The 44,213-nt window shown below is 44.5% G+C and carries 43 protein-coding genes and 1 tRNA gene (1 of these 44 only partly in view); 33 read left to right on the top strand and 11 right to left on the bottom strand.

The annotated features are described in order from the left end of the window. The first annotated feature begins 55 nt into the window (after positions 1 to 55). The 3 genes from HW45_RS15665 to HW45_RS15655 all read left to right on the top strand — a co-directional run bounded on the left by HW45_RS15665 (position 56) and on the right by HW45_RS15655 (position 1,071). Positions 56 to 132 (top strand) — tRNA-Trp (locus HW45_RS15665). Between the two features lie 114 nt (positions 133 to 246). Then, entirely contained in the window at positions 247 to 582 is a 336-nt protein-coding gene (locus tag HW45_RS15660) for a DUF1904 domain-containing protein (RefSeq protein WP_038227992.1), read from the top strand. A 180-nt stretch (positions 583 to 762) separates the two neighbouring features. Then, entirely contained in the window at positions 763 to 1,071 is a 309-nt protein-coding gene (locus HW45_RS15655) for a hypothetical protein (RefSeq protein WP_038223073.1), read from the top strand. A 33-nt stretch (positions 1,072 to 1,104) separates the two neighbouring features. On the opposite strand, the gene HW45_RS15650 is transcribed toward HW45_RS15655, so the two are convergent. The 3 genes from HW45_RS15650 to rdgC form a co-directional block, all read right to left on the bottom strand. Continuing rightward, positions 1,105 to 1,359 (bottom strand): YfhL family 4Fe-4S dicluster ferredoxin, encoded by a 255-nt coding sequence (locus HW45_RS15650; RefSeq protein WP_038227989.1) that lies wholly within the window; start codon positions 1,357 to 1,359, stop codon positions 1,105 to 1,107. 2 nt (positions 1,360 to 1,361) lie between these two features. Next, on the bottom strand, positions 1,362 to 2,744 hold the full coding sequence (trhP, locus tag HW45_RS15645) for a prephenate-dependent tRNA uridine(34) hydroxylase TrhP (RefSeq protein WP_006074777.1): 1,383 nt from the start codon (positions 2,742 to 2,744) through the stop codon (positions 1,362 to 1,364). Positions 2,745 to 2,882: 138 nt separating this feature from the next. After that, positions 2,883 to 3,791, bottom strand: a complete 909-nt coding sequence (rdgC, locus tag HW45_RS15640) for a recombination-associated protein RdgC (RefSeq protein WP_038227988.1) — start codon at positions 3,789 to 3,791, stop codon at positions 2,883 to 2,885. Positions 3,792 to 3,985: 194 nt separating this feature from the next. Here rdgC and phoB point away from each other — a divergent pair, with 194 nt between their 5' ends. The 3 genes from phoB to HW45_RS15625 are packed head-to-tail and all read left to right on the top strand — an operon-like array spanning position 3,986 to position 6,961. Next, positions 3,986 to 4,675, top strand: a complete 690-nt coding sequence (gene phoB, locus HW45_RS15635) for a phosphate regulon transcriptional regulator PhoB (protein ID WP_038227986.1) — start codon at positions 3,986 to 3,988, stop codon at positions 4,673 to 4,675. A 19-nt stretch (positions 4,676 to 4,694) separates the two neighbouring features. Beyond that, positions 4,695 to 5,993, top strand: coding sequence for a phosphate regulon sensor histidine kinase PhoR (gene phoR, locus HW45_RS15630; protein WP_038227984.1), 1,299 nt, complete (start codon positions 4,695 to 4,697; stop codon positions 5,991 to 5,993). 5 nt (positions 5,994 to 5,998) lie between these two features. Further along, the gene (locus HW45_RS15625; protein WP_038228013.1) at positions 5,999 to 6,961 is read left to right on the top strand and encodes a PstS family phosphate ABC transporter substrate-binding protein; all 963 of its coding nucleotides are present in this window, start codon (positions 5,999 to 6,001) and stop codon (positions 6,959 to 6,961) included. A 35-nt stretch (positions 6,962 to 6,996) separates the two neighbouring features. Here the strand turns inward: HW45_RS15625 and ppx are convergent, their stop codons facing one another. Then, complete coding sequence (ppx, locus tag HW45_RS15620) at positions 6,997 to 8,502, bottom strand: exopolyphosphatase (protein ID WP_038227983.1); 1,506 nt, start codon at positions 8,500 to 8,502, stop codon at positions 6,997 to 6,999. Then, positions 8,480 to 10,588, bottom strand: coding sequence for a polyphosphate kinase 1 (ppk1, locus tag HW45_RS15615; RefSeq protein WP_038227982.1), 2,109 nt, complete (start codon positions 10,586 to 10,588; stop codon positions 8,480 to 8,482). The genes ppx and ppk1 overlap by 23 nt, the downstream gene beginning before the upstream one ends. Positions 10,589 to 10,871: 283 nt before the next feature. On the opposite strand from ppk1, the gene HW45_RS15610 reads away from it, so the two are divergent. The 4 genes from HW45_RS15610 to phoU are packed head-to-tail and all read left to right on the top strand — an operon-like array spanning position 10,872 to position 16,269. After that, complete coding sequence (locus tag HW45_RS15610) at positions 10,872 to 13,067, top strand: ABC transporter permease subunit (protein WP_038227981.1); 2,196 nt, start codon at positions 10,872 to 10,874, stop codon at positions 13,065 to 13,067. 20 nt (positions 13,068 to 13,087) lie between these two features. After that, positions 13,088 to 14,734, top strand: coding sequence for a phosphate ABC transporter permease PstA (gene pstA / locus HW45_RS15605; RefSeq protein ID WP_038227980.1), 1,647 nt, complete (start codon positions 13,088 to 13,090; stop codon positions 14,732 to 14,734). A gap of 2 nt (positions 14,735 to 14,736) precedes the next feature. Beyond that, the gene (pstB, locus tag HW45_RS15600) at positions 14,737 to 15,555 is read left to right on the top strand and encodes a phosphate ABC transporter ATP-binding protein PstB (protein WP_038227979.1); all 819 of its coding nucleotides are present in this window, start codon (positions 14,737 to 14,739) and stop codon (positions 15,553 to 15,555) included. Between the two features lie 18 nt (positions 15,556 to 15,573). Then, positions 15,574 to 16,269 carry a phosphate signaling complex protein PhoU gene (gene phoU / locus HW45_RS15595; protein ID WP_006074790.1) on the top strand — a complete coding sequence of 232 codons (696 nt, stop codon included), beginning with the start codon at positions 15,574 to 15,576 and terminating at the stop codon, positions 16,267 to 16,269. Positions 16,270 to 16,278: 9 nt separating this feature from the next. Here phoU and HW45_RS15590 read toward each other — a convergent pair whose 3' ends face one another. The 4 genes from HW45_RS15590 to HW45_RS15575 form a co-directional block, all read right to left on the bottom strand. Then, entirely contained in the window at positions 16,279 to 16,767 is a 489-nt protein-coding gene (locus HW45_RS15590; RefSeq protein ID WP_038227977.1) for a DUF481 domain-containing protein, read from the bottom strand. 85 nt (positions 16,768 to 16,852) lie between these two features. Then, entirely contained in the window at positions 16,853 to 17,794 is a 942-nt protein-coding gene (locus HW45_RS15585; RefSeq protein ID WP_038227976.1) for a LysR family transcriptional regulator, read from the bottom strand. An 87-nt stretch (positions 17,795 to 17,881) separates the two neighbouring features. Then, positions 17,882 to 18,631, bottom strand: coding sequence for a copper homeostasis protein CutC (locus HW45_RS15580; RefSeq protein ID WP_038227974.1), 750 nt, complete (start codon positions 18,629 to 18,631; stop codon positions 17,882 to 17,884). A gap of 192 nt (positions 18,632 to 18,823) precedes the next feature. Further along, entirely contained in the window at positions 18,824 to 19,432 is a 609-nt protein-coding gene (locus HW45_RS15575; protein WP_006074794.1) for a peroxiredoxin, read from the bottom strand. Between the two features lie 187 nt (positions 19,433 to 19,619). Here HW45_RS15575 and HW45_RS15570 point away from each other — a divergent pair, with 187 nt between their 5' ends. Then, complete coding sequence (locus tag HW45_RS15570; RefSeq protein WP_006074795.1) at positions 19,620 to 20,525, top strand: hydrogen peroxide-inducible genes activator; 906 nt, start codon at positions 19,620 to 19,622, stop codon at positions 20,523 to 20,525. Between the two features lie 762 nt (positions 20,526 to 21,287). On the opposite strand, the gene HW45_RS15565 is transcribed toward HW45_RS15570, so the two are convergent. After that, positions 21,288 to 21,758: a CBS domain-containing protein gene (locus HW45_RS15565; RefSeq protein WP_038227972.1), complete on the bottom strand. Its 471-nt coding sequence runs from the start codon at positions 21,756 to 21,758 to the stop codon at positions 21,288 to 21,290. A gap of 255 nt (positions 21,759 to 22,013) precedes the next feature. On the opposite strand from HW45_RS15565, the gene queA reads away from it, so the two are divergent. From queA to secF, 5 genes are all read left to right on the top strand, one after another. Then, a complete protein-coding gene (queA, locus tag HW45_RS15560; RefSeq protein ID WP_006074797.1) occupies positions 22,014 to 23,066 on the top strand; it encodes a tRNA preQ1(34) S-adenosylmethionine ribosyltransferase-isomerase QueA in 1,053 nt (350 codons plus the stop codon). Positions 23,067 to 23,217: 151 nt separating this feature from the next. Further along, complete coding sequence (gene tgt, locus HW45_RS15555; protein WP_006074798.1) at positions 23,218 to 24,351, top strand: tRNA guanosine(34) transglycosylase Tgt; 1,134 nt, start codon at positions 23,218 to 23,220, stop codon at positions 24,349 to 24,351. Between the two features lie 169 nt (positions 24,352 to 24,520). Continuing rightward, positions 24,521 to 24,850 carry a preprotein translocase subunit YajC gene (gene yajC / locus HW45_RS15550; RefSeq protein ID WP_006074799.1) on the top strand — a complete coding sequence of 110 codons (330 nt, stop codon included), beginning with the start codon at positions 24,521 to 24,523 and terminating at the stop codon, positions 24,848 to 24,850. 22 nt (positions 24,851 to 24,872) lie between these two features. Next, positions 24,873 to 26,729, top strand: a complete 1,857-nt coding sequence (secD, locus tag HW45_RS15545) for a protein translocase subunit SecD (RefSeq protein ID WP_006074800.1) — start codon at positions 24,873 to 24,875, stop codon at positions 26,727 to 26,729. Between the two features lie 9 nt (positions 26,730 to 26,738). After that, positions 26,739 to 27,686, top strand: coding sequence for a protein translocase subunit SecF (secF, locus tag HW45_RS15540; protein WP_038227970.1), 948 nt, complete (start codon positions 26,739 to 26,741; stop codon positions 27,684 to 27,686). Positions 27,687 to 27,912: 226 nt separating this feature from the next. Here the strand turns inward: secF and suhB are convergent, their stop codons facing one another. Further along, complete coding sequence (suhB, locus tag HW45_RS15535) at positions 27,913 to 28,716, bottom strand: inositol-1-monophosphatase (RefSeq protein ID WP_038227968.1); 804 nt, start codon at positions 28,714 to 28,716, stop codon at positions 27,913 to 27,915. 177 nt (positions 28,717 to 28,893) lie between these two features. Between suhB and trmJ the strand changes: the two genes are divergently transcribed. From trmJ to bamB, 17 genes are all read left to right on the top strand, one after another. After that, positions 28,894 to 29,625, top strand: coding sequence for a tRNA (cytosine(32)/uridine(32)-2'-O)-methyltransferase TrmJ (trmJ, locus tag HW45_RS15530; RefSeq protein WP_038227966.1), 732 nt, complete (start codon positions 28,894 to 28,896; stop codon positions 29,623 to 29,625). Between the two features lie 112 nt (positions 29,626 to 29,737). After that, complete coding sequence (iscR, locus tag HW45_RS15525) at positions 29,738 to 30,244, top strand: Fe-S cluster assembly transcriptional regulator IscR (protein WP_006072585.1); 507 nt, start codon at positions 29,738 to 29,740, stop codon at positions 30,242 to 30,244. A gap of 29 nt (positions 30,245 to 30,273) precedes the next feature. Further along, positions 30,274 to 31,488, top strand: a complete 1,215-nt coding sequence (locus tag HW45_RS15520; RefSeq protein ID WP_006072583.1) for an IscS subfamily cysteine desulfurase — start codon at positions 30,274 to 30,276, stop codon at positions 31,486 to 31,488. Between the two features lie 33 nt (positions 31,489 to 31,521). Then, complete coding sequence (gene iscU / locus HW45_RS15515) at positions 31,522 to 31,902, top strand: Fe-S cluster assembly scaffold IscU (protein WP_006072582.1); 381 nt, start codon at positions 31,522 to 31,524, stop codon at positions 31,900 to 31,902. Positions 31,903 to 31,960: 58 nt separating this feature from the next. Beyond that, positions 31,961 to 32,284 (top strand): iron-sulfur cluster assembly protein IscA, encoded by a 324-nt coding sequence (iscA, locus tag HW45_RS15510; protein WP_006072581.1) that lies wholly within the window; start codon positions 31,961 to 31,963, stop codon positions 32,282 to 32,284. A gap of 67 nt (positions 32,285 to 32,351) precedes the next feature. After that, complete coding sequence (hscB, locus tag HW45_RS15505) at positions 32,352 to 32,867, top strand: co-chaperone HscB (protein ID WP_006072580.1); 516 nt, start codon at positions 32,352 to 32,354, stop codon at positions 32,865 to 32,867. A 23-nt stretch (positions 32,868 to 32,890) separates the two neighbouring features. Further along, on the top strand, positions 32,891 to 34,741 hold the full coding sequence (gene hscA / locus HW45_RS15500; protein ID WP_006072578.1) for a Fe-S protein assembly chaperone HscA: 1,851 nt from the start codon (positions 32,891 to 32,893) through the stop codon (positions 34,739 to 34,741). Between the two features lie 19 nt (positions 34,742 to 34,760). Beyond that, positions 34,761 to 35,099: an ISC system 2Fe-2S type ferredoxin gene (gene fdx / locus HW45_RS15495; RefSeq protein ID WP_006072576.1), complete on the top strand. Its 339-nt coding sequence runs from the start codon at positions 34,761 to 34,763 to the stop codon at positions 35,097 to 35,099. Positions 35,100 to 35,113: 14 nt separating this feature from the next. Continuing rightward, positions 35,114 to 35,314 (top strand): Fe-S cluster assembly protein IscX, encoded by a 201-nt coding sequence (gene iscX, locus HW45_RS15490; protein WP_006072574.1) that lies wholly within the window; start codon positions 35,114 to 35,116, stop codon positions 35,312 to 35,314. Positions 35,315 to 35,490: 176 nt separating this feature from the next. Further along, positions 35,491 to 36,789, top strand: coding sequence for an aminopeptidase PepB (gene pepB / locus HW45_RS15485; protein WP_038227964.1), 1,299 nt, complete (start codon positions 35,491 to 35,493; stop codon positions 36,787 to 36,789). Positions 36,790 to 36,821: 32 nt separating this feature from the next. After that, positions 36,822 to 37,247 carry a nucleoside-diphosphate kinase gene (ndk, locus tag HW45_RS15480; RefSeq protein ID WP_038227962.1) on the top strand — a complete coding sequence of 142 codons (426 nt, stop codon included), beginning with the start codon at positions 36,822 to 36,824 and terminating at the stop codon, positions 37,245 to 37,247. Positions 37,248 to 37,436: 189 nt separating this feature from the next. Next, complete coding sequence (locus HW45_RS15475) at positions 37,437 to 38,561, top strand: bifunctional tRNA (adenosine(37)-C2)-methyltransferase TrmG/ribosomal RNA large subunit methyltransferase RlmN (protein WP_038227960.1); 1,125 nt, start codon at positions 37,437 to 37,439, stop codon at positions 38,559 to 38,561. A 486-nt stretch (positions 38,562 to 39,047) separates the two neighbouring features. Continuing rightward, entirely contained in the window at positions 39,048 to 39,998 is a 951-nt protein-coding gene (rodZ, locus tag HW45_RS15470) for a cytoskeleton protein RodZ (protein ID WP_038227958.1), read from the top strand. Between the two features lie 9 nt (positions 39,999 to 40,007). Further along, on the top strand, positions 40,008 to 41,132 hold the full coding sequence (ispG, locus tag HW45_RS15465; protein WP_038227956.1) for a flavodoxin-dependent (E)-4-hydroxy-3-methylbut-2-enyl-diphosphate synthase: 1,125 nt from the start codon (positions 40,008 to 40,010) through the stop codon (positions 41,130 to 41,132). Positions 41,133 to 41,158: 26 nt separating this feature from the next. Further along, positions 41,159 to 42,427, top strand: a complete 1,269-nt coding sequence (hisS, locus tag HW45_RS15460; RefSeq protein WP_006072564.1) for a histidine--tRNA ligase — start codon at positions 41,159 to 41,161, stop codon at positions 42,425 to 42,427. Between the two features lie 81 nt (positions 42,428 to 42,508). After that, positions 42,509 to 43,123 (top strand): YfgM family protein, encoded by a 615-nt coding sequence (locus HW45_RS15455; RefSeq protein WP_006072562.1) that lies wholly within the window; start codon positions 42,509 to 42,511, stop codon positions 43,121 to 43,123. A gap of 12 nt (positions 43,124 to 43,135) precedes the next feature. Beyond that, positions 43,136 to 44,213: the 5' portion of an outer membrane protein assembly factor BamB gene (gene bamB / locus HW45_RS15450; protein ID WP_006072561.1), read on the top strand. The gene runs 80 nt beyond the window's last position; only the first 1,078 of its 1,158 coding nucleotides appear in the window; the start codon lies at positions 43,136 to 43,138; its stop codon lies beyond the right edge, outside the window.

Genomic DNA, 44,213 nt, shown 5'->3' with positions numbered 1-44,213 from the left:
CGAGTCCCGTCCACTCCGCCACTTATTTGAGAGTCGTCTCAATAAACACGAAGATAGGGGTGTAGCTCCAATTGGCAGAGCAGCGGATTCCAAATCCGCGTGTTGGGAGTTCGAATCTCTCCACCCCTGCCATATTCAAAGGCTCTGACTTAGGTCGGAGCCTTTTTCGTTTTTCCTTTCCTAAGTTCTCTAATCTCATTGTTCACTGATATACTCGTAATCGTTATCAAATACATGGATATGATTATGCCTCATTTACGATTTAGAGCGATTGAACCTGAGCTTGTTAAAACTCTTTCTGGTCCACTAGTTGATGAACTGCAACCGTTAATGGACTGTCCCAAAGAGGACTTTACGGTTGAACATATTGCCTCCACTTTTTACTTTGATAATAAGGTCAGTCATGCTTATCCATTTATTGAAGTGCTATGGTTTGATCGGGGGCAGGAGGTCAAAAATTCAGTGGCTACAGTTATCACGACTCAGGTACGCTCAGCCCTAGGGAAAGAGCTTGATGTGGCGGTAATCTTTAGTACGCTTGAGCCCTCGAATTACTACGATAATGGACAACACTACGGTTAGTATTTGAATAAGGTGACTCTCACAATTGGGACTGGAGAAGTCGAAGTATGTTGACTATGGTTATCAATACTTCGGTAGATTAGTCTTTTTTGTTTCTTGGTGTTATTGTTATTGAGTTAAGGCTTATCTACTGTATTTTTGGGGGATTTCCCCATTAAGTTTTGGGTAAGGAAGACTGTTATGACTATGATCTCATCAAGGCAGTTTGCCCGATGGCTTAGGGAGAGATTCGCTTCAGAAAAAGATGGAGTGATTCTAACTAGAGAGGACATTAATCAACTATCCGGTAGGCAAAGTTTCACACTCGGTTTCATCAATGATATTCACTATGAGTTGATGCAGCACGGTATTGCCTTTGTGACCGACACCAGCAGAGAGAAGTTCTATTTAATTCCTATTAACTCTGCAGAAAACTGGCGCAAAAAACTGGAGATGCAGTATGAGAAAGAGCTTTACTGCAATGTTTTTCCGATCGAAAAGTCTGGGTAATAAAAAAGCCTCCACTTGGAGGCTTTTTGCTGACTAGGCCATACCTTGAATAATCACAAACTTCTCAAGTAGCTCATCATCGGTTTCCACATGGTTTGGATCGGCGATGATACATTTTGTGATTGGGCAGACGGACTGACAAGTTGGTTTGTCGTAGTGCCCTTTGCACTCTGTGCATAAATGGGGGTCGATCTCAAAGATCTCGCTGCCCATACTAATTGCCCCATTAGGACATTCAGGGTCACACATATCACAGTTGATGCACTTGTCAGTGATTAATAGTGCCATGGTTACTTACCAGTTGGGTTACGTGTATCTTGTCCTGAATTTAGGTTACGCATAAGTAGTGCGTAGTCCAGATCCAACTCCTCTGGTACTGGAATGAAGACGAAGTGACCGTTACCTTTAGCGTCGTCGATGCTTTCTGACTTACGGTTTTCCATCACTTCTAGGCTGAATACCACATTGCCTTTTGGTGTCATTAACTCAAGGCTATCGCCAACCACAAATTTGTTTTTCACTTCAACTTCAGCCAAGTGACCGCGACGTTTACCGGTAAACTCACCTACAAATTGCTGAGAATCGGAAACGGAATAACCGTAGTCATAGTTTTGATAGCTGTCATGAGTATGACGACGCAGGAAGCCTTCTGTATAACCACGGTGAGCTAGGCTCTCTAGCGTGCCTAATAGTGATTCATCAAACGGTTTGCCAGCAACAGCGTCATCAATAGCTTTACGGTAAACTTGAGCAGTACGAGCACAGTAGTAGAAAGATTTAGTACGACCTTCAATCTTAAGTGAGTGGACACCCATCTTAGTCAAACGCTCAACATGCTGCACCGCACGAAGATCTTTGGAGTTCATGATGTACGTACCATGCTCATCTTCAAATGCCGCCATTTTATCTTCTGGACGATGGCTTTCAGAAAGCAGTACGACTTCATCCGTTGGTTTACCACGACCAATAGTGGTCTCTGGACGCTCATCAACGACTTCAACTGCTTGTGCTTCAGGAACAAATTCTTCGACAATTTGACCTGCGTCGTTTTCAGTCGCTTTTTCAACTTTGTATTCCCAGCGGCATGCATTGGTGCATGTACCCTGGTTTGGATCGCGTTTGTTGATGTAGCCGGATAGTAGGCAGCGACCTGAATAAGCCATGCAAAGTGCGCCGTGTACGAATACTTCTAGCTCAGTTTCAGGGCAATGTTCACGGATTTCCTCAATCTCTTCTAACGATAACTCACGAGACACGATAACGCGCTCAACACCATTAGCTGCCCAGAACTTAACAGTCGCCCAGTTTACGGCGTTTGCCTGTACTGATAGGTGAATCGGCATTTCAGGGAATGCTTCACGAACCATCATAATAAGACCTGGATCAGACATGATCAGTGCGTCTGGACCCATTTCAACAACAGGTTTTAGATCACGGATGAAGGTTTTTAGCTTCGAGTTATGTGGTTGAATGTTACAAACCACATAAAGCTTTTTACCTAGGGCGTGCGCTTCATTGATACCTATCTGAAGGTTTTCGTGGTTGAATTCGTTGTTACGAACACGAAGGCTGTAACGAGGTTGACCTGCGTAAACCGCGTCCGCACCGTAGGCGAATGCATAACGCATGTTCTTAAGGCTGCCAGCAGGTGACAGAAGTTCTGGAGTAAACATTGCTTTATATCTCTAATCTGATTTCAAGTCAGTGTTGTGCCACCTAATGGCACTAAGGGGCGCAAATTTTACGCTAATATGGAGAGGTTTCCAAGTTTTGTATTGAGCTCGCAGAACGCGAGCTCAGATAAGTAATGGCTATTGCTTTGGTAAGCCGCCTAAGGCGTCATAAAGATTTGGTAGGAATGCGCCAAACTCACCGCAAAGCAATGAGAAGTCGGCATCCATTCGAGCCGCAGCATCTTCTCTTGGAATGTCGTCATTCTCATCTTTTAGTTCATCGCTGAATTTAAGGCGTTTAATACTGCCATCATCAGCCAGAATAAATTCAATACGCTCTTGCCAGTTCAGCGCGAGTTTCGTTACAAACTTGTTTGCCTCAATATGACCAAGAATCTCATCGCTTGACAGTTCTTGTTTCTTACAACGGATAACACCACCGTCTTCTAGCACTGACTTAAGCTCAGCCTCATCTAGAAGATTGAAGCCTGTAGGTACTTCACCGCCTTTCACCCATTCGGTTAATGTATTTTCAATAGGCTGCTCTGGGAAGGCAGGAACAACAGGCAGGCTTCCCATTGTTTTTCTCAAGAGGGCGATGACATCTTCTGATTTCTTAAAGCTACTTGCATCTACAATGATGAAGCCTTCTTTTGGAAGGATAAGCAGATGAGTGAGGTTGCTACGGCTGAAAGCTCGTGGAAGCAAATCAATGATGATTTCATCTTTAAGGTCATCTTTTTCTTTTTTCTTAAGTGGTCGACCTTCTTGCGTTTCCAACGCTTCTACTTTGCTGTTTAGTGACTCTTTGATCACAGACGCTGGCAGCATTTTTTCTTCTTTCTTTGCACAAAGCAAAATGCGGTTTTCAGAAACGTGGGTCATCATGTCGCCATGTTTACCAAGCGCTGTCACCCAACCAAATTTTTGCTTATCTTGACTACCACAAGGTGTAAAACGAAACTCTTCAAGCTGCTGCTCGAGTTTATCGGCGTTAAATTCAAGATCCTTGTTGAATCGATAGACCAAACAGTTTTTAAACCACATATTACTCTCACCTTTAGAATAGATAGCTGCACATGATAGGCAATTTTCAAACAATTGTCCTAGCTTAAATCTTCAATATGACAACCCAGATTGTGCGAAAGTTATATTAAAAATTGTTTTCAATGGTCACAAAAGTGTCATAATAATTCTTGATAATGCATGCAGTTGATTAGATTCCATAAGGTTATTCAGATATGTCTAGAAGAATCCTGGTTGTTGAGGATGAAGCACCAATTCGTGAAATGCTGTGTTTCGTGTTAGAGCAGAAAGGCTACCAAGCTGTTGAAGCAGAAGATTACGATACCGCAGTAAACAAACTGGCTGAACCTTACCCAGACCTTGTTCTGCTAGATTGGATGTTGCCTGGTGGTTCAGGTATCAATTTCATAAAGCACATGAAGCGTGAAGAGCTTACTCGAAACATTCCAGTAGTGATGTTGACGGCTCGTGGTGAAGAAGAAGATAAAGTGCGCGGCTTAGAAGTCGGGGCTGATGACTATATCACTAAACCTTTCTCTCCAAAGGAATTGGTTGCTCGACTAAAAGCAGTTATTCGCCGTGTCACACCAACTGCGTTGGAAGATGTTATCGATGTTCAAGGGCTGAAGCTGGACCCAGTATCGCATCGTGTTACTGCGAATGATGCACCGCTAGATATGGGACCAACGGAATTTAAAATGCTGCATTTCTTTATGACGCATCAAGAGCGCGTATACAGCCGCGAACAACTGCTTAATAACGTTTGGGGTACTAACGTTTATGTTGAAGACCGCACGGTGGATGTGCACATTCGTCGTTTGCGTAAGGCATTAGAGTCCGCAGGACATGATAAGTTGATTCAGACCGTTCGAGGCGCTGGCTACCGTTTCTCTACCAAAGGCTAGCATCGAACTGGAGAGATAGATGGTTGAAAGGTTAACCTGGAAAAAGCTGGCCTGGGAGCTGGCTTTTTTTTACACCCCTTGGATTGTTGTTGGGTGGATATTTGGATACATGCCGTGGTTACTGCTCGTTGCCACGGTTTTGCAGTTGATATGGCACCTACATAATCAGCTGCGTTTGTCTGCATGGTTGTGGGATGAAAAGCGTCTGACGCCGCCATCAGGCACAGGCAACTGGGAGTCGTTATTTAATGGCATCTATCGACTTCAACAGCGCCAAAGACGTAAACGAAAAGAGTTGACCAACCTAATTCGCCGTTTTAAAAACGGTGCGGAATCGCTTCCCGATGCGGTTGTGGTGTTTCGTAGTGAAGGTAATATCGTGTGGTGTAACAAACTCGCACAACACCTTCTTGGCTTTCGCTGGCCTGATGATTCAGGACAGCCGATTTCTAATCTTATTCGCACCCCAGATTTCATTAAGTATCTAAATAAGCAGGATTTCTCTGAACCTTTAGAAATGCGTTCGCCTTTGAATGTGGAAAGAATGCTGGAGCTTCGAATTGTACCGTATACCGAAGGTGAGCATTTGATGGTCGTGCGTGACGTCAGCCAACTTAAGCAATTAGAAGGTATGCGTCGCAATTTCTTTGCTAACGTTTCTCATGAACTACGTACACCAATGACTGTTCTTCAGGGTTACCTTGAGATGACAGAAGATCCAGACATGGTTGTAGGTCCTATGTGGACTAAAGCTCATGGTGTAATGACCGAGCAGCTCAATCGAATGAACAGCCTTGTGAATCAGTTACTCACGCTCTCCAAAATTGAAGCTGCACCAATGCACGAGTTAGACGAAGTCGTCAATGTGCCTGCTATGCTCGAAGTTCTCGAAAAAGAGGCTGTTAGCCTAAGTGGTGAGGATGGGCACAAGGTTGAGTTTGATGTCGATAATAGCCTGAGAGTATTTGGCGATGATGATCAGTTAAGAAGTGCTATTTCTAATCTGGTTTACAACGCGATTAAATATACGCCACCGGGTGCAAACGTAAAAGTACGCTGGTATCAATCTGCTCAAGGTGCATGTTTAGATGTGGAAGATACTGGGGATGGTATTGAGCCCCAGCATTTGCACCGACTAACTGAGCGTTTTTATCGTGTCGATAAGGCTCGCTCTCGTGATACCGGCGGAAGTGGTTTAGGGTTAGCTATCGTAAAACATGCGCTATCTCACCATGATTCTCATCTGGAAATTCACTCGGAAGTGGGCGTTGGTAGTAAATTCTCATTCATTCTTCCAGAACGTTTGGTAGTGAACTAATGGCGATGAGCGGAAGGTTAAGTTGGTCAGTATTGCTTTTTGGCGTGATATCCTTCTCTACGCTGGCTTCAGAGTTGCCAAAATATACGAAGCAACCTGGGGTTGCAGGCAACTTATCCTCAGTAGGTTCAGATACTTTATCAGGGATGACCACCTTATGGCTTGAAGAGTTTAAGAACATTTATCCTAATGTTAATGCCCAAATTCAAGCTTCAGGCTCGTCGACGGCGCCTCCTGCTTTGGCCGAAGGTACGGCACAATTCGGCCCTATGAGCAGGAAGATGCGTTTAAAAGAGGTGGAATCTTTTGAGCGGCATTATGGTTACAAACCGACCGAGCTTCGAGTTGCAATCGATGCGATCGGGATATTTGTTCATACCGACAACCCCATCAAAGGGTTGAATTTCCAGCAAATAGACAGCATTTTTTCCTCAACCTTACGCTGTGGAAGCAACCGCTACATTAGTAAGTGGGAGCAGCTTGGCGTTAAAGCACCTTGGAGTCAACGTGCTATTCAGATGTTCGGCCGTAACTCAGTGTCGGGGACCTATGGTTATTTCAAGAACAATGCATTGTGTGGAGGCGATTTCAAACGCAATGTGAATGAACAACCTGGCTCGGCATCTGTGGTGCAGTCAGTAGCGTCATCCGTGAATACTATTGGTTACTCCGGCATTGGTTATCAAGTGTCGGGGGCGAAATTGGTGCCTATCGCTAAACAAGGCGAGGATTACATTTTACCAACTCAAGATAATGTACAGTCGGGTCACTACCCACTGTCTCGGTTCTTGTATGTCTACGTCAATAAAGACCCACAACGAAAACTTGATCCTATAGAGGAAGCCTACATTCGCTATATCTATTCTCGAGAAGGTCAGCGAATCGTGGTGAAAGATGGCTATGTACCGTTAAGTCGAGAATTTGCAGAACAAGAGCTCGCTAAGGTTGGACTGAGTTTTATCGATTAACCTTAACTGGTGAACCGAACATGCGGCTGCGACAACTAATCGAATTCAAGTTGCCACCCTACCGCTTGCCAGTAGCTTTGCTCCGTTTGTAAATCAGCGGAGAGAAGTCGGTTTTGTTCTAACCAATCTATTTGCTCACAACTCACAGTCCAAGTATCGTCGACAATAGTCAGCTTGAGAGGCAATAACTCATCATTACGTTGCCCATTAACGATAATGGCGAGTCGTAGGATTCGTATTAAACCGAGAATATGTTTTTTCTTAAACAGGCTAAACTCTGGGAGCTCTTGTAACTTGAGCGATTTTCTTTGAAAGCGAGCCAGTGTGGCTAAGATGCGCTGCTGCTCACTGTTAAAACCCGGCATATTGGTGTGCGTGAGTATGTAGCTTGAATGTTTATGGAAGGCCTGATAACTAATACTGAGCCCAACCTCGTGAAGTAGAGCACTCCACTCAAGCAAACTAAACAAATCACTTTTCTTTTTTAGGTTGAGCTGCTCATGAGTTTGATTTAAAAACTCGACTGCCTGGCCGCGAACTTTGGCGGCATGTTCAAGATCGACAAAATGTTTGGCGGCCAAATTTTCAGTAGTTCGCATTCGGATATCAGAGCGTTGGAAGCGTTCCTCCATTTCATAGAGCAAACCTTCACGAAGAGCCCCTGCTGAAAAGTGCATTTCACGAATTTTCAAACTTTCAAAGAGCGCAGTTAATATCGCCACGCCTGCAGCAAACACTGGCTTCCTTTCGTCTGTTAGTCCAGCTAAGTTGATGTCATCAATAGTGTTAAATTCACACAAGGTATCGATAAGTTTATACAAACGTTTATGGGTGACTAAACCATCTTCATGTCCTAAACCGATTAAGACTTCCCTTATTGCCTTAATCGTTCCAGAGGAGCCTAATGCAACTTCCCAACCTTTCTTTTTATATCGAACCGACAATGCTTCAAGTCTTTGCTGAGCAGATAAAATAGCTTTGGAGAAATTTTTAGTGGAGAGTTTTCCGTTGGCAAAAAATTTAGTGGTATAACTCACGCAGCCCATCTGAGTGCTATTTAGTAGTACAGGTTCGAAAGCCTTACCTATGATGAGCTCGGTACTACCACCACCAATATCAATCACCAGTTTTGAATTTGACTCGGTTTGAGTATGCGCAACGCCGGTATAGATTAGGCGTGCTTCTTCTTCACCAGGGATGACTTCAATAGGAAAGGGAAGAACGTCGCGAGCGCGTTGCAAAAAGATATGGGTATTATTGGCGATACGCAGCGTGTGGGTTGCGGCAATACGAACGTTTTCTGGCTCAAAGCCTTGTAGGCGTTCTGCAAACATGGCAAGGCATTCTAATCCTCGTTCAATCGCAGCGTTGTCGAGATTCTGTTGAGCGTCCAACCCGGAGGCTAATCTCACTCGCTGTTTGTGGCGACTTACTAACTGTAGATCTTGATCCACTACCTTAGCGACAACCATATGAAAGCTGTTCGAACCTAAATCGATAGCGGCGACATTTTTTATACTACTGTCTTTGGTCTGGCTCATTATTGATCAGTTGCTCTTTGGTTTTTCTTGTTTGTTTCTCTACCTTTTTAAGATAGTCGTAAATAGCCATTTGTGAGCGTACTTTCTTACGGTTACCGCGCGGTACGTAGCTGTTGCTCATTTCTTTGTCTATCCAACGTGCCTTCATGGTATCAGTAAAGTGAAGGTTAATAATGTCGATAATTCGCTGTTTTAAACGAGTGTCACGCACTGGAGCGGCGACTTCAATACGATGGTCTATGTTGCGAGTCATCCAGTCGGCAGATGAGATATAGACTTGAGGGTCGCCATTGTTATGCGCAATGATGACGCGAGGGTGCTCTAAGAAGCGATCAACAATGCTGATAATTTTTATGTTATCGCTCACTCCTTCAACACCAGGAACTAGAGAGCACATGCCGCGGATAATCATTTGGATTTTAACCCCTGCATTGCTCGCGCCGTAGAGCTTGTTGATCAGCCCCTTATCGACTAAGTTGTTAATTTTTAAAGTGAGTTTACCTTTCTTGCCCGCCTTAGTATTGGCGATTTCAGTATCAATGAGTCGGTAGAGTTGCTTACGCGAGTTACGTGGGGAGACGATGAGATAGTTAAACTTCACTGGGCGATAAGGGTTTTCGATATAGCCGAAAACGTTACGAACTTCATTCGCGATCTCTTGATCGGCAGTTAGCAAAGAAAAGTCGGTATAGATACGAGCATTCTTCTCATGAAAGTTCCCAGTGCCAATGTGAGCATAGCGGGTAATCTCGCCCTCTTCTCGGCGACTTATCAGCAGTAATTTAGCGTGTATTTTTAACCCCGGAGCACCAAAGATCACTTGTACCCCGTTTTCGGTGAGCACTCTAGACCATTCAATGTTGGCTTCTTCGTCAAACCGAGCTTGTAGCTCAACCACTACCGTGACATTTTTACCGTTGTGTACGGCGTCAATCAATGAGTTCATCAAACGGGAGTCTTTCGCCACTCTATATACATTGATTTTGATACCAATGACCTTAGGGTCAAACGAGGCTTGACGCACTAACTCAGTAATATGATCGAAGGTGTGATAGGGGAAATGGAGCAAAATATCTTGAGCGCGTATGGCCTCAAACTGGTTGTCGTAGCCATCGAAATCGGCACAACGCATTGGAGGTAGTGGTTTGTTTTCTAGGTATTCACGTCCAACATTTGGAAAGCCGATAAAGTCTTTAAAGTTATGGTAGCGACCACCGGGAATGAGGCTATCGTAGTTAGAAATGCCTAGTTTGCTGCACAAGGTATTTAGCATTTCTTCGGGCATATCACGCTCGTAAACAAAGCGTACGGGCATGGCGGTCAGTCGTTGATTGACACTTTCCGACATTTGCTCGAGCAGGCTGTGTTCTACTTCGAGACTCAAGTCGTACTCCGCATCCCTCGTCATTTTCATCGCATAGCCATTAAGCTCGTCGTAATCAAAGAACCCGCGGAATATATCATCAAGACAATAACGAATGATGTTGTCGAGCAGAATGATGGTTTTACGGCGTTTACCTTTCTGTTCCGGAACCATGACAAAACGGGGTAAATGATCAGTCGGGATCTCTAAGATCGCATACTGAGAACTCTGCTCTTTTTGCATATCTACAACGATATAAGCGTACTCATCTTTAAGAAATTGCAGTACGTTGATGTCTTCACCAAGCATAAAAGGCGTTAAGTGAGGCAGTACTTCATTTCTAAAGTATTTCTTTACCCACTTTTGTTGTGTGTCACTTAACTGAGTTTCATTAACTAGGAAGATTCGACGACGAGCCATCTCTAAAATCAGCTCGTTGTAGAGTTCATCAAATCGTAAATTAAGCTTGAGTGCCTTACTTTGCATCTTACCCAGTAGATGCTTGGAGTTGTCGTTAATACCACTTTCTTGGTTAATGAGGATGCGGCGTTTTACGTCAGAGAAGCGAACTTTGTAAAACTCATCGAGGTTGTTGGAGAAAATCCCTAAAAAGCGGATGCGTTCAATCAATGGGACGGTCTTGTCTGCGGCTTCTTGCAGCACTCGCTCGTTAAAAGAGAGCCAACTAAGTTCTTTTTCGATATAGAGTTTTTCCGCGCTCATTTACCTAACCACCAACATTTTGGACTCATTGTTGTCAATGAGTGACATATAAGACTAACCTGATCGTGAACCTTATTGATTTTATATGACATTTTTATTTCAAATAGCGTGCGTCTTGACACATTTCATTATTTTCAGCACGTTAGATGGCATGTAATATAACTGTCATCTAAACGACATAAAATGTTGGGGCACGTCATGCATTCTAGTAACTCGTCCCAGAACCCTTAATGGGCAATATCTCGTAAGATTCTAACCGCCACCAAAGAGACAAATGTAGATTATGGCAACAGCCAATTTTTCGTTACAAACCAAAGATCGTAAAAGACTGATAAAGGACCGTTTGGTTCGCTGGATCGTGTCTTTTGGCGGTTTGAGTGTATTGGCGAGTTTGATCTTTATCTTTGTCTATTTGGCTTATGTGACGTTCCCACTGTTCTCTGATGCCAAGGTATCATGGTCACAAGGGATTGAGTTAAGTATAGATAAACCTATCGTCTATAGCGTGGTAGACGACCACGGTACTCGAGCTGCTTTTGTGACATCGGACGGAGAGGTGGTTGAGCAATCTCTAGTCTCGGGTCAACAAACCATACGTCAACTTCCTATTAGTATTTCAATGCTTAAGACGGTCAATAATGACCAGTTACTCATTGTTGATTCGGATCAGAGACTCGCTTTAGTCCAGCCTAAATTCAAATGGCAATCAGAAAAAGGACAAAGTGATCTAGAACTTGAGTTGCCAGGTCGTGCTGATTGGATGCCCACTCATGGCAGCGTCATATCATTGGTAACAGCAACCAGCAATGCTTATGGAACAGCCTTTGCTATGGTAGATAGTAGTGGCTTAGTCCATTTGATTTGGCAGCCAACGAGTTCAGATACCTTGGATTCTTCCGATTCGAAAACAGTGCAGACTATCTCTACTCTTGCTCCTTTAGACTCTGCCGATGAAATATTGCTAACTCCAGATGCGCAAACGGTTTACGTGCGAAGTGGTAATGAACTTGCTGTGATCAACAGAGGGGCCGAGCATCTCGTGGTTCGTGAGCTGGTGGACTTAACAGTAGTGGATAACGCCAAAGTCACTGGACTCAAATTGTTGTCTGGCGCTCACTCCTTACTGGTGGAGTATGATAATCAGCAAGTTTGGCAGTGGTTTGATGTGGTGAAACAAGACGCTAGGCACTTAACTGCTATTCGTTCCTTTAATTTTGACGCACCTTTAACAGCTTTACTTCCAGAGAATTTAACGAAAGGGTTCATAACCGTCCTAGCAGACGGAAGTCTGCAAAGTAATTACACCACTAGTGAACGTGTTGTATTCACCAGTAGCCTGCCAAGTAAGAATCCGGTAAGCGTCTCCGCGCTTTCTTATAACAATCAGTATGCATTGGTATTGTCCGGCGGTATGACTTATTTAGGGCATATTGATAATCCGCATCCAGAAATTTCGTTGTCGGCACTGTTTGGCAAAGTGTGGTATGAGAGTTACCCAGAGCCTGAATTCGTTTGGCAAACTACTGCTGCTTCTGATGAGTTTGAAGGTAAGTACAGTCTTGTGCCTATTGCCTTTGGTACTATTAAAGCTGCGATGTTCGCTATGTTATTTGCGGTACCGATTGCGGTGCTGGGTGCGATCTATACGGCGTATTTTATGTCATCTAGTATGCGTAAAGTCGTTAAGCCAACTATTGAACTGATGGAGGCGTTGCCTACCGTTATCATTGGTTTTCTTGCGGGTCTTTGGTTTGCGCCGATAGTAGAAACACATTTACCAGCGGTACTTCTGCTGCTGCTAACTCTACCAACAATTTGTCTATTGGCTGGCGTTGTTTGGTACATCTTGCCGCGTCAATACACCAGCAAACTACCCAGTGGATTACATCCGTTTACGCTAATTCCTGTCATTATTGTTGCGATGTACCTTGCCATGACGTATTCCACTGACATGGAGGTATTGTTTTTTAATGGTGATGCTCGAGTTTTTCTTGCTCAACATGGCATTGATTTTGACCAAAGAAATGCTCTAGTTGTGGGCTTTGCAATGGGATTTGCTGTGATTCCTACCATCTTTACGATTGCTGAAGATGCGATCTTTTCTGTGCCGAAGCACCTTTCCGATGGTTCATTGGCACTAGGTGCAACTCAGTGGCAAACCTTAGTGTACGTTGTGCTACTAACCGCAAGTCCAGGGATTTTCTCGGCAGTAATGATGGGATTGGGTCGAGCAGTAGGCGAGACAATGATCGTTTTGATGGCGACGGGCAACACACCAATATTGGATTGGAATATTTTTGAGGGCATGAGAACACTCTCTGCCACCATGGCTGTGGAGCTCCCTGAATCTGAGGTTGGAAGCAGCCACTATCGTTTGTTGTTTTTAATCGCGTTGATTTTGTTTAGTTTTACTTTTGTTGTGAATTCACTGGCTGAGTGGGTTAGACAAAGACTGCGGGAGAAATACAGTGCGCTGTAGAATCTGGAAGGAGCCTTACCATGTTTAAGTGGCTCAAATCTGGCGCACCTTGGGTTTGGCTAACAGGTGGTGCCGTTAGCATCAGCTTAATATCCGTCCTCGGTCTTTTGTTATTGATTGGTTGGAAAGGGCTCACTTATTTTTGGCCCGCGCCGCTTTACCAATGGCAAGATGACAACGGCAAAGCTTTAATTGGGCAGATTTACTCGAAGAGTTGGGTTCCTACCCATAACATTCCTGATGCCGATAAGTTGTTACCGACTGAGGTGCTGGCTGCGGGGAAAGTAGAGCGTCTGAGTATTAAAGTCGCGAATCGAGACTTATATGGTGTCGATTTTGTTTCTTTGCTCGCACCACAACTTAAGTTGCAAACGACACCAGCCGATCTTGTCGTTTTAGAGAGAACACGTGGTGGTGATTTCTTTGGGAGAATTATCGCTCTAAAGACGCCCGATGGCGCAATTACGACGGATCTTAACACTCTGCTGAAGCTCGAAATTCAGCAGGTGAAACTGACTCGAGAGCAAATAGATGACACGATTCAGCGTAAAATACGTGGCTTGAATCATCAATTGGAAGCATTACGGCTAAAGCAGCGCCGAGACTCACTTAATGGAGAGCTGTCAGAGGAGCTTACTCACCGTTATGAGCAGCAAGTCAGTATTATTCACCAGCAGCTAAACCAAAGTGAAGGGGAGCTGGATGCACTGCGTAACGAGTTGAGCAGCAAAACGCTCATTGTTGAAGATATGCGTGGTGAGAAAGTTGAGATTGGGCTAAATCGGATCCTTGATTTCTGGTATCCGAACAACATGTCTTTTGCCGATAAGTTAGTACATTGGAGTGGACAAGTCTGGAAGTTCCTCTCTGATGATCCACGAGAGTCAAATTCTGAAGGCGGGGTGTTCCCAGCCATTTTCGGCACTGTTCTGTTGGTTATCATTATGTCGATAATGGTGATGCCGTTAGGGGTGCTAGTTGCGGTTTATCTACATGAATATGCTGAAAATAATGCTCTCACACGAATGATACGGGTAGGAGTGATTAACCTAGCGGGGGTACCTTCCATTGTATACGGTGTGTTTGGTTTAGGCTTTTTCGTTTATACCATTGGTGGCTCAATTGATTCGCTGTTTTATGCTGAGCGATTACCTGCACCAACGTTTGGTACTCCGGGGCTATTGTGGTCGGCATTAACTCTTGCGATTCTTACATTGCCAGTAGTGATCGTCGCAACGGAGGAAGGGCTGAATAGAATTCCAGTATCCGCCAGACATGGGTCACTAGCTTTAGGAGCAACGCAATCCGAAACGCTTTGGCGTATTGTGTTGCCTATGGCGAGCCCTGCAATTATCACTGGGCTGATCCTTGCAGTCGCGAGAGCCGCGGGAGAGGTTGCGCCTCTAATGTTGGTTGGGGTGGTAAAACTAGCATCAAGCTTGCCTATCGATTCGCAGTTTCCGTTTTTGCATCTAGAGCGTAAATTTATGCACCTTGGTTTTCATATCTATGACGTGGGCTTTCAAACCTCGAATATTGAAGCCGCACGACCGTTAGTCTATGCCACTTCTTTCTTGTTGGTAACGGTGGTCGTTGGGCTAAACTTAACAGCAATCGCCATACGAAATAACCTGCGCGAAAAATATCGAACATTAGGACAAGATTAATCATGTTTTCTATTAATCAAACGTTAGGCTATCCCACGCCTTTAGATGTTAACAATCTAAGTGATGAGCAAACTGCCATTGCGATAGAAAACTTGAATCTGTTTTATCGCGATAAACAAGCTCTAGACGACGTATCTATGCGGATTCCAAAAGGGCAAGTGACCGCATTTATCGGACCGTCTGGCTGTGGTAAATCGACTCTGCTTCGCTGTATCAACCGAATGAATGATCTAATTGAAGGTTGTACGGTGTCAGGCAAAGTGAAATTACATGGAGGTAATGTTTATCATCCGGATGTTGACGTCGCGACTTTGCGAAGACGAGTTGGGATGGTGTTTCAGCGTCCGAATCCATTTCCAAAGTCTATATATGAGAATGTGGTGTATGGATTGCGACTTCAAGGAATTAAGAACAGCCGTAATCTGGATGATGCGGTAGAGCGAGCATTGCGCTCAGCGGCGCTTTGGGATGAAGTGAAAGACAGGTTACACGAGAATGCATTTGGGCTTTCTGGTGGACAACAACAGCGACTGGTGATTGCTCGAGCCATCGCCATCGAGCCTGAAGTATTGCTGCTGGATGAGCCAACGTCGGCGCTTGATCCTATTTCAACATTAACCATCGAAGAACTTATTAATGATCTTAAAACCAAGTACACGGTTGTGATCGTAACGCATAACATGCAGCAGGCAGCGCGAGTTAGTGATCACACTGCCTTTATTCACCTCGGAAAATTGGTAGAGTATGCGGATACTGATACTATATTTACCTCACCGATTGAAAAACAAACCGAAGACTATATTACCGGTCGCTATGGTTAATTAAGGAAGTTGTTGGACATGCATTTTGGTCGTCATATATCTGGTCAATTTAATGCCGAATTAGAATCGATACGTACTCACGTGTTAACAATGGGAGGACTGGTCGAGCAGCAGTTATCCTTTGCGATGCAGGCGTTGCACAAAGACGATCTAGAGTTAGCCAAAAAAGTGGTAAGGGACGATCACAAAGTGAATGCGATGGAAGTATCCATCGACGAGGCATGTACGCGAATTATTGCTAAACGCCAGCCTACGGCTAAAGATCTCCGCTTAGTGATGGCAATCATCAAAACGATAACGGATCTTGAACGTATCGGCGATGTAGCGACTCGAATTGCTCGCGTGGCTATAGAGCAACCATCAACGAAACAACAGAAATTTCATGTCTCTTTAGAGCCGCTATGCCGACAAGCCATCACTATGTTGCATCAAGTGCTTGATGCATTTGCTCGTATGGATGTCGATGCTGCTGCCGAAGTCTATAAATTAGATGACAAACTGGATGCAGAGTATGAAGCCGTGGTTCGTCAGTTGATGACATATATGATGGAAGACCCGAAGAACATTCCTAACATTCTTCAGGTCATGTGGTCAGCTCGAGCCATTGAGCGAGTAGGTGATCGTTGCCAGAATATTTGTGAATACATCATTTACTTCGTGAAGGGTAAAGATGTTCGTCATCTGGACGAGAAAGCCATTAACGACATTCTTTAGTTGGCCAGTTTAGAAACGCCCAATGACACCGAAGTTCAAAGTCATATTCGAGCCTACAGGGATATAGGTGTCTTGTGAGTTAAATACGTCATAATCGAAGCCTGTCTTTAAACCAAAGCTTGAATTGAGCATGTAAACGTAACTTGCTCCAATGCTTAATCCTAGAGAGCTGCGACTGCTCGATTCACTATCACGACTATCACGACCGTAATAGTCTGCAAGACCAAATTCAGCTTGTAGGCCATGGTCCTGCTGGTGTCCAAACATGTGTTGTAAACCTAGGCGATATGAGTCAATACGTTCGTCGTAACGGTTAGTGTTATAGGTCTTGCGTCCATAGCTAAAAAATACAGCATCCATACCTAGTGTGTCTGCTACACCTAACTGAATACCAGCACCATTGTATATACCGATTTTGACGTCAGGTGATACGTGGAACGTTTGAGCTGATGTTGTAAAGGAAAGAGTAGCGATTAGAGGTAACAATAGCTTTTTCATCAAGCACCTTTATAGAACAGTAAAAGTGCGCTGATGTTAGCTGTCGTCATACCGTAAGGCTAAGAAGTGACGCTTATAGCTATCATTAGTCCTGATTATTAATATGTTGCTGTATTTTCTCGCGTAGGATCCCTTCTATCCACTGAGCTTTTGGTGAGTGGCGATTTTTATTATGAACGTAGGCATATAAACCTTTGGTATAAGGCTGATCGTTAAGTTCTACTTTTAAGGCTCTAAGCTGCTTACTGTGTTTACTTGGTAACAAGTTTGAATGAGGCAAAAGCATATCTGTTGACGATACCACATCAATAATTGCTAATACGACCTCAGAACGAAAGCCGACGTTTGCCTCATATCCGTGTTGTTCCAGTATTTGAGCGGCAAAACTAAAGTTGTCATTCCATCCTGGAGAAATGAGAGATGCAATCTCGTAATTGGCAGCCTCATGAGGAGTTATGATATTGCTCTTGAGGGGATGGTCTTGGCGTACATAAACTCGAGCTTCCATGTCGGCTAACTTGTCTCTAGCGATCTCTTTCGAGATACTTTCTAAGTCATAGTGCATCCCGAGGAACACATCACCATTACGAAGTTGCTCTGGGGTTTGCTGGGTCCAACTGGTGAGTTCTAAGTTTAGGTTTGGTGCTTGCTTTCTAAGTTCTATAAACAGAGAGCCCGCCAAACAAGATAATACTATCGGCGCCAAAGCAATTTTTATTGTTCCTTCAAGCTCACTTGGCGAAAAGTCGGAAAGCTGTTCTAAAGAGGCTTCGAGTCCATCTAAATAAGGGGCAATCTTTTCCTCTACTTGAAGAGCAAATGGTGTTGGCTCTAGCCCGCCCTGTACTTTGACGAAGAGTTCATCATCTAAGTGAAATCGCAGCTTTTGCAGAGCTTGACTGATTGCAGGCTGAGTCACAAATAAGCGCTCGGCGGTTTTTCGGGTATTGCGCTCCTGCAACAGAACTCGAAACGTTCTGAGTAGGTTCAAATCGAGCTTTTGGAATAAATTCGCTGACGTTTTCATAAATCCCTAAGAGAAAGTAGTGCGAGATTGAAAGAAGCCTACAAACAGTCGGCTTCTTCTTTGGAACTTTGGTTAAAAGCACAAGCTTTATAAGGAGTTTAGCACTTTCGCTACTGCTCGAATTTTATCACTGCTTGTCACAGGAATGGCAAAGTCATCCACATCATCACTGCCCATTCTTGCATCGTCAGCAATGAAATGCATCTTGCTTTTTCTAGTTGATTTGCCTGAAAGGTGGACTTCCGTAACGTGACTGGTGGCGATGATCTTAGCGATATTATCAGCATTGACTCCAGCTCCGGCCATCAATTCTATGCGTCCATTTGCCAAAGCAGACAGCTTGGCGAGCATATCGCTACCGTCTAGTGCATTTGAGGCCAGTCCGGATGTGAGTATTCGCTCACACCCTAATGCGATTACATCCTCCAAAGCCTGTTCGGGATGCTTGCATTGGTCGAACGCTCGATGGAAAGTTACGCCCAGCTGTAACTCATGAGCCAGTTTTACTAAGCGGATAGAACGAGGCATATCGATGTTGCCATCTTTATCAAGTAGACCTAAAACGATGCCTTGAGCACCATATTTAGCGGCGGTGCGCACGTCTTCTGCCATGATTTCAACATCGTCACAATCATAGAGGAAATCACCTTGTCTAGGACGTATCATGACATAGATAGGAATAGAAGAAGATTGGACAGCTTGTTTAATGAGGCCTGCGTTCGGGGTTAGTCCCCCTAACGCCAAAGATGAGCATAGCTCAATCCGCGTAGCACCACCTGCAATAGCCAGTGGCAGGGACTCGATATTGTCGATACAGACTTCAAGTTGGTAGTTCATAAGGTCTCTCAGTAACTATACTGGGTATCAATATATCTCTGCTTTTGAATTCTGAAAATAGAAAAAGCCCGAGTCGTGACTCGGGCTTTAATTTTTTGGCTAACTCGTTTCTTCTTCAATGATTGGCTGCGTTTTTCGCTTTATATTTATCCAACCATCAACCCTGATTGAGCGCAGGGTGAAGGTATCGAATTATTTAGACAGGTCGTCTGCGTGCTCAGATAGGAACGCAGCAACACCTTTTGGAGACGCGTCCATACCAGCTTTACCTTCTTCCCATTGTGCAGGGCATACTTCGCCGTGCTTCTGGTGGAAGTTTAGAGCGTCAACCATACGTAGCATTTCGTCGATGTTACGGCCTAGAGGTAGGTCGTTAACTACTTGGTGACGTACAAGACCGTCTTCGTCGATTAGGAAAGAACCACGGAAAGCTACGCCTGCTTCTGGGTGCTCTACGTCGTACGCTTGGCAGATTTCGTGTTTAACGTCTGCAACTAGAGGGTACTTAACTTGACCAATACCGCCATCTTCGATAGCAGTGTTACGCCATGCGTTGTGAGAGAACTGAGAATCGATAGAAACACCGATAACTTCACAACCTTTAGCTTGGAAATCAGCAAGACGGTTGTCGAATGCGATCAGTTCAGATGGGCAAACGAAAGTGAAGTCTAGTGGGTAGAAGAATACAACTGCTTTTTTACCTTTAGTGAACTCAGCAAAGTTAAAGTTCTCAACGATATCACCGTTACCTAGAACAGCTGCTGCAGTAAAGTCTGGGGCTTGACGACCAACTAGTACCATTTTTTTGCTCCTAAATAGAGTTTAATTCAAACCATTTTTGGTTTGGTCCGTGTTTGTGCGAGACAAACTATAGTACACATTGTAGTATTGAAAAAAGCGAAATTAATAGATTAATTCCATCGAAAAAAGCGATGAAGCAGTAATGCCGATTCCTTTTTTGATATTGGTCCAAAAACAGGCAGTTACCATGAATAAATGGCCCAGTTTAAAGCAGCTTCATTACTTGGTTACTCTGCATGAGACGCGACACTTTAGTGAAGCCGCAGAGCGCTGTTTCGTCAGTCAGTCTACGTTAAGCAAGGGGATTCAGAACCTAGAAGAACTGATAGGCTGTCCTCTCTATGAAAAGAAAGATAAGAAAAGTCCGTTGGTCTTTACTCAAGCCGGTGAAATGGTGGTTTCACAAGGACGAGAGCTCCTAGCAAAGGGACAAGACCTGATTGAGTTAGGCAACTTGTGTCAAGGTGATGCGATGCAAGGGCAGTTGAAGCTTGGTTGTATCCCTACAATAGCGCCATTTTTACTGTGTGATTTAGTTCAGGAAGTGAACGCGCGTTACCCTCAGCTTAATCTTTTACTCAGAGAAGATACTACCGCGAACTTACTCGCCGCGCTGAGACATGGTGAACTGGACGTTCTCATTTTGGCGCTCCCGATGGACATCGGCAATATGGACAGCTGCATTGTTGGACATGACCCGTTCAAGATGGTCATCAGCCGTAATCAAGCGGACAGAATTCGTGTCCCTATCAAATATGATGATCTACCGGATGAATCGGTTTTCTTGTTAGAAAATGAACACTGTTTAACAGAGCATGCGGTTTCTGCGTGCAAGCTGACTGAGAAAGAGAAAATCAATCCATTTAGCGCAACAAGCTTACATACTTTAGTTCAAATGGTTGCTAATGGATTGGGGACTACATTTATTCCTCAGATGGCGATCGAGCATGGTCTATTGGAGAATCAAAACCTTATTGTCGTTGAGCCTCCGGGGCAGCAAGCTTATCGTGATATTGGTTTAGTTTGGCGACCAAGTTCATCTCGACGTGACTCATTTCTTCAATTGGCGGATGTGGTTTCAGAATTACTTTAGTTTTCAAACTATTCTGCATAAAAGAGAACTGCTAGTGAAAGACACCACTTTTGGTGTCTTTTTTGTTAAATTACTCTAAATGCCTAGGTTAGTGTGTAAAAAAACACAGTTTAATTTTCACAAAATCTTTCAATCAAATCCTGCGCTTCACAGTGTCAATTTCACACTGTCAAATTAAAGAGGTGTGCGGTCGTTATCTAGACATCTTAATGATAACGAGGTGTACCTAGCAATGTTCCTACTTTCGCTATAACCATGTAAGAAACAATGGTTGCCATTTTATGTAATTAAATTACGTAATAAGCCACATTATTTGCACTTTATCAATGATTGTTATTAAGAGTACAAAGTGTCGAATTTTCGAAAAAGACATATTTAGAGTTGATACTCTAAGTTGGCTTAGGTATCGTATTTGTATGTTTTCATTGGAAGATAAGACTTGGTAATGAATCATTTATTTGACTCATTTTGCCACAATGAACATAAAGTTTGTTGACCGTTTCTGTAACTACTTTCGTTTTAAACTTTCAAGTGAGATGAGAGTAAGTGCAGTCAGTGGCTTATCTTAGTGATAAAGAGCCCCAGCTGTGATCGTTTGATTGTCTCTCGTAGTGTTTAAGCGTTCTCATAATGAGTTATCACATCATTGAAAAACAGAAGCTTAACGCTTCGACTGGTTTTGAGCACTGCCTCAGTAGTTCAGTAATGGCTACTGAATGTCGGTAAGTTTGAGCGGCGCAAGCCGCTCCCTTTTTTTGACTGTTACGCGTCTAGTGCTTCCGAATCGCTACTCTCTTCAACTTCGTCCGGCTCGACTTCTTCTTGAAGTTCTAGCAAGTTAATCGCAATCGCGACAAAATCACTGTCAGTAATAATGCCAACTAGTTGTTTATTTTTCACAACAGGTAGGCATCCCACTTTGTGTTTTTGCATGTAGAGTGCACTTTCTTTTAATCCGGCTCTTGGTTCCACCGTCATAATATTACTGTGCATGAGTTCACTCAATGGGGTGGATAATGTGTAAGACTGGTCGCTTGGGATTTTTTGTAGGATGGATTCTTGTGCCGCCAAAACATCACGTTGAGAAACAATGCCGAGCAAATGACGTTCTGCATCAACGATAGGTATATGCCTGATATCGAGTGCTTCCATCGTATGTTTAGCATCGGCTAGGGAGTGAGACCGCAATAGGGTGTGAGGGTTGCGAGTCATCATATCTTCGACCTTAATCATAGGGCCTCCAACTCGTTCTGATTGTGTACTTTAACTATAGAATTTTTCATGGATTAAGTCTGAGACAGGCGTCGTTTTTTGTAGCGCCAGTCACAAAATAAACTTACTGATACTAAGGTTAAATTGTGTACCCTAAAAACACAGCATTTACGTTGGGTAATGACGGTTCAGCTTGCTATTCCAACGGGTCACTTTATACTATGCGGCTGCGAATTTTTTCGCCGTTTTTGTCGCTTAATATAGAAGATTGGTGTTATGCAAGTTTCAGATTTTCATTTTGATTTACCAGATGAGCTTATCGCTCGCTACCCTAAAGCCGAAAGAAGCTCAAGCCGACTGCTTCAGCTAACCGGAAATACTGGTGAAGTCGTAGATGGAAGCTTCACTGATATTGTTGACCAAGTACAGCCGGGCGATTTGCTCGTGTTCAATAATACTCGCGTGATTCCAGCACGAATGTTTGGACGTAAAGCGTCAGGCGGTAAAATTGAAGTACTTGTCGAACGTATGCTTGATGACAAGCGTGTCTTAGCTCATGTTCGATCTTCTAAAGCTCCAAAACCAGGTACAGAACTGTTCCTTGGAGAGAATGATGAATACCAAGCGTTGATGGTTGCTCGTCACGACGCACTTTTTGAGATTGAAATGCAGTCTGAGAAGACGGTTCTTGATATTCTTAATGATATTGGCCACATGCCATTACCTCCTTATATCGATCGTCCAGATGAGGATGCCGATAAAGAACGTTACCAGACCGTTTACAACGAGAAACCCGGTGCGGTTGCTGCTCCTACCGCTGGTCTGCACTTTGATGATGCTGTACTTGAGAAAATCAAAGCCAAGGGCGTAAACTTTGCCTATGTGACTCTGCATGTTGGTGCAGGTACTTTCCAACCTGTGCGAGTTGAAAATATCAACGACCATCATATGCATGCGGAATACGTTGAAGTGCCGCAAGAGGTCGTAGACGCGATCAATGAAACCAAAGCAAACGGTGGCCGAATTATTGCGGTCGGTACAACATCCGTTCGTTCTCTAGAAAGCGCTGCGCAAGATGCGCTGAAAAACGGCACAGAGCTAGTGCCATTTTTTGGTGACACAGAGATCTTTATTTTCCCGGGATATGAGTATCAGCTGGTGGATTGCTTAGTAACCAATTTCCATCTCCCTGAGTCCACACTCATCATGCTCGTCAGTGCCTTTGCGGGTTACGATAATGTGATGAGCGCATACCACCACGCTGTAGAACAGAAGTACCGTTTCTTTAGCTACGGTGATGCGATGTTCATTACCAAAAAGACCGCTTAATATTTTTATTTCACTCAAGGAGCCAGTGGAATACGGTAAGGATTACCAACTTCACTAGTCGCTTGGCTAGTGCATTCAAGTGCGACAAGCTACGCTTGTTAGTGCGTTTTAAGATTGAGTCAGACTGTGTCTCTGGCAATGTGGAGGCTTCGTGAAATTACAATACGAACTAAAAAAGAAAAATGGCCACGCTCGTCGTGGTCAATTGACGTTTGAACGCGGGACGGTACAAACGCCAGCGTTTATGCCTGTTGGTACTTACGGTACTGTGAAAGGTATGACACCAGAAGAAGTAAAAGGTACTGGAGCTGAAATTCTTCTAGGTAACACTTTCCACCTTTGGTTGCGCCCAGGTCAAGAAATCATGAAGATGCACGGCGACTTGCATGACTTCATGAACTGGCATGGCCCAATCCTTACCGATTCAGGCGGCTTCCAAGTATTTAGCCTTGGGGATATTCGCAAAATCACTGAAGAAGGTGTGCATTTCCGTAACCCAGTAAACGGTGACAAGATTTTCATGGATGCTGAAAAATCGATGGAAATCCAGAAAGATCTTGGCTCTGATGTGGTGATGATTTTTGACGAATGTACGCCATACCCAGCGACCCATGCTGAAGCGAAAAAATCGATGGAAATGTCATTGCGCTGGGCACAACGTTCTCGCGATCATTTCGACAAGCTTGAGAACCCTAACTCGTTGTTTGGTATTGTCCAAGGTAGTGTGTACGAAGATCTACGTGATGTGTCTGTTGAAGGCTTAACTAATATTGGCTTCGACGGTTATGCGGTTGGTGGTCTTGCTGTTGGTGAGCCAAAAGAAGACATGCACCGTGTATTAGAACATACAACGCCTAAACTACCTGAAGACAAACCTCGCTATCTAATGGGTGTAGGTAAACCTGAAGATTTAGTTGAAGGTGTTCGCCGTGGTATCGATATGTTCGATTGCGTAATGCCGACTCGAAATGCACGTAATGGACATCTATTTGTAACCGGTGGCATTGTTAAGATCCGTAATGCAACGAACAAGACGGATACAGGTCCATTGGATGAGCATTGTGATTGCTACACCTGTAAAAATTACTCTAAAGCGTATCTGCATCATTTAGATCGCTGTAATGAGATCTTAGGCGCTCGCTTAAACACGATTCACAACCTACGCTACTACCAACGTCTGATGGAAAGCATCCGCACTGCGATTGATGAAGACCGTTTTGATGAGTTTGTAGAAGAGTTTTATGCACGACGCAATCGCGAAGTGCCGCCACTAGATATGAAATAGTTGGCTAAATAAACGGCTATCCCTGCAATTGGTACCAAATCCTAGCTCTCGGTCACATTTTTTATGTGTTTAAGTCGCTATGAAACATTGAGTTACCGTTTGCTTCTTGAAAAGATAGGGGGATAGCCCAATTTTGGATATGTATTTACATTAAAGAGGATGTTTTCCGATGAGTTTGATTTCTGCAGCTCACGCAGCTGAAGCGGCACCACAAGGTGGCGGTTTTGAAATGCTAATTATGCTTGGCATGTTTGCGGTAATTTTCTATTTCATGATTTACCGCCCACAAGCTAAGCGTGCTAAAGAGCATAAAAACCTAATGGCTTCTATGGGTAAGGGTGATGAAGTCCTAACTAATGGCGGTCTAATTGGTAAGATCACGAAAATTGCTGAAGACAACGACTACATTGCTATCGCTCTTAACGACAACAATGAAGTAGTTATCAAGAAAGACTTCGTTACTGCAGTGCTACCAAAAGGTACGCTAAAGTCTCTATAAAAACAGCTAAAGGATCCTCGCTGTGCTAAACCGTTATCCTTTGTGGAAGTACCTGATGGTGGTGTTTGCCATCGCCATTGCAGCTTTGTATGCACTTCCCAATCTATACGGTGAAGATCCGGCTATTCAAATTACAGGGGCGCGTGGCGCCTCTGTTGATATGTCGACGCTGGATACTGTCACCAAAGCTCTTGAAGAAGAGCAACTTTCTCGTAAGTCCATTGCTTTAGAAAATGGCTCCATTCTTGTTCGTTTCAACGATACTGATACTCAAATCAGTGCGCGTGACGTAATCAGCCAAGCTTTAGGTAAAGATTCCATTGTTGCATTGAACCTAGCGCCAGCTACGCCAAACTGGCTAGAGTCGATCGGTGCAAACCCAATGAAATTAGGCTTGGACCTTCGTGGTGGTGTTCACTTCTTGATGGAAGTGGATATGGACGCTGCGATGGAAAAGCTGGTGGGTCAGCAAGAAGAAGCATTTCGTAGTGAGCTTCGTGAAGACCGAATTCGCTACCGCTCCATTCGTCCATCGGGCAAAGATGGTGTTGAAGTACTACTTCGTGACGCTGAACAACTCGCGGAAGCAAAAGCGGTGCTAACCACGAAACACCCAGACATGGACTTCTTTGATTCTGACTCAAATGGTCGTTTCGCACTCGTAGCGCGTTTTAAAGAAACTCGTCTACAAGAGATTCGTAACTATGCTGTTGAGCAGAACATCACCATTTTACGTAACCGTGTAAACGAACTGGGTGTGGCTGAACCTCTGGTTCAACGTCAAGGTGCTAGCCGTATCGTAGTTGAACTTCCAGGTGTACAAGATACTGCTCGAGCTAAAGAGATTCTTGGTGCAACGGCAACGCTAGAATTCCGTGAAGTAGACAGCTCAGCTGATCTTGCAGCGGCTGCGAATGGTCGAGCGCCAGCGGGTAGTGAAATCAAGCAAGACCGTGACGGTCGTCCTGTGGTGTTGAAGAAGCGCGTTATTCTCGGCGGTGCGAGCATTACCGATGCAAGTTCAAGTGCTGATGAATATGGTCGCCCACAAGTTAACATCTCGCTAGATAGCGAAGGTGGTAACAAAATGGCGGCGTTCTCACGTCAGAATATTGGTAAGCTGATGGCAACGGTTTTCGCTGAGTATAAAGACAGCGGCAAGCGCACACCTGAAGGCAAAGTTATTCTTGATAAGCATGAAGAAGTCATTAACCAAGCGACGATTCAATCGGCACTTGGTCGCAACTTCCGCATCACTGGTATCGATTCTGCCGCCGAAGCTCACAACTTAGCTCTGCTATTGCGTGCCGGTGCTCTGATTGCACCTATTTCGATCGTTGAAGAGCGTACCATCGGTCCATCAATGGGTCAGCAAAACATCGATATGGGCATTAAGGCATGTATTACAGGTATGATCGCCGTAATGCTATTCACCTTGGTCTATTACCGTCGATTTGGCCTATTTGCCAATATGGCACTAATGGCTAACATCGTATTGATCGTTGGTGTGATGTCGATGATTCCTGGTGCAACGATGACGTTGCCAGGTATTGCAGGTATCGTACTTACCGTAGGTATGGCGGTTGATGCAAACGTTCTGATATTTGAGCGGATACGTGAAGAGCTAAAAGAGGGGCGTAATCCTCAACAAGCGATTCACCAAGGTTATGCCAATGCATTTAGTACCATCGCTGATGCGAACATTACCACGCTAATTACCGCGATTATTCTATTCGCAGTAGGTACCGGAGCAATCAAAGGCTTCGCGGTAACGCTGTCGATTGGTATTATCACTTCAATGTTTACTGCCATCATTGGTACACGATGCCTCGTGAACCTAGTGTATGGTGGTAAGCGTATCAACAAGTTGTCGATCTAAGGGTTAGTTATGTTTCAGATATTGAAAGCAGACAAAACGATCGACTTTATGCGTTGGTCTAAAGCGGCATTTGCCTTGTCGCTCGTGATGATAGGTGCTGCCATCTTTACTCTGTCAACCAAATGGTTGAACTGGGGTCTAGACTTTACTGGCGGTACGTTGATTGAAGTTGGCTTTGAGCAGCCGGCTAATCTTGAGCAAGTTCGTTCGGCTCTAGATGCGAAAGGCTTTGGTGATGCAACGGTTCAGAACTTTGGTTCATCTCGTGATGTCATGGTTCGTCTCCGTCCGCGTGAAGATGTACAAGCGGAAGCACTAGGTAACCAGATTTTGGACGCGATTAAACAAGGTACGGGCGAAAGCGTTGAAATGCGCCGTATCGAGTTTGTTGGTCCGAACGTGGGTGATGAGCTGACCGAAGCCGGCGGTTTGGCGATCCTAGTATCGTTAATCTGTATCTTGATCTATGTATCTGTACGATTCGAATGGCGCTTAGCGGCAGGTGCGGTACTAGCACTCGCGCACGACGTTATAATTACGTTGGGTATTTTCTCTTTGATGCAAATCGAAGTCGACCTTACTATTGTTGCGGCACTGCTTACCGTAGTCGGTTACTCGCTCAATGATACGATCGTTGTTTTCGACCGTATTCGAGAAAACTTCCGTAAGATGCGTAATGGTGAGCCAGCTGACATTATGAACAGCTCAATTACTCAAACGTTAAGCCGTACTTTGATTACGTCTGGTACTACATTATTCGTAGTTATCGCACTCTTTACTCAAGGTGGTGCGATGATTCACGGGTTCGCAACAGCCTTGCTATTAGGTATTACCGTTGGTACTTATTCTTCAATCTATGTTGCATCGGCTCTGGCTCTGAAACTGGGTATCCAGAAAGAGCACTTAATGCCACCGCAGATTGAGAAAGAAGGTGCAGAGTTTGATGAGATGCCTTAAGGCATCGAATTAGACTTCAAGTGCGTCGTCATCCCCACACAGGCGTGACTCACGGATGACGAAAGCATCGTCCTAAATCGCAAAAGCCACTCTATCGAGTGGCTTTTTTTGTCTGTCATAAATGGATGACAGTAACTTTCTCACTGCGTCGAAAACGCTAAAAAAAATCCCGACCAATGGCCGGGATTTCAAATTCAGCTGTGACGGGCTGTGAGTCTTAAGCTAATTACTTAAGGATAGCTTCGTTACCATTCTCGCGAATGATTTTAAGCATGCTCTTAGCACCACGTGCACTTGCAGCAACAACGTTACCAGACTTCATGTACTCAGTACCGCCTGAAAAATCAGTTACGATAGCGCCAGCTTCACGTGCGATAAGCTCACCTGCAGCCATGTCCCATGGTTTTAGGCCTAGTTCGAAGAAGCCGTCTAGACGACCTGCACCTACGTAGCAAAGGTCAAGAGCAGCAGAACCTGCGCGGCGGAAGTCTGCACATTCAACAAACATTGCTGACATGATCTTAAAATAGCTTTCAGAGTGCTGTTTCTGCTTCGAAGGGAAACCTGTACCGATGACAGTACCTTTTAGGTCTTTTAGTGTGTTAACACGGATTCGAGCGTTGTTTAATTGAGCGCCAGCACCGCGTTGTGCAGTGAATAGCTCGTTTAGCATTGGATCGTATACGCACGCAACTTCAGTTTTACCTTTAATGCGAACCGCAATAGATACTGAGAAATGTGGAATACCTTTAACGAAGTTATTAGTGCCATCCAGTGGGTCGATGATCCATTGTACGTCGCTATCTTTACCTTCAATCATGCCACCTTCTTCAGCGATGATGCTGTGGTCAGGGTAAGATGTTTGAATAGTATGGATAATGAGTGCTTCAGCTTCTTTGTCTACGTTAGTAACAAAGTCATTAGTGCCTTTCTGTACCGACTCGATCTTGTCAGTGTTTTCTAGTGATTTAGCAATATGGTTGCCCGCTTTACGCGCAGCGCGTATAGCGATATTTAGCATTGGATGCATACGAATTTTCCCAACGGATGTTAAAGAACAAAAAGCGGCGGCGAGTATACCAAAGTTTTGGCAAAAAGGAAGTGGTTATTTTTTGTTCTGTCATTGGGGTGAATAAAAAGACCCTGACTATTTTAGTCGGGTTTATGTTATTATTCGTCGGTTTTGTAATCTCGGTGCAATTTGACAATGCTAGACAACGTGAAAATCGTCCTCGTCGGAACCTCTCACTCCGGTAATATCGGCTCAGCTGCAAGAGCGATGAAGGTGATGGGTTTAAGCCAGATGGTCTTGGTTGACCCACAATGTGAGGTAGATGCTCAAGCGATTGCGCTTGCAGCGGGTGCTAGTGATATTGCGCTTGGCGCTCAAATTGTTGGTTCATTGCAAGATGCTATTGAAGATTGTGGTTTGGTTGTTGGCTCAAGTGCGCGCTCTCGTACACTGGATTGGCCTATGATTGAACCAAGAGAGTGTGGCGAGAAGTTTGCCATAGAAGGTGAGCAACACCCTGTTGCTTTGGTTTTTGGTCGTGAACGCACTGGCTTGACCAACGAAGAATTGCAGCTTTGCCATTTTCATACTTGTATTCCTGCAAACCCGGAATACAGCTCTCTTAACTTAGCGATGGCGGTTCAGACATTAAGTTATGAAGTACGTGTTGCACATTTGCAGCGTGTGGCCAACCAATTTCCTGAACAAGAGCAAGCTGAGTATCCACGTCACAAAGAGCTAGAATTATTCTACCAACACCTTGAAAAAGTCATCACCGATACCCAGTTTATCTCTAAGGATAAACCAGGGTTAGTAATGAACAAATTACGAAGAATGTTCAGCAGAGCTCGCCCTGAGTCACAGGAAATCAACACGTTGCGTGGTATTTTAACGTCAATAGAAAAAGGGCTAGGGGTTAAAAAATAACCGCTTTTTCTGTTGGGTTAAATACCTGACTATTTTAGTCAAATAAATACTTGATTAAAATAGTCAGGTATGGAAAAATCGAAACCACATAATCAATGTGGAAACGTGTGATATGAGACTAACATCAAAAGGAAGATATGCAGTAACGGCGATGCTAGATGTCGCACTGCACTCACAGCAAAGCCCAGTACCTCTGGCAGATATCTCTGAACGTCAAGGGATCTCACTGTCATATTTAGAGCAACTGTTCTCAAAATTGCGCAAAGCTGGACTTGTAGCCAGTGTACGCGGTCCAGGTGGTGGTTACCGACTCGGCGCAGAAGCGTCTGATATTGCAATTGGAACGGTGATAGCTGCTGTTGATGAGTCTGTTGATGCAACCAAATGTGCTGGCAAAGGCGATTGCCAAGGTGGTACACGTTGCCTCACTCATACGCTTTGGAGAGATTTAAGCTCTCGCATTAGTGACTTCTTAAATAACATCACTCTTGGTGAGCTGATGGTAGATAATGAAGTATTAGAAATTTCAGACCGACAAGACGTAGATCTTGCGGTAAATCATGGGTTCTCAAGAAAAAGTACAAGCACCGCACCCATCGGAATTAATGTTCGCTCGTAAGTAGTGTTGCTTTTACATTGGAGTAAAGAATGAAACTGCCTATTTATCTAGACTACTCTGCCACATGTCCTGTTGACCCGAGGGTTGCAGAAAAGATGGTTCAATTTATGACGATGGACGGTACCTTTGGTAACCCAGCGTCACGATCACACCGTTTTGGTTGGCAAGCAGAAGAAGCAGTAGACAACGCGCGTGAGCAAATCGCCGATCTGTTGAACGCAGATCCTCGCGAAATTATTTTCACTTCGGGCGCGACAGAATCAGACAACCTTGCTATCAAGGGTGCTGCTCATTTTTACGCTAAAAAAGGTAAGCATGTTATTACCTGTAAAACAGAGCATAAAGCAGTACTTGACCCATGTCGTCAATTAGAGCGTGAAGGCTTTGAGGTAACGTATCTTGAGCCGGAAGCCAATGGTCTTATCGATTTAGCAAAGTTAGAAGCTGCAATGCGTGACGATACTGTGCTTGTTTCTATCATGCACGTAAACAACGAAATTGGTGTTGTTCAAGATATCGCCGCTATTGGTGAGCTATGCCGCAGCAAGAAAATCGTTTTCCACGTTGATGCTGCGCAATCGGCTGGCAAATTGCCAATTGATGTTCAAGAAATGAAAGTTGACTTAATTTCAATGTCAGCTCACAAGATTTATGGCCCTAAAGGTATCGGTGCACTTTACGTTCGTCGTAAACCACGTATCCGTTTAGAAGCACAAATGCACGGTGGTGGTCATGAGCGTGGTTTCCGTTCTGGTACGCTACCGACTCACCAAATTGTTGGTATGGGCGAGGCATTTGCTATTGCTAAGCAAGATATGCAAAAAGATTATGACCATGCAAAATCTCTGCGTGATCGCCTGTTAAACGGTGTTAAAGATCTTGAAGCCGTTACGATCAATGGTGACCTAGAGCAGCGTGTACCTCACAACCTAAACGTGAGCTTCGCATTTGTTGAAGGTGAATCACTACTGATGTCATTGAAAGATCTTGCAGTATCATCTGGTTCAGCATGTACTTCAGCGAGTCTAGAACCGTCTTATGTACTTCGTGCATTAGGCTTGAACGATGAACTGGCACACAGCTCTGTACGTTTCTCGTTTGGTCGCTTCACGACAGAAGAAGATATCGACTACGCGATTGAGCAAATTACAACAGCAGTGAACAAGTTACGTGACATGTCTCCTCTATGGGATATGTATAAAGAAGGGATTGACCTAGATACGGTCGAGTGGGCACACCACTAATCTCACGATAGTAGAGGATTCGAGGAATTTATTATGGCATATAGTGAAAAGGTTATTGACCACTATGAAAACCCACGTAATGTAGGGTCGTTTGATAAAAATGATCCAGCTGTGGGAAGTGGTATGGTGGGCGCGCCAGCTTGTGGCGACGTAATGAAGCTTCAGATTAAGGTAACACCAGAAGGTATTATCGAAGACGCGAAATTCAAAACCTACGGTTGCGGTTCAGCTATCGCATCAAGCTCACTGGTTACAGAGTGGGTAAAAGGTAAATCAATTGAAGAAGCTGCGGCTATCAAAAATGCTGAAATTGCTGAAGAACTAGAGTTGCCGCCAGTGAAAGTTCACTGCTCAATTCTTGCGGAAGACGCAATTAAAGCCGCCGTAGCCGATTATAAGAAAAAGCACGACTAAATCGCTTGGATAACCAAGCCTTAATATATCATCAAGAGAAGCAAACAAAGGTTGTAGTATGGCCATCTCAATGACAGAAGCAGCAGCAAGCCGAGTAAGGACGTTTTTAGAAAACCGCGGTAAAGGTATTGGATTACGTTTAGGTGTAAAGACCACTGGGTGTTCTGGTATGGCCTATGTTCTTGAGTTTGTTGATGAACTTGATGATGGTGATGAAGTCTTTGAGCATGAAGGTGTGAAAGTCATCATCGATGCAAAGAGCTTGGTTTATCTCGATGGAACAGAGCTTGATTACGTGAAAGAGGGCTTGAACGAAGGGTTCGAATTCAACAACCCAAACGCAAAAGGCGAGTGCGGTTGTGGTGAGAGCTTTAATGTTTAACCTTTAATAGTCGTGGTGCAGTTGGTTTAGCCAGTTGCTCCACGATTCTTGTTTGCGAGTCTATGTTATGAACCATTTCGAACTATTTGGGCTACCTATTCAGTTTCAGCTGGACGGTAGCCTTCTTTCTTCTCAATTCAGAGAATTACAGCGACGCTTTCATCCCGATAACTTTGCTACCGCTTCCGAGCGTGACCGCATGCTTGCGGTTCAGAAAGCAGCGCAAATCAATGACGCATACGAAGTACTTCGTAAGCCAATTTCTCGAGCAGAGTATCTGCTGGCTGAGAATGGCGTAGATATTCGAGCTGAACAGCAAACCTTGCAAGACCCTATGTTCTTAATGGAACAGATGGAACTGCGTGAGACCCTCGAAGAAATAGAGACCTCAAGTGATGTTGAGTCAGAACTCTTTGACTTTGAGGCGAAGGTCAGCAAAATGTTCAAATCACAACTGCTTGAGTTACAACAGCTGCTCGAACAGAATCAGTGGCCACAAGCTGCGGATAGCGTCAGAAAACTAAAATTTATCGCCAAGTTGCAAAGTGAAATAGAACAGCTCGAAGATAAGCTGCTTGGTTAATGGAAGCTCCCAAGGATATTTGAATGGCATTACTTCAAATCGCAGAACCCGGTCAAAGCTCTGCGCCACACGAACATAAGTTGGCTGCAGGTATTGATCTAGGGACTACAAACTCTCTAGTTGCAACGGTAAGAAGTGGAGAAGCAGCCACGCTACCAGATTCGAATGGCAGAAATATCTTGCCTTCGGCCGTGCATTATACAGAAGAGTCGACCACGGTCGGTGTTGAGGCTCGTGATAACGCAGCTTCTGATCCAGTGAATACTATTATTTCGGTAAAACGCTTATTAGGTCGTTCACTTGCGGATGTTCAAAGCCGTTACCCATCTATGCCTTACTCTTTGACAGAAAGTGATAATGGTCTGCCAGTATTACAAACGCGTGGTGGGGCGAAGAATCCTATTCAAGTGTCCTCTGATATCTTAAAAGCACTTTCTCAACGTGCAGAAGAATCATTAGGTGGCGAATTAGCAGGGGTGGTTATCACGGTTCCTGCCTACTTTGATGATGCTCAGCGTCAAGGCACAAAGGACGCAGCGAGCTTAGCTGGTTTACATGTCTTACGACTACTCAATGAACCTACTGCAGCCGCGATTGCTTATGGTTTGGATAGTGGTCAAGAAGGTGTGATTGCTGTTTATGATCTTGGTGGCGGCACCTTTGATATATCTATTCTGCGATTATCTCGTGGCGTGTTTGAAGTACTCGCAACGGGCGGCGATTCAGCGCTGGGTGGCGATGACTTTGACCATTTGGTTGCAGAACATTTGCAGCAGCAAATTGGTAAGGCTGAACTAACGGTTCAAGAGCAGCGTGAATTACTGGACGCAGCAACGCAAGCTAAGATCGACTTGAGTCAATCTGATGTCGCAAGTGTGGATGTGCTAGGTTGGCAAGGCGAATTAGAGAAAGCTCAATTTGAAGATCTCATTCGTGCCTTGGTTAAGAAAACCCTTCTTTCTTGTCGCCGTGCTCTAAAAGATGCGGAAGTGGACGCTGAGGAGGTACTTGAAGTCGTCATGGTGGGTGGTTCAACCCGTACACCTTTGGTTCGCGACATGGTAGGCGAGTTCTTTGGGAAAACGCCTCTGACTAGCATTAACCCTGATGAAGTCGTTGCGATTGGTGCTGCCATTCAAGCGGATATTCTTGCAGGAAACAAACCTGACTCTGAAATGCTGCTACTCGACGTACTGCCTTTGTCTCTAGGTATTGAAACCATGGGTGGCTTGGTCGAGAAAATTGTTCCTCGAAATACAACCATCCCAGTTGCTCGTGCTCAAGAGTTTACCACTTTTAAAGACGGTCAAACGGCTATGTCGGTTCATATTGTTCAAGGTGAACGTGAAATGGTTGATGATTGTCGTTCTCTTGCTCGTTTTTCACTTAAAGGTATTCCTCCAATGGCGGCGGGTGCTGCGCATATTCGTGTCACCTATCAGGTTGATGCAGATGGTCTATTGTCTGTCACTGCGATGGAAAAGAGCACTGGTATTCAATCTGATATTCAAGTCAAACCATCATACGGACTAAGCGATGATGAAGTGACTAATATGCTCAAAGATTCGATGACCTACGCTAAAGACGACATGTTGGCTCGTGCCTTGGCTGAACAACGTGTGGAAGCCGATCGCGTTATCGAAGGGTTAATTGCAGCGATGCAAGCTGATGGCGATGCTTTACTAGATGAACAAGAAAAACAAACACTAGTAGAAGCCATTGAAGCACTAATTAAATTGCGCAATGGTGACGATGCCGACGCCATTGAACAAGGTATAAAAGATACTGATAAAGCGAGCCAAGAATTTGCTTCTCGTCGTATGGACAAGTCCATTCGCGAAGCTCTTGCCGGTCAATCAGTAGATAACATTTAAATTCGAGGACTAAGTAGTCATGCCAAAAATAGTTGTTCTGCCCCATGAAGATCTGTGCCCAGAAGGCGCAGTGTTAGAGGCTAACGAAGGCGAAACCGTATTAGATGTGGCACTAAAAAACGGTATTGGGATTGAGCACGCTTGTGAGAAATCGTGCGCTTGCACAACTTGTCACGTGATTATTCGTGAAGGTTTCGATTCACTTGAAGAGAGTGAAGAGCTTGAAGATGACATGCTAGATAAAGCGTGGGGCTTAGAACCAGAATCACGTTTGGGTTGCCAAGCCGTTGTTGCTGATGAAGACTTAGTGGTAGAAATTCCAAAATACACGTTAAACCACGCATCTGAAGATCACTAATAAGTGGAGGATACATGAGCTTAAAATGGACTGACTCTCGTGATATCGCTATTGAGTTGTGCGATCAATTTCCAGATATGGACCCTAAAACGGTTCGTTTTACCGACTTACATCAATGGATAACGGAACTAGAAGATTTTGACGATGATCCAAATCGTTCTAATGAGAAAATCCTTGAAGCAGTCATCTTATGCTGGATGGATGAGTACGATTGATAAATCGCTCTAACTTTACTTCTAAAAACGGACCTTTGGTCCGTTTTTTTGTCGCTACATGTTACATTGTTATTAATTCCCTTGGGCGGGTCATTGGTATTGTCTCTACATAGTGATAACATCATTTGAATCATAAGATACGACAACACAAAACAGAATTAAGACAAGGAGAGACCATGTCTAACACAATGTCGGTATTTCTTAGCCAAGAAGCGGCTGCTCCTCAATGGGGCGACAAAGCAATCATCTCTTTCACAGAAACTGGCGCGACAGTCCACTTAGGCGAGGGCCACGATTTAGGCGCTATTCAGCGCGCGGCTCGTAAATTAGACTCGCAAGGTATTTCTAATGCAACACTGGCTGGCGAAGGCTGGGATCTAGAATCAACCTGGGCATTCTATCAAGGCTACCGTAATTCTAAGAAAAGCACACAAGTGACGTTGCCGCCACTCAGTGAGCAAGATGAAAACGAGCTGAATGCACGTATCAAAGCCTCCAACTGGACTCGTGACATCATCAACAAGAGCGCGGAAGAAGTTGCACCTCGTCAACTTGCGACTATGGCGGCTGAGTTCATTAAATCAACGGCACCTGAGCATGTTACTTACCGCATTGTAAAAGATAAAGATCTGCTGACTGAAGGCTGGGAAGGTATTTTCGCAGTAGGTCGCGGTTCTGAACGCACATCGGCAATGCTGCAACTCGATTACAACCCAACAGGTGACGAAAATGCCCCAGTATTTGCGTGCCTAGTTGGTAAAGGCATCACATTCGATTCTGGTGGCTACAGCCTGAAGCCTTCTAACTTTATGTCGGCGATGAAAGCAGACATGGGTGGTGCTGGTACTATCACTGGCGGTTTGGGATTAGCGATCATGCGTGGTTTGAATAAACGTGTGAAGTTGATTCTCTGCTGTGCGGAAAACATGGTTTCTGGCCGAGCGCTTAAGTTGGGTGACGTGATCACTTATAAAAACGGTAAGACGGTTGAAATCATGAATACCGATGCCGAGGGACGCTTAGTTCTGGCTGATGGTCTTATTTACGCGAGCGAACAAAACCCTGAGCTGATTATTGACTGTGCTACGCTCACCGGTGCAGCTAAGAATGCTCTAGGTAATGATTACCACGCTATCATGTCTTTTGATGACGAACTCACTCATCAAGCATTAACCAATGCAAACCAAGAAAAAGAAGGTTTATGGCCACTGCCGTTAGCAGATTTCCATCGAGGTATGCTGCCGTCAAACTTTGCTGACCTTTCAAATATCAGCAGTGGTGATTACTCACCAGGTGCAAGCACTGCAGCGGCATTTTTGTCTTACTTTGTTACCGATTATAAAAAAGGTTGGTTGCATTTCGATTGTGCTGGTACATATCGCAAAGCGGCGACTGATAAGTGGTCTGCGGGGGCAACTGGCATGGGTATTCGTACTTTAGCTCGGCTGCTTACTGAGCAAGCTCAAACCAAATAACAACAATATAAACAGAAAGATAAGGAACAATAATGGCCCTAGAAAGAACATTTTCAATCGTTAAGCCTGATGCTGTAGAACGTAATCTTATTGGTGAGATCTATCATCGTATTGAGAAAGCTGGTCTAAAAATTATCGCAGCTAAGATGGTTCACTTGACCGATGAGCAAGCGAAAGGGTTTTACGCTGAACACGAGGGTAAGCCATTCTTTGATGCACTGCGTGAGTTTATGACCTCTGGTCCTATCATGGTTCAAGTACTTGAAGGCGAAGATGCTATCTCTCGTTATCGTGAGCTGATGGGGAAGACTAACCCTGAAGAAGCTGCATGTGGAACCATTCGTGCAGATTACGCGTTAAGCATGCGCCATAACTCGGTGCACGGCTCAGACAGTCCAGAGTCGGCAGCGCGTGAAATTGAATTTTTCTTCCCTACGTCGGAAATTTGTCCGCGTTAATGATTGATTCCGCTCAACACAAGGAGGCTTAGGCCTCCTTTTTTAATATTGAGTGTGTTTGCTGTTCAAAAAATGTTCACTTATAAATGAATACCTTATTATTTTAAGGTTTTGTAGCGCTTGTTGTAGTCGCCTAAAGGCTGTACAATTCGCGCCCTTAAGTAGAATCACCGTCATCGAAGAGGCAACATGACCGCACAAAAAGTCAATCTACTCGATTTTGATCGCAAAGGTATGCGTAAATTCTTCCAAGAGGAACTTGGCGAAAAAGCCTTCCGTGCTGATCAGGTTATGAAGTGGATCTATCATTTTGGTTGTGATGACTTTGAGAAGATGACCAACATCAACAAGAAGCTTCGTGAAAAGCTGATTCGTTTGGCTGAAATTAAAGCTCCGACAGTCTCTGAAGCGCAACACTCATCTGATGGCACCATTAAATGGGCGATGCGTGTAGGTGATCAAGATGTCGAAACGGTCTATATCCCAGATGATGACCGCGCAACGTTGTGTGTTTCATCTCAAGTAGGTTGTGCGTTGGAGTGTAAATTCTGTTCAACGGCACAGCAGGGCTTTAACCGTAACCTTAAAGTCTCGGAAATTATCGGTCAGGTTTGGCGCGCTGCGCGTGAAGTCGGCCTTGAAAAAGAGACAGGTCGTCGTCCAATAACCAACGTGGTGATGATGGGTATGGGTGAACCTCTACTCAACATGAAGAATCTGATGCCTGCGTTAGAAATTATGCTAGACGATCTTGGCTTTGGTTTGTCCAAACGCCGCGTAACAGTATCGACTTCTGGTGTGGTGTCCGGTCTTGATCAAATGACGGGTGAAATTGATGTTGCATTGGCTATTTCTCTTCACGCTCCAAATGACAAGTTGCGTAGTGAAATCATGCCGATTAATGATCGTTGGGATATCGAAGATTTCTTAGCATCAGTTCGTCGTTATATTGCGTCATCTAATGCTAATCGCGGTAAAGTTACCGTTGAATATGTACTTTTAGACCATGTTAACGACGATATGGATCATGCGCGTGAGCTTGCAGAGCTGTTGAAAGACACGCCTGCGAAAATCAACTTGATTCCATTTAACCCTTATCCAGGGTCACCGTACAAGAAACCGAGTAACTCGCGCATCGATCGTTTCATGAAGACGCTAATGCAGTACGACTATACAGTGACAGTTCGTAAGACTCGCGGCGACGATATTGATGCGGCGTGTGGCCAGTTAGTTGGTGATGTGATTGACCGTACTAAACGTACCAAGCAACTGGCTGAGCAAAAAGGTGAAGCTATTCCGGTAAAATCGGTATAATCCACAAATAAATAAAGAAAAACCAAGTATTTGCTTGGTTTTTTTGTATCTATAGCGCTGCAATTGAAAATATCTGATCCTTGCCACAATTTACTGATAAAAAATTCAGTATTAATGGAACAAATATCGGTTTTGTTAATCAAATATTTCAAAACGTCGCTTGAACTTTATAGATAGTGTCAATTTTTTATCAAAAATGGCTCTATTTACGTCGTTTTACGTTTGTCGATTTTAACTCGTGGTTAGAATCGACTATGATGGTCACATTCAGCCGCTGTCTTGACCCAATGTGGGGAGATCTTGCGCGAAAATCATAATGAAATCGAGCACTTTGCACTAGATTGAGGTGCAGAAGTAGGCAATTTGGGACTATGCTGTAATACAGTTAGTACGTACGATTTACCACACTAATGACGATATCACACCAATTAAAAAACGAACTAAGCGTGTAGCGTCATAGTCACAACCAAAAGAAGTACATGATAAATGAGTACTGAACAAAATACCGCAGTAGATAAAGTTGAACAGCAACCACAAGAGTCCGTTCTTGCCGGAACCATATTAAAAGAGAAGCGTGAAGCGCTAGGCCTCACCCAGAAACAGATCGCAGACCGCTTACGCTTGCGTGTCGCCATCATTCAAAAGATTGAAGCCAACGATTTTGATGGTGAGCAAGTTGCAACCTTCACTCGAGGCTATCTACGTTCTTACGCTAAGGCAGTTGGTATTGATGAAAAAGAGATCCTTGGTGCTATTGAACACCACAGTGAAGCTCAACCTTCAGAACAGCCAATGCAGAGCTTCTCTCAGAAAACCAATAAAGAAAAACACGATAGCCGCATAATGAAGCTTACTTGGGGTATTTTCGTGGTAATTATTGGTATCTCTTCGGTTTGGTGGTTGCAAAGCCAGCAAAAAGATACTCTATCGGAAATCGCAGATACTAGCGATCCTGCCTTTCAAGTAGAAGAACCCGCTTCGCCACAACTTACCGCTGAGCCTGAATTAGCAACAGCAGAAGATGAAGTAAAAACTATTGATGTGTCTGCTATTATCGAAACGCCGGAGCAGCCAGAGGAAGCAGCAACAGAATCGGTATCAGAGACTGCCAATAATAATGTTGAATCGGTTTCGGCAGACGTCGCAGTAATTGAGGAACAACCTCAAACCGCAAACGAGCAACCAAAATCAATTGATGGTCTGACTAATTTAACGATGGCTTTCACAGGTGACTGCTGGATCCAGGTAAAAGACGCGGACGGAAAGACCATCACTACCGGTATTAAAAAGCAGGGCGATAATGTCAATGTAAACGGAAAAGCACCATTTAAAGTGATTTTAGGTGCTCCTGAGAAAGTTTCTATGACATTAGCAAGTGAACCTGTCGACCTTTCTGGGTATACTTCAGGCAAAGTAGCTCGATTCACCTTACCTTAGATAATCAATATGCATCACGAATCACCAATTAAACGTCGCCCATCTACGCGTATTTATGTGGGCGATGTACCTATCGGCGATGGCGCGCCCATTGCTGTTCAGTCAATGACAAACACTCGCACGACGGACGTTGCTGCGACCGTTGCTCAGATTAAAGCGTTAGAAAATGTCGGTGCAGACATTGTTCGTGTTTCTGTTCCTACTATGGATGCCGCAGAAGCCTTCCGAGAAATCAAACAGCAAGTTTCGATTCCTCTAGTGGCTGATATTCACTTCGACTATCGAATTGCACTAAAGGTTGCGGAGTATGGCGTAGATTGTTTACGTATCAACCCGGGCAATATCGGTAACGAAGCTCGCATTCGCTCTGTTGTAGATTGTGCGCGTGATAAAAACATTCCAATTCGTATTGGCGTAAATGGCGGGTCTTTAGAAAAAGACATTCAGATGAAATATGGCGAGCCTACACCAGCTGCTTTGGTTGAGTCGGCGATGCGTCACGTGGATATTTTGGATCGTCTAAACTTCGACCAATTTAAAGTCAGTGTTAAAGCATCGGATGTGTTCCTTGCCGTAGATTCTTACCGATTGTTGGCTCAAAAGATTGATCAGCCACTACACTTAGGTATCACTGAAGCTGGCGGTGCTCGTGCGGGTGCTGTGAAGTCGTCAGTGGGTCTTGGAATGCTGTTGGCAGAAGGTATTGGTGACACTTTGCGTATTTCTTTAGCGGCAGACCCAGTTGAAGAGATCAAAGTGGGCTTTGATATTTTGAAGTCATTGCGTATTCGCTCTCGTGGTATCAACTTTATTGCTTGCCCAAGTTGTTCACGTCAAGAATTCGATGTGATCGGTACAGTAAATGCGCTAGAGCAGCGCTTAGAAGATGTGATTACACCAATGGATGTGTCGATTATCGGCTGTGTGGTGAATGGACCAGGTGAAGCAGAAGTTTCACATTTAGGCTTAGCTGGTAGTAACAAGAAAAGTGCATTCTACGAGGACGGTAAACGTCAGAAAGAGCGCTTCGATAATGATGACCTAGTGAACAAGCTCGAAGCAAAAATTCGTGCTAAGGCGTCGATGTTAGATGAGTCAAATCGCATCGAAGTGAATCAAGTAGAAGATAAATAATTTCAACGATATAACGGTATTAAACTGTGGCAAAAACTATTCAAGCAATACGAGGCATGAACGACTGCCTCCCAACACAATCTCCACTTTGGCAAAAAGTTGAGAATACAGTTAAGCATGTTGTTAGCGCATATGGCTACAACGAAGTACGTATGCCAATCGTTGAAATGACCCATCTATTTAGCCGCGCTATCGGTGAAGTGACGGATGTGGTCGAAAAGGAAATGTACACCTTCGAAGACCGTAATGGCGATAGCCTAACGCTTCGTCCTGAAGGCACGGCCGGTTGTGTGCGTTCTGGTATTGAAAATGGCTTGTTATATAACCAAGAACAACGTCTTTGGTATATGGGCCCAATGTTCCGCCATGAGCGCCCACAAAAGGGTCGTTACCGTCAATTCCATCAATGTGGTGTGGAAGTCTTTGGTCTAAATGGCCCTGACGTTGATGCTGAACTTATCATGATGACTGCGCGTCTATGGCGTGAGTTGGGCATTGCTGAACATGTACGTTTGGAACTGAACTCTATCGGCTCTCTAGAAGCTCGCGCTGATTACCGTACGGCATTGATTGCTCACCTAGAGCAGCATATTGATGTTCTTGATGAAGATAGCAAGCGTCGTATGTACACCAATCCGCTACGTGTTCTAGATAGCAAGAACCCAGATGTACAAGCGATTTTGGTTGATGCTCCTGAGCTGTCAGATTACCTCGATGCAGACTCAAAACAACATTTTGCAGGTCTTTGTGAACTTCTTGACGCAGCAGGAATCGAATATACGGTAAATCAACGTCTTGTCCGTGGGTTGGATTACTACAACCGCACGGTATTTGAGTGGATCACCGAAAGTTTAGGTGCTCAAGGTACGGTTTGTGGCGGTGGTCGTTATGACGGACTGGTTGAACAACTAGGTGGCAAAGCGACGCCAGCTGTCGGATTTGCTATGGGTTTAGAGCGTTTGGTACTAATGATGGAAACGCTTGAGCTGACTGATGTTCGTCGTAGTGTTGACGCCTACGTAGTGACTGCGGGTGAAGGCACCATGATGGCAGGTATGAAGCTAGCCGAGTCTTTGCGTGAAGCTATCCCTGGTATTCGTGTCATGAACCACTTTGGTGGTGGCAACTTCAAGAAACAATTTAAGCGTGCAGATAAAGTTGGCGCAGTATACGCTCTAGTGTTAGGCGAGAATGAAGTGGCCGAGAATACGGTCGTGGTCAAAGATTTGCAGGGTGGTGAGCAAGAAACTATTGCTCAAACTGAGTTAGCCGCTAAATTAGCAGATATTATCTAGTTTATAGACTGACGTTGATTGAACGTATTCGATAGATGAATCAATCAACGTTAGTGACGAATTCTTTTAAGAGGACAGGAAGTGGAACTCTACGATTCTGAAGAACAACAAGTAGAAGCAATCAAAGATTGGTGGAAAGAGAACGGCAAAGCAGTGGTTCTTGGTGTTGTTGTTGGTTTGGGTGGTTTATTTGGCTGGCGTTACTATCAAGACTCAGTAACGTCTGCGCAAGAAGCTGCTTCTGAACAGTATACCAAAGCGGTAGAAGCTATTGCCGCTAAAGGCACTGACGCAAGTGGTGACGTACAAGCATTTATCGATGGTAGCAAAGACACTGAATACAGTGTTTTGGCTTCACTACAACTAGCGAAAGTTCAAGTAGAAGCTGGTGAGCTTGAAAAGGCTCTTGAGCAACTGCAATGGGCACAAAGCAAAACTAAAGATGCGGCGATCACTCCGCTAGTGACTTACCGTATTGCTCGTCTAATGGCGGAAACAGGTAACGTTGATGGTGCGCGTGCTGAACTTGCGAAAATTACCGATGACGCATGGGCAGGCCGAGTGGCCGAGCTGCGTGGTGATATCGCAATTCGTGACGGTGACCGTGATGCAGCTTACACTGCTTATACTGAAGCACAGCAAGCGCAAGACGCAAGCCAAGGGCTACAAATTAAACTGGACGATCTTGCCAAGTAAGGGCCATAGCCGATGAATAGAGTCGTAAAGAAAGTACTGCTTTCTATTTCGGTACTGGGAATTCTTGCAGGGTGTTCTAGTGAAGAAGATACCGTCATTATGGCACCACTGCCAAAAGTACAAAGTGAGTTCACGCCTCAGTCGGTATGGTCTGCAAGTATTGGTGATGGTGTTGGTCAGTTCTTCTCGAAGCTCTCTCCAATTTACGCCTATGACAACTTGTTTGTCGCTAGCCGAGACGGAGTGGTAAAAGCGCTTGATCCAGAAACGGGTAAAACGCTTTGGGAAGTTAATGTCGCTGGTGAGACATCAGCTCGACTTTCTGGTGGTATTGCCGCGGCGTATCAAAAGCTATATATCGGTAGCGAAAACGGCGAAGTTATTGCGCTTGACGTCAAAACGGGCGAAGAAGTTTGGCGCGCCAAGGTGAATGGTGAGGTGCTTGCGAATCCGGTAGCGGATGCAAGTTTAATCATGGTTCATACCAGTCAAGGCTTGTTGGTTGCATTGGAACAAACGTCGGGCGAAGAGCGCTGGGCGATCAGTACTGATGTTCCAAACCTAACTTTACGTGGTGACAGTGCACCAGCTACCGTATCAGGTGGTGTTTTCTGGGGCACGGCCAATGGACGTTTAGCTGCCGCTATCGTCGAGCGTGGACAGTTGATTTGGCAGCAACCTGTAGGCACGCCAAAAGGCGCTACCGAGATCGATCGCTTGGTTGATGTGGATTCATCTCCAATCATTTTAGGTGGCACACTGTTTACGGTGGGTTTCAATGGGCAGTTAATTTCTATTGATCTACGTTCTGGTAACCCTATTTGGAAACGTAACTACTCATCAGCGACAGATATGGCGACGGATAACCGTAGTTTATTCTTGGTGACAGATAATGATCATGTAGTAGCTGTAGATGCTCGCAGTGGTACTGAGCTGTGGGAAAATAACCAGTTGGAAAACCGACTGCTAACTGCACCTGTTATTGTTGATGGTTACATCGTAGTAGGTGATAGCTTAGGTTACCTACACTGGATTGATCGAGAGTCAGGTGAGTTTGTAGCACAGCAACTCATCAACGAAAGTGGCCTTT

The organism is Vibrio sp. ER1A (genome assembly GCF_000733315.1).
Classification (GTDB): Bacteria; Pseudomonadota; Gammaproteobacteria; order Enterobacterales; family Vibrionaceae; genus Vibrio; species Vibrio mediterranei.
Note: the sequence above shows the minus strand (reverse complement) of the source record. Positions and strands in the feature narration are given on the sequence as shown.

Excerpts from the sequence above, each read along its gene's own strand:
- iscR (WP_006072585.1), top strand. The coding sequence starts at position 29,738 with ATGAGACTAACATCAAAAGGAAGATATGCAGTAACGGCGATGCTAGAT.
- ppx (WP_038227983.1), bottom strand. The coding sequence starts at position 8,502 with ATGAGCCAGACCAAAGACAGTAGTATAAAAAATGTCGCCGCTATCGAT.
- iscX (WP_006072574.1), top strand. The coding sequence starts at position 35,114 with ATGAGCTTAAAATGGACTGACTCTCGTGATATCGCTATTGAGTTGTGC.
- iscA (WP_006072581.1), top strand. The coding sequence starts at position 31,961 with ATGGCCATCTCAATGACAGAAGCAGCAGCAAGCCGAGTAAGGACGTTT.
- HW45_RS15580 (WP_038227974.1), bottom strand. The coding sequence starts at position 18,631 with ATGAACTACCAACTTGAAGTCTGTATCGACAATATCGAGTCCCTGCCA.
- HW45_RS15625 (WP_038228013.1), top strand. The coding sequence starts at position 5,999 with ATGAGCGGAAGGTTAAGTTGGTCAGTATTGCTTTTTGGCGTGATATCC.
- phoB (WP_038227986.1), top strand. The coding sequence starts at position 3,986 with ATGTCTAGAAGAATCCTGGTTGTTGAGGATGAAGCACCAATTCGTGAA.
- pstA (WP_038227980.1), top strand. The coding sequence starts at position 13,088 with ATGTTTAAGTGGCTCAAATCTGGCGCACCTTGGGTTTGGCTAACAGGT.
- rodZ (WP_038227958.1), top strand. The coding sequence starts at position 39,048 with ATGAGTACTGAACAAAATACCGCAGTAGATAAAGTTGAACAGCAACCA.
- pepB (WP_038227964.1), top strand. The coding sequence starts at position 35,491 with ATGTCTAACACAATGTCGGTATTTCTTAGCCAAGAAGCGGCTGCTCCT.
- trmJ (WP_038227966.1), top strand. The coding sequence starts at position 28,894 with ATGCTAGACAACGTGAAAATCGTCCTCGTCGGAACCTCTCACTCCGGT.
- hscB (WP_006072580.1), top strand. The coding sequence starts at position 32,352 with ATGAACCATTTCGAACTATTTGGGCTACCTATTCAGTTTCAGCTGGAC.
- rdgC (WP_038227988.1), bottom strand. The coding sequence starts at position 3,791 with ATGTGGTTTAAAAACTGTTTGGTCTATCGATTCAACAAGGATCTTGAA.
- HW45_RS15585 (WP_038227976.1), bottom strand. The coding sequence starts at position 17,794 with ATGAAAACGTCAGCGAATTTATTCCAAAAGCTCGATTTGAACCTACTC.
- HW45_RS15575 (WP_006074794.1), bottom strand. The coding sequence starts at position 19,432 with ATGGTACTAGTTGGTCGTCAAGCCCCAGACTTTACTGCAGCAGCTGTT.
- queA (WP_006074797.1), top strand. The coding sequence starts at position 22,014 with ATGCAAGTTTCAGATTTTCATTTTGATTTACCAGATGAGCTTATCGCT.
- HW45_RS15650 (WP_038227989.1), bottom strand. The coding sequence starts at position 1,359 with ATGGCACTATTAATCACTGACAAGTGCATCAACTGTGATATGTGTGAC.
- HW45_RS15565 (WP_038227972.1), bottom strand. The coding sequence starts at position 21,758 with ATGATTAAGGTCGAAGATATGATGACTCGCAACCCTCACACCCTATTG.
- HW45_RS15590 (WP_038227977.1), bottom strand. The coding sequence starts at position 16,767 with ATGAAAAAGCTATTGTTACCTCTAATCGCTACTCTTTCCTTTACAACA.
- HW45_RS15610 (WP_038227981.1), top strand. The coding sequence starts at position 10,872 with ATGGCAACAGCCAATTTTTCGTTACAAACCAAAGATCGTAAAAGACTG.
- hscA (WP_006072578.1), top strand. The coding sequence starts at position 32,891 with ATGGCATTACTTCAAATCGCAGAACCCGGTCAAAGCTCTGCGCCACAC.
- HW45_RS15520 (WP_006072583.1), top strand. The coding sequence starts at position 30,274 with ATGAAACTGCCTATTTATCTAGACTACTCTGCCACATGTCCTGTTGAC.
- HW45_RS15475 (WP_038227960.1), top strand. The coding sequence starts at position 37,437 with ATGACCGCACAAAAAGTCAATCTACTCGATTTTGATCGCAAAGGTATG.
- pstB (WP_038227979.1), top strand. The coding sequence starts at position 14,737 with ATGTTTTCTATTAATCAAACGTTAGGCTATCCCACGCCTTTAGATGTT.
- fdx (WP_006072576.1), top strand. The coding sequence starts at position 34,761 with ATGCCAAAAATAGTTGTTCTGCCCCATGAAGATCTGTGCCCAGAAGGC.
- trhP (WP_006074777.1), bottom strand. The coding sequence starts at position 2,744 with ATGTTTACTCCAGAACTTCTGTCACCTGCTGGCAGCCTTAAGAACATG.
- suhB (WP_038227968.1), bottom strand. The coding sequence starts at position 28,716 with ATGCATCCAATGCTAAATATCGCTATACGCGCTGCGCGTAAAGCGGGC.
- phoU (WP_006074790.1), top strand. The coding sequence starts at position 15,574 with ATGCATTTTGGTCGTCATATATCTGGTCAATTTAATGCCGAATTAGAA.
- HW45_RS15660 (WP_038227992.1), top strand. The coding sequence starts at position 247 with ATGCCTCATTTACGATTTAGAGCGATTGAACCTGAGCTTGTTAAAACT.
- ppk1 (WP_038227982.1), bottom strand. The coding sequence starts at position 10,588 with ATGAGCGCGGAAAAACTCTATATCGAAAAAGAACTTAGTTGGCTCTCT.
- secF (WP_038227970.1), top strand. The coding sequence starts at position 26,739 with ATGTTTCAGATATTGAAAGCAGACAAAACGATCGACTTTATGCGTTGG.
- phoR (WP_038227984.1), top strand. The coding sequence starts at position 4,695 with ATGGTTGAAAGGTTAACCTGGAAAAAGCTGGCCTGGGAGCTGGCTTTT.
- ndk (WP_038227962.1), top strand. The coding sequence starts at position 36,822 with ATGGCCCTAGAAAGAACATTTTCAATCGTTAAGCCTGATGCTGTAGAA.
- iscU (WP_006072582.1), top strand. The coding sequence starts at position 31,522 with ATGGCATATAGTGAAAAGGTTATTGACCACTATGAAAACCCACGTAAT.
- HW45_RS15570 (WP_006074795.1), top strand. The coding sequence starts at position 19,620 with ATGAATAAATGGCCCAGTTTAAAGCAGCTTCATTACTTGGTTACTCTG.
- yajC (WP_006074799.1), top strand. The coding sequence starts at position 24,521 with ATGAGTTTGATTTCTGCAGCTCACGCAGCTGAAGCGGCACCACAAGGT.
- HW45_RS15655 (WP_038223073.1), top strand. The coding sequence starts at position 763 with ATGACTATGATCTCATCAAGGCAGTTTGCCCGATGGCTTAGGGAGAGA.
- ispG (WP_038227956.1), top strand. The coding sequence starts at position 40,008 with ATGCATCACGAATCACCAATTAAACGTCGCCCATCTACGCGTATTTAT.